The 57,022-nt window shown below is 70.6% G+C and carries 52 protein-coding genes and 2 pseudogenes (1 of these 54 cut by a window edge); 27 read left to right on the top strand and 27 right to left on the bottom strand.

Annotated elements, in window-relative coordinates; all coding sequences use genetic code 11:
• Positions 1 to 660 carry the 5' portion of an AfsR/SARP family transcriptional regulator gene (locus Vau01_RS57715; protein WP_204011874.1) on the bottom strand. Its footprint begins 87 nt before the window's first position, so only the first 660 of its 747 coding nucleotides appear in the window; its start codon is at positions 658 to 660; its stop codon lies beyond the left edge, outside the window.
• A gap of 193 nt (positions 661 to 853) precedes the next feature.
• On the opposite strand from Vau01_RS57715, the gene Vau01_RS57710 reads away from it, so the two are divergent.
• Positions 854 to 1,894, top strand: a complete 1,041-nt coding sequence (locus Vau01_RS57710; RefSeq protein ID WP_204011871.1) for a hypothetical protein — start codon at positions 854 to 856, stop codon at positions 1,892 to 1,894.
• Between the two features lie 12 nt (positions 1,895 to 1,906).
• Here Vau01_RS57710 and Vau01_RS57705 read toward each other — a convergent pair whose 3' ends face one another.
• Positions 1,907 to 4,879: a BTAD domain-containing putative transcriptional regulator gene (locus Vau01_RS57705; RefSeq protein ID WP_204011868.1), complete on the bottom strand. Its 2,973-nt coding sequence runs from the start codon at positions 4,877 to 4,879 to the stop codon at positions 1,907 to 1,909.
• 338 nt (positions 4,880 to 5,217) lie between these two features.
• Between Vau01_RS57705 and Vau01_RS64915 the strand changes: the two genes are divergently transcribed.
• Complete coding sequence (locus tag Vau01_RS64915; protein ID WP_275424055.1) at positions 5,218 to 5,343, top strand: hypothetical protein; 126 nt, start codon at positions 5,218 to 5,220, stop codon at positions 5,341 to 5,343.
• A 421-nt stretch (positions 5,344 to 5,764) separates the two neighbouring features.
• On the opposite strand, the gene Vau01_RS64910 is transcribed toward Vau01_RS64915, so the two are convergent.
• Positions 5,765 to 6,214, bottom strand: coding sequence for a site-specific integrase (locus Vau01_RS64910; protein WP_275424056.1), 450 nt, complete (start codon positions 6,212 to 6,214; stop codon positions 5,765 to 5,767).
• Here Vau01_RS64910 and Vau01_RS64905 point away from each other — a divergent pair.
• A complete protein-coding gene (locus tag Vau01_RS64905; protein WP_275424057.1) occupies positions 6,140 to 6,322 on the top strand; it encodes a hypothetical protein in 183 nt (60 codons plus the stop codon). The genes Vau01_RS64910 and Vau01_RS64905 overlap by 75 nt on opposite strands.
• 825 nt (positions 6,323 to 7,147) lie before the next feature.
• The gene (locus Vau01_RS57695; protein ID WP_204011865.1) at positions 7,148 to 7,762 is read left to right on the top strand and encodes a G5 domain-containing protein; all 615 of its coding nucleotides are present in this window, start codon (positions 7,148 to 7,150) and stop codon (positions 7,760 to 7,762) included.
• Between the two features lie 242 nt (positions 7,763 to 8,004).
• Here Vau01_RS57695 and Vau01_RS57690 read toward each other — a convergent pair whose 3' ends face one another.
• Both Vau01_RS57690 and Vau01_RS57685 read right to left on the bottom strand, forming a co-directional pair.
• Entirely contained in the window at positions 8,005 to 8,478 is a 474-nt protein-coding gene (locus Vau01_RS57690) for a nuclear transport factor 2 family protein (protein ID WP_204011857.1), read from the bottom strand.
• A 230-nt stretch (positions 8,479 to 8,708) separates the two neighbouring features.
• The gene (locus Vau01_RS57685; RefSeq protein ID WP_239152923.1) at positions 8,709 to 9,395 is read right to left on the bottom strand and encodes a class I SAM-dependent methyltransferase; all 687 of its coding nucleotides are present in this window, start codon (positions 9,393 to 9,395) and stop codon (positions 8,709 to 8,711) included.
• A 52-nt stretch (positions 9,396 to 9,447) separates the two neighbouring features.
• Here Vau01_RS57685 and Vau01_RS64265 point away from each other — a divergent pair, with 52 nt between their 5' ends.
• Positions 9,448 to 10,068: a tetratricopeptide repeat protein gene (locus Vau01_RS64265; protein ID WP_239152921.1), complete on the top strand. Its 621-nt coding sequence runs from the start codon at positions 9,448 to 9,450 to the stop codon at positions 10,066 to 10,068.
• 691 nt (positions 10,069 to 10,759) lie between these two features.
• Here the strand turns inward: Vau01_RS64265 and Vau01_RS57675 are convergent.
• Entirely contained in the window at positions 10,760 to 10,996 is a 237-nt protein-coding gene (locus tag Vau01_RS57675) for a CPCC family cysteine-rich protein (protein ID WP_239152932.1), read from the bottom strand.
• A 581-nt stretch (positions 10,997 to 11,577) separates the two neighbouring features.
• Between Vau01_RS57675 and Vau01_RS57670 the strand changes: the two genes are divergently transcribed.
• Both Vau01_RS57670 and Vau01_RS57665 read left to right on the top strand, forming a co-directional pair.
• Positions 11,578 to 12,687 (top strand): recombinase family protein, encoded by a 1,110-nt coding sequence (locus tag Vau01_RS57670; RefSeq protein ID WP_204011853.1) that lies wholly within the window; start codon positions 11,578 to 11,580, stop codon positions 12,685 to 12,687.
• 382 nt (positions 12,688 to 13,069) lie between these two features.
• A complete protein-coding gene (locus Vau01_RS57665; protein ID WP_204011851.1) occupies positions 13,070 to 13,258 on the top strand; it encodes a 2-oxo acid dehydrogenase subunit E2 in 189 nt (62 codons plus the stop codon).
• A 20-nt stretch (positions 13,259 to 13,278) separates the two neighbouring features.
• On the opposite strand, the gene Vau01_RS57660 is transcribed toward Vau01_RS57665, so the two are convergent.
• The 3 genes from Vau01_RS57660 to Vau01_RS57650 form a co-directional block, all read right to left on the bottom strand.
• Positions 13,279 to 13,953 carry a hypothetical protein gene (locus tag Vau01_RS57660; protein ID WP_204011849.1) on the bottom strand — a complete coding sequence of 225 codons (675 nt, stop codon included), beginning with the start codon at positions 13,951 to 13,953 and terminating at the stop codon, positions 13,279 to 13,281.
• A 198-nt stretch (positions 13,954 to 14,151) separates the two neighbouring features.
• Complete coding sequence (locus tag Vau01_RS57655) at positions 14,152 to 14,835, bottom strand: response regulator (protein WP_239152919.1); 684 nt, start codon at positions 14,833 to 14,835, stop codon at positions 14,152 to 14,154.
• Positions 14,832 to 16,403 (bottom strand): sensor histidine kinase, encoded by a 1,572-nt coding sequence (locus Vau01_RS57650; protein ID WP_204011847.1) that lies wholly within the window; start codon positions 16,401 to 16,403, stop codon positions 14,832 to 14,834. Before Vau01_RS57650 ends, Vau01_RS57655 begins: the two co-directional genes overlap by 4 nt.
• An 81-nt stretch (positions 16,404 to 16,484) precedes the next feature.
• Between Vau01_RS57650 and Vau01_RS57645 the strand changes: the two genes are divergently transcribed.
• Positions 16,485 to 17,855, top strand: coding sequence for a cation:dicarboxylate symporter family transporter (locus Vau01_RS57645; protein WP_204011845.1), 1,371 nt, complete (start codon positions 16,485 to 16,487; stop codon positions 17,853 to 17,855).
• 160 nt (positions 17,856 to 18,015) lie between these two features.
• On the opposite strand, the gene Vau01_RS64900 is transcribed toward Vau01_RS57645, so the two are convergent.
• Both Vau01_RS64900 and Vau01_RS57630 read right to left on the bottom strand, forming a co-directional pair.
• Entirely contained in the window at positions 18,016 to 18,474 is a 459-nt protein-coding gene (locus tag Vau01_RS64900; RefSeq protein WP_275424054.1) for an aldehyde dehydrogenase family protein, read from the bottom strand.
• A 532-nt stretch (positions 18,475 to 19,006) separates the two neighbouring features.
• Positions 19,007 to 19,654 (bottom strand): response regulator transcription factor, encoded by a 648-nt coding sequence (locus tag Vau01_RS57630; RefSeq protein ID WP_204011840.1) that lies wholly within the window; start codon positions 19,652 to 19,654, stop codon positions 19,007 to 19,009.
• A gap of 228 nt (positions 19,655 to 19,882) precedes the next feature.
• Between Vau01_RS57630 and Vau01_RS57625 the strand changes: the two genes are divergently transcribed.
• Genes Vau01_RS57625 through Vau01_RS57600 form a run of 6 tightly spaced genes read left to right on the top strand, consistent with a single transcriptional unit; the run spans position 19,883 to position 27,896 of the window.
• Positions 19,883 to 20,254 (top strand): hypothetical protein, encoded by a 372-nt coding sequence (locus Vau01_RS57625; RefSeq protein WP_204011838.1) that lies wholly within the window; start codon positions 19,883 to 19,885, stop codon positions 20,252 to 20,254.
• A gap of 13 nt (positions 20,255 to 20,267) precedes the next feature.
• Complete coding sequence (locus Vau01_RS57620) at positions 20,268 to 21,107, top strand: hypothetical protein (protein ID WP_204011835.1); 840 nt, start codon at positions 20,268 to 20,270, stop codon at positions 21,105 to 21,107.
• Positions 21,104 to 21,601, top strand: a complete 498-nt coding sequence (locus Vau01_RS57615) for a hypothetical protein (RefSeq protein ID WP_204011833.1) — start codon at positions 21,104 to 21,106, stop codon at positions 21,599 to 21,601. Before Vau01_RS57620 ends, Vau01_RS57615 begins: the two co-directional genes overlap by 4 nt.
• A complete protein-coding gene (locus Vau01_RS57610) occupies positions 21,598 to 22,173 on the top strand; it encodes a hypothetical protein (RefSeq protein WP_204011831.1) in 576 nt (191 codons plus the stop codon). Before Vau01_RS57615 ends, Vau01_RS57610 begins: the two co-directional genes overlap by 4 nt.
• An 11-nt stretch (positions 22,174 to 22,184) precedes the next feature.
• Positions 22,185 to 22,703, top strand: a complete 519-nt coding sequence (locus Vau01_RS57605) for a PASTA domain-containing protein (RefSeq protein WP_204011828.1) — start codon at positions 22,185 to 22,187, stop codon at positions 22,701 to 22,703.
• 3 nt (positions 22,704 to 22,706) lie between these two features.
• Positions 22,707 to 27,896, top strand: a complete 5,190-nt coding sequence (locus Vau01_RS57600) for an FAD-dependent oxidoreductase (protein WP_204011827.1) — start codon at positions 22,707 to 22,709, stop codon at positions 27,894 to 27,896.
• Here Vau01_RS57600 and Vau01_RS65560 read toward each other — a convergent pair.
• The 6 genes and pseudogenes from Vau01_RS65560 to Vau01_RS65550 form a co-directional block, all read right to left on the bottom strand.
• Positions 27,863 to 28,219, bottom strand: a pseudogene (locus Vau01_RS65560) (hypothetical protein); the annotation flags it as partial. The gene Vau01_RS57600 and the pseudogene Vau01_RS65560 sit on opposite strands and share 34 nt — an antisense overlap.
• Before the next feature lie 54 nt (positions 28,220 to 28,273).
• Positions 28,274 to 28,549 carry a hypothetical protein gene (locus tag Vau01_RS57590; RefSeq protein ID WP_204011817.1) on the bottom strand — a complete coding sequence of 92 codons (276 nt, stop codon included), beginning with the start codon at positions 28,547 to 28,549 and terminating at the stop codon, positions 28,274 to 28,276.
• A gap of 6 nt (positions 28,550 to 28,555) precedes the next feature.
• Positions 28,556 to 28,933, bottom strand: coding sequence for a hypothetical protein (locus Vau01_RS57585; RefSeq protein ID WP_204011814.1), 378 nt, complete (start codon positions 28,931 to 28,933; stop codon positions 28,556 to 28,558).
• Between the two features lie 209 nt (positions 28,934 to 29,142).
• Positions 29,143 to 29,652 carry a hypothetical protein gene (locus Vau01_RS57580; protein WP_204011811.1) on the bottom strand — a complete coding sequence of 170 codons (510 nt, stop codon included), beginning with the start codon at positions 29,650 to 29,652 and terminating at the stop codon, positions 29,143 to 29,145.
• 462 nt (positions 29,653 to 30,114) lie between these two features.
• Entirely contained in the window at positions 30,115 to 30,294 is a 180-nt protein-coding gene (locus Vau01_RS65555) for a Scr1 family TA system antitoxin-like transcriptional regulator (protein WP_373320489.1), read from the bottom strand.
• A 67-nt stretch (positions 30,295 to 30,361) separates the two neighbouring features.
• A pseudogene (locus Vau01_RS65550) lies at positions 30,362 to 30,799 on the bottom strand (Scr1 family TA system antitoxin-like transcriptional regulator); the annotation flags it as partial.
• Positions 30,800 to 30,921: 122 nt separating this feature from the next.
• On the opposite strand from Vau01_RS65550, the gene Vau01_RS57570 reads away from it, so the two are divergent.
• Positions 30,922 to 31,797 carry a hypothetical protein gene (locus tag Vau01_RS57570; RefSeq protein ID WP_204011805.1) on the top strand — a complete coding sequence of 292 codons (876 nt, stop codon included), beginning with the start codon at positions 30,922 to 30,924 and terminating at the stop codon, positions 31,795 to 31,797.
• 143 nt (positions 31,798 to 31,940) lie between these two features.
• Here Vau01_RS57570 and Vau01_RS64255 read toward each other — a convergent pair whose 3' ends face one another.
• Complete coding sequence (locus Vau01_RS64255) at positions 31,941 to 32,108, bottom strand: hypothetical protein (RefSeq protein ID WP_373320488.1); 168 nt, start codon at positions 32,106 to 32,108, stop codon at positions 31,941 to 31,943.
• A 138-nt stretch (positions 32,109 to 32,246) separates the two neighbouring features.
• On the opposite strand from Vau01_RS64255, the gene Vau01_RS57560 reads away from it, so the two are divergent.
• The 3 genes from Vau01_RS57560 to Vau01_RS57550 are packed head-to-tail and all read left to right on the top strand — an operon-like array spanning position 32,247 to position 35,951.
• The gene (locus Vau01_RS57560; RefSeq protein WP_239152930.1) at positions 32,247 to 33,302 is read left to right on the top strand and encodes a site-specific integrase; all 1,056 of its coding nucleotides are present in this window, start codon (positions 32,247 to 32,249) and stop codon (positions 33,300 to 33,302) included.
• The gene (locus Vau01_RS57555) at positions 33,299 to 35,566 is read left to right on the top strand and encodes a tyrosine-type recombinase/integrase (RefSeq protein ID WP_204011791.1); all 2,268 of its coding nucleotides are present in this window, start codon (positions 33,299 to 33,301) and stop codon (positions 35,564 to 35,566) included. The genes Vau01_RS57560 and Vau01_RS57555 overlap by 4 nt, the downstream gene beginning before the upstream one ends.
• Positions 35,556 to 35,951: a DUF6262 family protein gene (locus Vau01_RS57550; RefSeq protein ID WP_239152917.1), complete on the top strand. Its 396-nt coding sequence runs from the start codon at positions 35,556 to 35,558 to the stop codon at positions 35,949 to 35,951. The genes Vau01_RS57555 and Vau01_RS57550 overlap by 11 nt, the downstream gene beginning before the upstream one ends.
• 34 nt (positions 35,952 to 35,985) lie before the next feature.
• Here the strand turns inward: Vau01_RS57550 and Vau01_RS57545 are convergent, their stop codons facing one another.
• Entirely contained in the window at positions 35,986 to 36,252 is a 267-nt protein-coding gene (locus Vau01_RS57545; RefSeq protein WP_373320487.1) for an ATP-binding protein, read from the bottom strand.
• Positions 36,253 to 36,590: 338 nt separating this feature from the next.
• Between Vau01_RS57545 and Vau01_RS57540 the strand changes: the two genes are divergently transcribed.
• Both Vau01_RS57540 and Vau01_RS57535 read left to right on the top strand, forming a co-directional pair.
• On the top strand, positions 36,591 to 36,929 hold the full coding sequence (locus Vau01_RS57540; RefSeq protein WP_204011780.1) for a hypothetical protein: 339 nt from the start codon (positions 36,591 to 36,593) through the stop codon (positions 36,927 to 36,929).
• Positions 36,930 to 37,132: 203 nt separating this feature from the next.
• Positions 37,133 to 37,567 (top strand): STAS domain-containing protein, encoded by a 435-nt coding sequence (locus tag Vau01_RS57535; RefSeq protein ID WP_204011778.1) that lies wholly within the window; start codon positions 37,133 to 37,135, stop codon positions 37,565 to 37,567.
• On the opposite strand, the gene Vau01_RS65545 is transcribed toward Vau01_RS57535, so the two are convergent.
• The 3 genes from Vau01_RS65545 to Vau01_RS57520 all read right to left on the bottom strand — a co-directional run bounded on the left by Vau01_RS65545 (position 37,467) and on the right by Vau01_RS57520 (position 41,685).
• Positions 37,467 to 37,901 carry an ATP-binding protein gene (locus Vau01_RS65545; RefSeq protein WP_204011776.1) on the bottom strand — a complete coding sequence of 145 codons (435 nt, stop codon included), beginning with the start codon at positions 37,899 to 37,901 and terminating at the stop codon, positions 37,467 to 37,469. The genes Vau01_RS57535 and Vau01_RS65545 overlap by 101 nt on opposite strands.
• Positions 37,902 to 37,923: 22 nt before the next feature.
• Entirely contained in the window at positions 37,924 to 39,228 is a 1,305-nt protein-coding gene (locus Vau01_RS57525) for an MFS transporter (protein WP_204011773.1), read from the bottom strand.
• Positions 39,229 to 39,291: 63 nt separating this feature from the next.
• Positions 39,292 to 41,685 (bottom strand): ATP-binding protein, encoded by a 2,394-nt coding sequence (locus tag Vau01_RS57520; protein WP_204011770.1) that lies wholly within the window; start codon positions 41,683 to 41,685, stop codon positions 39,292 to 39,294.
• 860 nt (positions 41,686 to 42,545) lie between these two features.
• Here Vau01_RS57520 and Vau01_RS57515 point away from each other — a divergent pair.
• The 3 genes from Vau01_RS57515 (at position 42,546) to Vau01_RS57505 (ending at position 45,248) form a co-directional block, all read left to right on the top strand.
• Entirely contained in the window at positions 42,546 to 43,097 is a 552-nt protein-coding gene (locus Vau01_RS57515) for a TlpA disulfide reductase family protein (protein ID WP_204011766.1), read from the top strand.
• Between the two features lie 88 nt (positions 43,098 to 43,185).
• On the top strand, positions 43,186 to 43,359 hold the full coding sequence (locus Vau01_RS57510) for a hypothetical protein (RefSeq protein ID WP_204011764.1): 174 nt from the start codon (positions 43,186 to 43,188) through the stop codon (positions 43,357 to 43,359).
• A gap of 86 nt (positions 43,360 to 43,445) precedes the next feature.
• The gene (locus Vau01_RS57505; RefSeq protein ID WP_204011761.1) at positions 43,446 to 45,248 is read left to right on the top strand and encodes an ABC transporter ATP-binding protein; all 1,803 of its coding nucleotides are present in this window, start codon (positions 43,446 to 43,448) and stop codon (positions 45,246 to 45,248) included.
• Here the strand turns inward: Vau01_RS57505 and Vau01_RS57500 are convergent.
• Positions 45,230 to 45,709: a S26 family signal peptidase gene (locus Vau01_RS57500; RefSeq protein ID WP_204011758.1), complete on the bottom strand. Its 480-nt coding sequence runs from the start codon at positions 45,707 to 45,709 to the stop codon at positions 45,230 to 45,232. The genes Vau01_RS57505 and Vau01_RS57500 overlap by 19 nt on opposite strands.
• Positions 45,710 to 45,949: 240 nt before the next feature.
• Here Vau01_RS57500 and Vau01_RS57495 point away from each other — a divergent pair, with 240 nt between their 5' ends.
• Together Vau01_RS57495 and Vau01_RS65540 are read left to right on the top strand one after the other, a co-directional pair.
• Positions 45,950 to 48,796, top strand: coding sequence for a tetratricopeptide repeat protein (locus tag Vau01_RS57495; RefSeq protein WP_204011756.1), 2,847 nt, complete (start codon positions 45,950 to 45,952; stop codon positions 48,794 to 48,796).
• 65 nt (positions 48,797 to 48,861) lie between these two features.
• The gene (locus Vau01_RS65540; protein WP_239152916.1) at positions 48,862 to 49,029 is read left to right on the top strand and encodes a hypothetical protein; all 168 of its coding nucleotides are present in this window, start codon (positions 48,862 to 48,864) and stop codon (positions 49,027 to 49,029) included.
• Between the two features lie 748 nt (positions 49,030 to 49,777).
• On the opposite strand, the gene Vau01_RS57485 is transcribed toward Vau01_RS65540, so the two are convergent.
• Positions 49,778 to 50,284 (bottom strand): RICIN domain-containing protein, encoded by a 507-nt coding sequence (locus tag Vau01_RS57485; RefSeq protein ID WP_204011753.1) that lies wholly within the window; start codon positions 50,282 to 50,284, stop codon positions 49,778 to 49,780.
• Positions 50,285 to 50,541: 257 nt separating this feature from the next.
• Here Vau01_RS57485 and Vau01_RS57480 point away from each other — a divergent pair, with 257 nt between their 5' ends.
• Both Vau01_RS57480 and Vau01_RS57475 read left to right on the top strand, forming a co-directional pair.
• Positions 50,542 to 53,778, top strand: coding sequence for an AfsR/SARP family transcriptional regulator (locus Vau01_RS57480; protein WP_204011751.1), 3,237 nt, complete (start codon positions 50,542 to 50,544; stop codon positions 53,776 to 53,778).
• A 145-nt stretch (positions 53,779 to 53,923) separates the two neighbouring features.
• Positions 53,924 to 54,706, top strand: a complete 783-nt coding sequence (locus Vau01_RS57475) for an ABC transporter ATP-binding protein (protein WP_204011748.1) — start codon at positions 53,924 to 53,926, stop codon at positions 54,704 to 54,706.
• Positions 54,707 to 54,809: 103 nt separating this feature from the next.
• Here Vau01_RS57475 and Vau01_RS57470 read toward each other — a convergent pair whose 3' ends face one another.
• The 3 genes from Vau01_RS57470 to Vau01_RS57460 form a co-directional block, all read right to left on the bottom strand.
• A complete protein-coding gene (locus Vau01_RS57470; RefSeq protein ID WP_239152914.1) occupies positions 54,810 to 55,295 on the bottom strand; it encodes a MarR family transcriptional regulator in 486 nt (161 codons plus the stop codon).
• Positions 55,296 to 55,303: 8 nt separating this feature from the next.
• Positions 55,304 to 56,551, bottom strand: a complete 1,248-nt coding sequence (locus Vau01_RS57465) for an FAD-dependent oxidoreductase (protein WP_204011732.1) — start codon at positions 56,549 to 56,551, stop codon at positions 55,304 to 55,306.
• 182 nt (positions 56,552 to 56,733) lie between these two features.
• A complete protein-coding gene (locus Vau01_RS57460) occupies positions 56,734 to 56,976 on the bottom strand; it encodes an alpha/beta hydrolase (RefSeq protein ID WP_239152927.1) in 243 nt (80 codons plus the stop codon).
• Positions 56,977 to 57,022 lie beyond the last annotated feature (46 nt).

The raw sequence follows: 57,022 nt of genomic DNA, 5'->3' as shown, positions 1-57,022 counted from the left end.
TTCGTCGGCGAGCAGCCGGCGGGTGGAGGTGACGACCGCCAGCGCGTCCGCCTGCCGGCCGGACGCCGCCAGCACCAGCGCCAACTGCGCCTGCACCCGCTCGTCGAACGGCACCGCGCGGGCGACGTCATCGAGGAACGGCAGGGCCGACTCCGGTTCACCGGCTTCCAGCGACGTCTCGGCCAGCCGGACGGCGGCCTCCTCCCGCAGCGCCTCCAACCGGCGTACCGCCGCTCGCTGCTGCAACGCCGCCGGTGCGTCGTAGCCGATCCGGCCCCGCCAGAGCGACAGCGCCGAGGACAGCAGGTCGATGCGCGCGCTCGGGTCGACGGCGGCGTTCGCGGCCGCCAGCCGGCGGCGGAACTGCCCGGCGTCGACGAGCAGCGGGTCGACGTCGAGGGCGTAGCCGTGCGGGGTCAGGTCGAGCCGGTGCCCGCCGTGCTGACGCAGCCACCGGCGCAGTCTGTGCACCGAGACGTGGATCGTGGGCGGCGCGCTGCTGGCCCGGCCGCGGCTGAAGATGTCCAGCAACTGTCCCGGCGGGACGGGCTCGCCCTCGATGAGCAACAGCAGCAGCAGCGCGCGCAGTTTCGGTGCGGTCAGAGGGCCGGCCGGCGACGTCCTCCACACCGCGAGCGGGCCCAGGACACCGAATTCCATCGCCACCTCACCCCGCACCGCGCCTTTTCCGTGCGCATCAGTATGGACACCGACGACGGTCGATTCGCTTAATCGGTCTCATCTGCGGTGGAAGGCGAAATCCCGTACTCGTCCCGTACCGCGGTCCCATCGAATCTGACCTATAGGAGGAACGTTGTACCGACGAACGTGCACTCAGAGGATCGCCGGCGACGTGATCGTTGCAGTCCTGGCTGCGGCGGGCGGGATGCTGCCGCACGGCACCGGCCGGGCCGCCGTTCACACCGGCGCGCAACCGGCGCCGTTCAGTGCCGCCGAGTGGCTGTGGAGTCCGGTACCGGCCAATCCGCGGCTGGATCCCCACAGTGCGACGTGGGCGTCGTACCTCGCTGGTGGGGCGAAGGTCCTGAACACCTACGACTACGGCGCGCCGTCCTACTACACGCACGACGCGGCCGGCAACCGGCGACCGGGACGATGGCAGAACATCACCGTGACGCACACGGAGTGGGGCGGCAACCCCTTCGCGGCCTACAACCCCGTCTGGATCCCGGACGACGCCGCACCGTCCCCGCAGTCCGACGCCGCCATGACCATCGTCGACCCCGTCCGTAACCTGACGTTCGAGTTCTGGGAGGCCCGCCGCGACGCGGCCGGCACCTGGGTCGCGGGCTGGGGAGGGGTGCTGTACCTGGGTGGCCGCGGGAACCGGAACACCGGCGGCCAGGAGACCGGCCAGCACGGCGGCGTCGGCGCGGGCGTGTCCCGGGTCGCCGGCCTGGTGACGCGGGCGGATATCCAGGCCGGCGTCATCAACCACGCACTGGTGTTCGCCACCGACATCGCCGCACCGACCACCGTCCGGTACCCCGCCACGAAGACCGACGGCTGGAACAACGCTGGTGTGGCCACGCCGATACCGGAAGCCGCCCGCATCCAGCTCGACCCGGCCGCCGACATCTCCCGGCTCACCGGTTACCAACGGATGATCGCCCAGGCCCTGAAGACGTACGGGGCGTACGTCATCGACAACGGCGGAGCCCGCGTGTCCGTCATCGCGGAGGGGCAGGACCCCGCCGGCCCCCGGACCGGCCTGCCGTACTTCTCCACCACCACGCCCGTGCCCGGCAACCCCGTCTTCACCGGATCGACGTTCTGGAACGCCGGCATGCGTGACACCACGAGCGGCTACCAGTCCCTGGCCACCATTCCCTGGCACCAGGTCCGCGTCCTGGCGACCTGGAACGGCCGGTGACCCGACCTCCGATCACGGCTCGCCGGTGACGCCGTCGGCGGTGAGCCGGGAGCGGGCCTCGGCCGCGTCCGGGTGTTTGAGGTCGGTGAGGATGAGCAGGGCCTGCTGCCAGCTCTCGCGCGCCGCGCGGGCGTCGCCGGAGGTCCGCTGCGCGTCGCCCAGGTACAGCAGCGTTTCGCCCTCGTTGTAGCGGTCGCCCAGCGTGCGGCACAGCTCCACCGAACGGAGGTAGCAGTCCACCGCCTCGGCGTGCCGGCCCAGGTGCCGGTACGCGTATCCCAGGCTGGCCCAGGTGCCGGCCTCGCCACGCGGGTTGCCCAGGACGCGGTGCATGGCGATCGCCTCGCGGCAAAAGCCCAGCGCACGCTCGTGGTCACCGGAGAGCGTGTGATACCAGCCGACCGCGTTGAGCGCTCGGGCCTTCCCGGCATCGTCGCCGGCGCCGAGAAACAGCACCAGCGCCTCCTCGGCGTGGCCCAGCGCCGCGCGATGGCGGTCCTGCCGGGCGAGCGTGCGGGCGAGTTCGAGATGGGCACGACCCTGCCCGGCCGGGTCGTCCAGGGCGCCGCAGAGGTCGAGGGCATGCCGGAGGTGGACGATGGCCTCGTCGTACTCAGCCAGGCGGGTGCACGCGAAGCCAAGGTCGTACCGGGCCTGCGCCTGGCCGGCCAGGTCACCCGTGCGGGTCGCGGCGGCGAGCGCGGTGCGCTGGCTCGTAGCGAGGTCGTGCCAGCGGCCCTGGCGGTCGAGAACCTCGACGAGGGCACCGGCCAGCAGCCGACAGTGGGTGTCGAACCCCTCGTCGTGAGCCTGACCCACCGCGGCGAGCAGGGGGCCGGCCTCGGCGGTGAACCACGCCATGGCACGGTCGTGATCGCCGATCTCCTCCGCGCCGGCGCCCGGCACGGGTTCGTCGAGCAGGACCGGCCGGCGATGCGGGTAGAGCCTGATGGCGGCGCGGTGTGCGGTGTGCAGGTAGTGGTCAAGGAGCCGGTGCAGCGCCGCGGTCCGGCCGGCGGCCTGGGCCAGTTCGGCCGCGTACGCCCGCAGCAGGTCGTGCAGCGTGAACCGGCCCGGAACCGCCTCGGTGACGAGGTGGGCACGGGCCAGTTCGGCGAGCAGCGGTTCCACGTCGGGCGGGGGCAGGCCGACGAGGGCGGCCGCGGCGGCGCTGGAGATGTCCGGGCCGGTGGCCACGCCGAGGTGCCGGAACAGCCGCGCCGCGCGCGGGCTCAGCGACTGGTACGACCAGGAGAACACCGTCCGCGGGTCGGTGGTCGGATCGTCGCCGGCGAGGCCGTCCAGGCGGCGTGACGCGTCACCGAGGCGCCCGGCAACCGCGCCGAGGGTGAACTGCGGATGCAGCGCGGCGCGCGTGGCCACCACCGAGAGGGCCAGCGGCAGACCGGCGCACTGCCCGACGATCGCGTCCGCCGCCTCCGGCTCCGCGTTGACGCGCCGTGCCCCGAGCCGGGCGACGAGCAGGTCGCGGGACTCGCCGGGACCGAGGAGACCGAGCGTCACCGGCAGGGCGCCTTCGGCCGCGACCAGGCCGGCCATCTGGTCGCGGCTGGTGACGACGGTCAGGCAGCCGGGGGTGCCGGCCAGCAAAGGCCGCACCTGGTGGGCGGAGCGCGCGTTGTCCAGAATCACCAGCAGCCGCCGACCGGCCAACCGGGACCGGAAGGCCGCCGCCAACGCGTCGAGGCCGGAGGGTACCCGTTGCGGCGGCACACCGAGCGAGCACAGGAAGTCCCGCAACGCCTCCCGGGGGTCGACGGCGGAGCCACGCGGGTCGAAACCGCGCAGGTTGATGTAGAGGCAGCCGTCGGGGAAGCGGTCCGCGACGTGATGTGCCCAGCGCACCGCGAGGGTGGTCTTGCCGACGCCACCCGAGCCGGACAGAAACGCGACCCGCGGGCGGTCGCCGTCGGTCAGCAGGCCGTCGAGCGTCGCGAACTCCGCGGCGCGACCGGCGAAGTGCGCGATCGGGGCCGGAAGCTGCCGAGGGATCGGCAGGTCGCCGGGGTCGCCCTGCCGCAGGATGCGCCGGTGGGCGGCGATGACCTCGTGGTCCGGGTCGACGCCGAGTTCGTCGGCCAGCCGGCGGCGCAGCCCGGCGAAGATCTGGAAGGCGGCGGCCTGCCGCCCGCTGCCGGCAAGGGCGATCATCAGCCGGGCGTGGGCGGCGCCGTCGAGCGGGTCGGCCGCGGTGAGTTCCCGCAGCAGCGGCACGACCTCGGCGTTGCGGTCGCTGCGGGCGGCCGCGTCGGCGTAGGCGAGCACAGCCACCGCCCGCTCCCGCTCCACGGCGAGCACCGCTGGGTGGCCGCGCAACGGCTCGACGTCGGCCAGCAACGGCCCGCGCCACCGGGCCAGAGCCCGTGCGAACAGCTCGCAGGCCCGGCCTGGCGACGTCGGTGCCGCATACGTCGCGGTGCGTACGTCGTGGCGGAAGGCGAGCAGGTCGAGGTCGACCTCGTCGGGCACGAGCCGGTATCCGCCGGGCACTGCGGTCAGGAGCGGGTCTGCCGCCACCCGGCACAGGGCGCGGCGCAACCGGCTCACGTGCACCTGTACCGCGTTGGCCGCCGACGCCGGTGCGGCGCCGGCCTCCCCCCACATCGCGTCCACCAGAGCGGCACGGCTGACCGCTTCGCCGACCCGCACCGCGAGCAGACCGAGCACCACACGTTGCCGTATCGGGCCGAGGCCGACCGGGATATCGCCGCGACGAAGTTCGAGCGGCCCGAGGACTCCGAGCCGCGGGAGCGGCGGGGCGGTGACCGGTGCGCCGTCGAGATCCACGTCGAGCCCGGCGGCGAGCCGGCGCAGGACGTCGCGGTCGGGGCGCAGCGTGCGGCCCTGCTCGATGTCGCGCACGGTGCCGACGCCTACTCCGGCCCGGGCGGCGAGCTGTCTCTGCGTCAGTGCGGCCCGGTGGCGGGCCACCGCAAGCCATCGATAAGCCTCACTTCGCCGCATCGTCCACAGGATAAACCGGCGGGCGCGGTTCCTTCAGGGCAGGGTCAGGCCTGTCTGGCGACCACTGAGCACCGCATTCCGACCACTCGCGCACATCGTTCCCCGCACACGGTCGCCGCCGGGGTGCGGGTGGGCGGCTGCGCTCAGCACCAGCCGGGCCGGGTCGATCCACAAGGCGTGGTGACCCTGACGAGGTGGGTGCGGCGGACTCGGTCGGCGACGGGTCTGGCCGTGGTGGTCGTGGTGGTCAGTCTGCTGGTCGCGGCGACGGTCGGCGCGGCATTGGCTGGGGGCAGCGTGCGAACGCCCAGCAGCAGCTAGAGCGGGGGGCCACGCTGGTGGCCGAGGCGGTGACCGGTGAGGCCGGCCGCTACGTCGACACGCTGCGCACCGTCGCCGCCGCCGTGGGCGCCGGATCATCCAACGCCGGACGAACAGGGCACTGGCAGCCCGCCAACCGGTGAGAGCGCTGCCGTGTCCGCTCCCGCAATTCGTGCCGATGGAGCAACAGGGGCGCTGCCTGAGAAAAAGGGGGCCGACGCGATTGACAAGCCGCCTTAATCTACGAGGCCCCCTCCGCGAGGACCATGAACATTCTTTCGCGGCGTGGCAGTTCGTCTGAGGAGTCCGCGGCGGCGTGCGAACGACCACCACCGCCTTGGCGGCGAACACCGCGTCGGAGAGTCCGGCGAGTTGGCGTCGCGGTCACGGATCACGAACCGGTACGCGGTGATCCGATTGCCGAGATCCATCACCAGATCGCGGACCCTGTAGGTGCAGGGTCGCGAATCCTTCGCCGATCTGACCTCGCTCGGTCAACCTGACATCGTCAGTGTGATCCCGGCGAGGAGGACCTCCCCGGGGATCCCTAGCTCGAACCGCTGTTCAACCGTCAGACCGACCGGCTTTGGGTCGTCGCCGAACGAGTGGGATGTTTTGCGTGCCCCCGCGGCGCACCGTCGTGAGCGGGCCGTATGGCCGTGGGCTATGCGGCTTTGATCTTGGGTGTCGCGTGGGTCTCATGGATGCGCGGCACTTCCGCGAGCGGCGCCCCTTGCGGGATCGCTTGGGGCGTATCGGTTCCGGTCCGGTCGGCAGGTCGGGTGCTGCGGATTTCGGTGGGCCGATCTTGGATCGGTATCGCCGGCCCGGATTGCGGGCGGCGGCTTGGAGGACGAGCCGGGCGGTAGCCTCGGTCACCTTGAAATGCAGTTCGAGCAGCACGCTGGTGTACATGCCGGCGGTCGGCACGATGCTGGTGTGCCCGAGCTGCTCCTGCACGGTCTTCAGATCCGCACCGGCGGCGTGGGCCATTGTCCCCGCGCCGTGGCGCAGGTCGTGCAGCCGCACCGGCGGCAGCCCAGACAGCTCGACGAGACGGCGGAACCGGCGGGGATCCAGTCCGGGTGCAGCGGTGCGCCGTCGTCGGTGGCGAACACGTAGCCGATGTCGTGCCGCGCCTGGCCGGCGGCACCTCCGCGGCGACGTCGGACGGCGGCCGGACCATCAGCGAGGTTTCCGGACGCGGCCGCCCTGGACGGCGCGCGGCGCGCCTCCGCTTGGCGAAGACCGTTGATCAACCTGGGTGGTGACGGGTCGGTCGGTACGCCGAAGTCGGTCGGCTATATCGAGGCCGTCGCGTGGGCGCTTTCGCGGATGACTCGCTTGACTTTCAGCGGCCGCAATTGGATTCTCACGTCCTGCTTTCGCGGCAGAACACGCAAGTACGCGTAGACTTCAAGTAGAAATTGAACTCTGGATCCATCCATATTCCTATCATCGCCCGATATCGCAGACAATACGACGCCGATTTCCGCCGGGGCCTCCGACTCTCCGCGGAGTTGTAACCGTTGTCAGATATTCCAGCCGGCCGGTGCCGGCACATGATGTAGCGCCCGAGCGCAAGATCTAATCGGCGGCCGTAAGCAACCTGCGAGGCACTCGGGCGTGGCACTGATTCGTTTGGCTCGGGAATGTCGACTGCAACCGCTGTCATCTGTGATCGACTCCGTATGTCGCCGCCTACCCTGCACCATAGGAGCAATCGTGATCAATCTTCGTCGAAACCAAATCGATGACCCGCGGCCGCCCCCAACCAACTCTCAACAGCAGTTCACGCCACCAAACCCGCGGCCACCATCGAGTGCCGCCTTCTGGGCGGCTGCCGTCCCGCCAGGGGCGATCCCCCCAATGAGTGGGCCGGCCGGATACCAGTCGTCGCCTTCGCCACGCTATGGCGCCCCAGTCGCGCCGAGTTCGAGAAGTCCGGTGCGGCGACTGGGAGCTGGCGCCATCGTCGCCATCGCGCTGAGCAGCGTCCTGGCGCTGTGCCTGATCCTGAGCACCGTTGTCGCTGTCGTTTCACCAGCCAACGAAGAGACGGCAGCCATTCGGCCGCAGCCGGCGGTGGCCGCTGAATCAGCAACGCCGTCCTCGAACACGGAGGCCCGTTCACCGGCAGTCGGTCAACCACCGACAGTGGAGACACGAACCGTCACCGCGACGGAGTCCATCCCGTTCGAAGCGAAGGCCGTCGACGACCCCTCGCTCGCCGCCGGTACGACTGAGGTGCGAACCGCAGGAGTCGCCGGAGTGAAAACGCTTACCTACGAAATAACACTGACCAACGGCGTGCAGACGGGCAAGAAACTGTTGGCTGAGGTGATCACTACAGCGCCGACAACTGAGGTGACGGCCCACGGAACAAAAGCCCTATCCCCGTGCGATCCGAACTACACAGGTGCCTGCGTGCCGATCGCCAGCGACGTCGACTGCGCAGGCGGCACCGGAAACGGCCCTGCCTACGTCAAAGGGCCGGTGAAGGTAGTCGGCTCGGACATTTACGACCTGGACAACGACAACGACGACATTGGCTGCGAATAAGGCCGGCGACCGGGACCGGCCCTGGAATAGCCGCACGCCGTTGTCCCGTCGCTAATGGAGCCGGACTGCCGGGTGGCCAACGCACCCCGACGCCGCACACCTCTCGCACGACCGGGCCGCTCTCCGGCGACTCCCTCGCCGGGCCAGCCGCTCATATGCAGGCGTACGGATCTGCCGCTCTGTTCGCGCTCCGCTTCCACGGGTTGCTGCCCAGGAATGGATGCCACGACGCGGGGCAAGGCTCAATCGGGTATGTCGTTGACCTCGCCGGGTCCGTCGGCCGGGGCAAGCGGAGCGAGATCGAACGGCCGTACGACCCGCCGGTAGGCGATGCGCCAGGAGCCGTCGACGTTGCAGTAGTGGTCCTCGTAACTGCCGCCTCCGGCGATCCACCGGCGGTCAGGCAGCTGGACGAGGACCACCACGTCGCACCTGCCTGTTGCCGTGGGGGCGTCGATCTCCACGATGTGGTTAGCGGTGGCGTGCTGCATGACCGGGAAGATCCGCCACTGGTCCTGGACCGCAGCGCGGATGGCCTCGATGCCGACGAAGCGGCGGTCCGGGCTCGTCTCCCATACCGCGTCGGTCGTCCATACCGAGGTCCACCGCTGCAGGTCACGGTGGTCGGCACCGATGCAGTAGTCGTGCACCAGCCTGTGCAGCGCCAGCTGCGCCTCGACCCGCTCCAGCCGCAGCACCAAGCTCTCGATCGTCACCACAATGCGGACCCTACGAGGCCCGCCGAGCGACCCGCGCCGTGGGGACCGAGCCCGGCGCACCCACTGCACTAGACGATCAAGGCATCCGGATCTGCCGCCGGTCGCTCGTCACGGGAGGTAACCCGGCGTCCCAGGTTGGGCTTGAACGTCGATGCGCTCGGCGGGGCACGAATTCAACGCGCCGCTCCCTCATGCACTTCCGCGGGCCTACGTCGATTGGCCGTCCGCTAAGGTCGGGTAGCGGTGAGCAGATACGGCGTCCCGTTGCCAACGCTGAGATCGGGCCGGGACTCGACGACTACGTCGACGAAGCCGGCTGCGGTGAGCATGTCGCGGATCGGTGTCGGCCCGTCGAGATGCATGAGCGGGAGTGCCCGCCGGGTGTCGGCCGTGTAGTGCTCGGCGAAAAGGGGCGGTGCGTCGTCGTCTGCGGTGAACCAGAAGCCGTCGACGGCCACGAGCCGGCCGTTGGGCCGCAGTAGCCGTTTCCAGTTGGCCATCGCCGTGGCCGGCTCGCGGAGTGTCCAGAGCAGGTGCCGATTGGTGACAGCGTCAAAGCTGGCCGGCGGGAAGTCGGGCGCCACCGCGTCGCCGAGTCGGGCATCGACCGTGAGCCCTCGCGCGGCGGCGTTCCGGGTGAGTTCGTCGAGCATGCCGGGCGCCAGGTCGACGGCCGTCACGCGGTGGCCAAGGGAGGCCGCGGCCAGGGCCAGGTAGCCGGTTCCGGCGGCCACGTCGAGGATGTCGGCCGCACCGTCGGGCAGGATGGAAGCGAGGGTATCGACCCAACGTTGGTACTCCGCGGAGCCGTACTCGGCGACATTGCCGCCGTGTTCCTCGTAGCCAGGCGCCACCGTGCTCCAGAAAGTGGTGATGTGCGCCTGGGCCTCGTCGCATTCCCGTTCGCTCGTCACCGATTCCTCCTCGCTCGTGACTGCCCGAACCGTACCCCGCCAAGGTCAAGTGGTGCACTTCGATGCCTGGCGCACCAGGCCTCCGGGCCAAGCCTGGTCAATGGGCCACCTCGGCACCCTGCACACCTACCTCGACCAGCCCGCCCACGCCACCCGGCACCATCAGCACGCCCTGACCATCCACCGGGAAACCGGCGACCGGGAGGGTGAAGTCTGGGCGCTCAACAGCCTCGGCGAAGCCGCACACACCGCCGGGCGACCCACTGAAGCCCTCACCCACCACACCAACGCACTCACCATCGCCAGTGAAATCTGCGATCGCTACCAGCAGGCCCGCGCCCACACCGGCCTCGGCCACGCCCACCACGCTCGTAACCACCCGGCCCGCGCCCGCCAGCACTACCAGCACGCCCTAGCCGGGACTCTGCACGCCGGTCAGGACGGTTTCGATGCCGGCGTCGGCGAGGATGGTGTCGATCAGGGCCGGGTACTTCCCGTCCCGGTCGCGGACAAGGTAACGGATCGGGCGGCCGGCGTCGTCAAGGTCCATGTGACCAGGTTGCGGATGGTCTGGGTGACCCAGGCCGTGGTCGGATGCGGCGTCGCGCCGAGGATCCGGATCCGGCGGGTGGCGTGTTCGATGACGGCCAGCACGTACAGCCGCGTGCCGTGAGGGTGACCGTTTCGAAGAAGTCGGCGGCGATGATCGCCTCGGCCTGGCCGCGCAGGAACGTCGCCCACGTCGTGGCGGTGCGGTCTGGAGCCGGGTCGGTCCCGGCGTCCTTGAGGATTTCCCAGACGGTCGATGCGGCCACCCGGATCCCGAGGGTGAGGAGTTCGCCGTGGATGCGCCTGTACCCCCACGAGCTGTTCTCGCGGGCCAGCCGCAGATGAGCCGGCAGAAGGCCGGCGAGGAACCCGCCGGCGCCCGATTGATGAGCAGGCGCAACCTGTCGCGCCACGCCGGGTCGAGGAGGAGGTCCGTCAGGATCTCCGCGACCCGGTCGGCGTCCCACGCCAGGGCAGCGTCGAGCATGGTCGCCGCCGCCGGCCACGTGCGCGAGTTCGCCGACCTGATGAACAAGCACGCGGCGACCGCATCAACGTGTGGATCGAGCAGGTCGAAGCGGACGACCTGCCGCACTTTCACTTTCTTGCCACCGGCCCGCGTCGTGACCTGGCCGCCGTCACCGCCGGCCTGACTGAGCAGCACAACTCCGGCCCAGTCGAAGGGCATGTCAACCAACGTAACCACGTCAAACGATCAAGAGGCAGACCGTGCGTGCAAGACCGCGACCGTCCTTCCGCATGAGCGCCAGCGAACACTCAACAGCAAGGGCTGGCGGCGCCGCGCCCTGACGGTCTCAGGGCTGTTCGTCGGGGCGGGGAGGACGCACCATGTCGCGGTAGCGCCGGGCGCTCGCACCGTAGATGGAGTAGTTCAGCCGGGCCTCGTCGAGGGTTCGTTCGCCGTTGAGACCGTCGAACGCGGCACCGGAGTGCCGCCCCGAAGCGCCGTCGTGCGTCCAGTAGCAGACCGGGCAGGTTTGCGCAGCCGGTGCGGTAGCCGCAGCAGGGACACCGTGGAATTGTCGGGCGATCCACCCGCCAAGCCTTTCACGCCTACCGTGACAGTTCGTATCGATGCCGCGTCACATTCAGATCACGGAGCGGTGCGGCCGGTCACGCGACGATGACCTGGGTCCGGTTGACCTTGCCGGTCGCGTTGCGGGGCAACGGTTCGGTGGTGATCACCGGGTAAGGATCTTGTAGCGCGCAGCGCGGCCCGGATCCTGTCGGCGACGGTCCGCTGGCGGGGACCTCTGGGTGGTCGGGTTCGCCGGCGGCGGCGCAGCCACCATCATCAAGGTGCAGGCCGACCCGACGATCGGTGGGGACGCCAAGGTCGGTGGGACCATCATGGCCGTGACGTTCCTGGCCAACGGTCTGGTGGTGACCATCATCGGTATCGTCCAGCTGGCCCGTCGGCGCACGAGGTCGGCCTCGAAAACGGAGCCGCGCCGGATCGGCACATCCGCACGACCCCACCAACCCCAAGATCACCGGTGGATCGAGGCTACGAGCCCGATCGCTGATGTGGGTGAACCCCAGCCGTGCCCGATTCTGAGGGCGGTTCGAGTGGGCACGTCCGGGGTGCGGGGCGAACATGGCGAGGTAACCAATGGCATCCCTGCACTCTTCATCCGGCGACGATCTGCTGGCCGCGTGGCTGCACGGCCAGAACGCCGCCGTGCGGAGTCGTGGCCGCCCGACACCGGCGAGGGCGGGAAGGATTCGGGTTGCCTTCTACGGGCGGACATCGACGACGGACTACCAGGATGAGGCCTCATCGCGGCGGTGGCAGCTGGACAACGCGACTGACCTGATCGGCGACCGTGGGTTGATCGTCGCCGAGTTCTTTGACGTTGGCTGGTCTCGTAAGGTGCCGTGGTCGCTGCGACCCGAACCCAGTCGGTTGCTGGCTGAGATCGCGCAGGTGGACCGGCCGTTCGATGCCGTCGTGGTCGGTGAGTATGAGCGTGCGTTCGAGGGCGGCCAGCTGCAGGCGCTACTTCCGGTTCTTCGGCGTCATGGCGTCGTGCTGTGGCTGCCCGAGTTCGGCGATGTGGTCGACGAGGCGGACCCGGTCCATCAGGCTGTGTCGCTGCTGTTGGGCTGCGAGTCCCGGCGGGAGGTGTTGCGGGCCCGGTTCCGAAGCACGGCGGCGATGCGAGCACAGGCTCGGGATCAAGGCCGGCATCTCGGCGGTCGTCCGCCGTACGGCTACCGGCTGGTCGATGGCGGTCCGCATCCGAATCGGGCGCATGCGCGGTGGGGGAGGCGTCAGCACCGGCTGGGTCCGGATCCGGTGTCCGCGCCGGTCGTGCGGTGGATCTTCGCTCGCCGATTGGCCGGCGGGAGTGCGGCGGCGACCGCGCGGGCGCTGAACGAGTGTGGTGTGCGGTCGCCGTCGGGTCATGATCCGGAGCGGAACCGGCACCGTTCCCGGCCTGGCGTGGGACGCTTCACACGGTGGCCGAAATCCTCGCGAATCCGCGATACACGGGTCGGCAGGTGCGGAATCGGCAGCGCACCGACCACAAACGAGACCCGGCCAGGGGACAAGCGGTCCAGCCGTGGTGCGATCCGGCGGTGGAACCCGAAGGACGAGTGGGTGATCTCCACCTGGATCGTGCATCCGCCGCTGGTGAGCGAGACCGACTTCATCCGGGCCCAGTCCGACCCCGGGGCAACCGCAGGGGGTCCTCGATGTCCGCTCTGCTCACAGTGATCCACGGCGGAGCCCTCGTGGCCGGTATTGGCACCACGCTTTATTCGGCCACCGTCACCACCGCAGCCCTGACCGCGTTGCTCGCCCCCACCCCGCAACGACGCCGCGACGCCCGCACCGTATTTCGTGGTGCGCGGCTCGGCCTGGATAGACAAGCTACTGCGGCTGCGCGCCCGCCCGGGACCCGTCCGGCGCGCCCAGGATCTCCGTCAACGACCTCGTCGTGCTCGCGGCTGCCCGGGGCCCACGTGCGTGTGTGCTCGCGATGAGCGTGATCTGGACGCCGGACGCCGGACGCCGTGCGCGCGTTCTCGTCGAATCGACATCGGGTCGCCGTCGCCACCCACCGCGGGCTGGTAGCGCCGATGGTGCTCGGCTGCGGGTGTCGGCGGTCGCGACTGCGACGGCAGATCTGATCGCGCGGGCCCGCACCGGCCGACTGCGCCAGGAGGAGTTGGAGGGCGGCACGCTCACGGTGACCAACCATCGCCCCGTCGACCGGGCCATCGCGGCGCAGCGGCCGGCCGCCTCCCTCGCCCTCCTGGAGAAGCCCGTGACCATCCTCGCCTGACAAGGCACGCGTATCTGCGGTCAGGTGAGCGTGTCGGCGGCCACGGCGGCCACCTGCTTGACCCCGGACGCGTTGTCCGGCCGGCTGGTGCCGTGCACGGTCCACACCGACGACACGACCGTGCCCTTGGCCACGAGCGCCACGCAACTGACGAATGTGTTGTCGGGTCGCTTTGTGGTCTGGCAGAACGCGTACGTGGCGTCGATGCCGGCGAACGCGGGCAGGGCCACCGCGTCGTGCAGGGTGTACTGGCCGTCGCTACCGGTGTAGGCGCGGCAGCTTTCGACGGCGGCCTTCACCTGGGCCACGACGTCGGTGCCGGGGGTGGCCGCGTATGCGTACGCGGTGTTGCTGATCCACCAGCCCTGTGCGCTCCACGTGCGGTTGTGGGCGGCGTGCACGTCGAGGCGGTCGGCGTCGACGCGCTTGCCGCACGCCCCGGTGACGTCGTACGCGACGGCCGTGTCCTGCTTGGGCGTGACGGAGACACCGAGCGGCGACAGGCCTTTGGCAGCGATCGCGGCCGCCTTCGCCCGCGCCTGCAACGCCGCCTTGTCAACCGATGCCGACGGCGAGGCGCTCGGTGGCGCGGGCGACGCTGCCGTCGAGGAGGCGACCAGGGAGACCGGCCGTGCCACCGTGTCGGGCTGGGCACCACAGCCGGACACCGCGACCGCCAGCACTATGCCGGCCACGACACGTAACACCACAACCACACTTACCCCCGTTGCGACGGTCGCGGGCGCGATCCGCATCGATGCACGAAAATACACGCCCGCACGTGGCCGGTGGAGAACGTGTGCCCGGTTCCCCGGCGGTCCGGTGGGTCAGCCGGTCCACGGCACGCTGCTACCCCCGCGATTGACGGCGGAACGCCGCAGCCAACCCCACGGTCACGTCGGTGTCGGGCGGTACTCGACCTCGGGACGGCCCGGGCCGCCGTACCGCGGGGCCCGTATCACCGTTCCCGTGTCGGCCAGGTGCTCCAGATACCGGCGGGCGGTGATCCGGGATACGCCGGTGCGTGCCGCCACCTCGGCCGCGGACAGCCCGGCAAGCTCGGCGGTGCGCAGCGCGGCCAGCACCAGGTCGTGCGTCGCCGCGTCGAGGCCCTTCGGCAGGGAGGAGGCCGTGGCGCCGCGGAGAGTCGCGAGGACCCGGTCGACCTGGTGTTGCGCGGTCAGCTCGCCGGTGTCGAGGAGCTGGCTGCGGTAGCGGGCGTAGCGGTCGAGCTTGTCGTGGAACGCGGCGAACGTGAACGGCTTGAGCAGGTAGTGGGTGACTCCCAGCGCGACCGCTGCGCGCACCATGGTCAGGTCCCGCGCCGAGGTGACGGCCAGGACGTCGGTGCCGCTGCCGGCGGCGCGCAGGGCGCGGCAGACCTCCAGGCCGTGCCGGTCCGGCAGGTTGAGATCCAGCAGAACCAGGTCGACCTGCTCTCCGCGGAGGGCGGAGAGGGCGTCGCGGGCGGTGTGCGCGACGCCGACCACCACGAACCCGGGCACCCGTTCGGTGTAGACGCGGTGAGCCTCGGCCAGCAGTGGCTCGTCCTCGACCACGAGCACGCGGATGTTCACGAGCGCCTCGGCAGCCGTACGGTGACGAGCGCGCCGCCGGTGGGCGCGGTGCCTACGGTGTGCCGGCCGCCGTGGCGCCGGATGACCTGGCCGACGAGTGCCAGTCCGAGCCCGCGGCCGTCCTGTTTGGTGGACCAGCCGCGCCGGAATGCGTCGGTGACCCGGTCGGCGGGCAGCCCTGGGCCGGAGTCGCCGACCCGGACGACCACCTCGTCGTCGTCGGCCCGCACGAAGACGGTGACGCGGCGCGGCGGTTCGGTGCCGGCGACCGCTTCGAGCGCGTTGTCGACGAGGTTGCCGACCACGGTGAGCAGGTCCCGGCTCGGCAGGGCCGGTCCGTCTAGGCGGGATCCGTCCGCCACGACGAACTCCACGCCCCGCTCGGCGGCCTGGGCGGATTTGCCGAGCAGCAGCGCGGCGAGCGCCGGCTCGGTGACCGCGCCGACGACCTGGTCGGTGAGCTGCTGTGCGACTGCAAGTTCCGCGGTGGCCAGCCGTACCGCCTCGTCGGTGCGCCCGAGCTCGACCATCGTCAGAACGGTGTGTAGCCGGTTGGCGGCCTCGTGCGCCTGCGCCCGCAGCGCGTCGGTCAGCCCACGCACCGAGTCCAGCTCACCGGCGAGCAGGCGCAGGTCGGTGTGGTCGCGCAGGGTCAGCACGGTGCCCAGGCGCCGTCCGGCGAAGCGGGTCACGCGCTGGTTCGCCACGAGCACGCGGTCGCCGGCGACGACGACCTCGTCCTCGGCGGGCCGGCCCGACGCGAGCAGTTCGTCGACGGCCGCGGGCAGGTCCAGGTCCGCCACGAGACGGTCGGTGCCGGTGTCCTCTGGCAGGCCGAGCAGCCGCCGCCCCTCGTCGTTGACGAGCGTGACCCGTCCGTTCCCGTCGACCACGACGAGACCCTCACGCACGGCGTGCAACACGGCGTCGTGGTACTCGTACATGCGGGTCATCTCGGCCGGACCGAGCCCGTGGGTCTGCCGCCGCAGCCGCCGGCTCAGCAGCCAGGCTCCGGCGGCCGCCAGGGCCAGCGCGGCGGCGGTCACAACGGCAAGGGTCGGCAGTTGCCGTGTCAGCCGGCGGTTGATCTCCTCGGTGGTGATGCCGACCGAGACGAGGCCCACGATCCGACCGTCTCCGGCGCGGACCGGCACCACGGCCCGCACCGACTCACCGAGACTCCCGGCGAACACCTCGACGACCTGCCCCCCGTTCAGGGCACCCTCGATGGCGCCGGTGAACCGCTGCCCGATCAGCTCCGGCTTCGGGTGGCTGTAGCGGCGGCGGTCCGGTGCCATGACCACGATGAAGTCGGTGTGCGTCGCGAGCCGGGTCGACTCCGCGTACGGCTGGAGCCGGCTCACCGGGTCGGGGGCGGCCAGCGACTCCACTGTGAACGGGGACAACGCCACGGTCTCGGCGACCGCGAGCACGGTCTCGACCGCGGCGTCCTGGGCGTCGTCGCGCGCGAGCAACACCGCGCCGGCCACTCCACCTCCCACCAGGAGCGTCACGACGACCCCCTGAAGCGCGAAGATCTGTGCGGCGATGCTCCATCGGCGTCTCATCCTGTGTCCGTCCCGGGTCTGTGCTGTGAACAGAATGAACGTAACGGTGTGTTCGAGTGAGACCTAGGCCACATTCTCGGCATGGCATCCCAGATCCCCGCCCGGCGGGTCCGCCGGGACCGGACGCATCATCTGTACATCGCCGTGATCGTCGCGGTCGTCGCCGGCGTCGCCGTCGGCCTCGCCGTGCCCGACGTCGCCACGGAACTGAAGCCGATCGGTACCGGCTTCGTCAACCTCATCAGGATGATGATCAGCCCGGTCATCTTCTGCACGATCGTGTTGGGAGTCGGCTCGGTCCGCAAGGCCGCGAAGGTGGGAAAGGTCGGCGGTCTCGCGCTCGGGTACTTCCTGGCGATGTCGACCGTCGCGCTCGTGATCGGTCTCGTCGTCGGCAACCTGATCCAGCCCGGTTCCGGGCTGAACCTGAGCGACAGCGTCGCCGCAGCCGGCCAGAAGGCGGCCAGCGGTGCGAGCCACGAGAGTACGGCCGACTTCATCCTCGGGATCATTCCGACGACGCTGGTGTCGTCGCTGACCTCCGGCGAGGTGCTCCAGACCCTCCTGGTGGCGCTGCTCGTGGGCTTCGCCGTCCAGTTCATGGGCAGGCGCGGCGAGCCGGTGCTGCGGGCCGTCGCCACCGCGCAGCGACTGGTGTTCCGGATCCTCGCCATGATCATGTGGCTGGCACCGATCGGTGCATTCGGCGCGATGGCGGCCGTCGTCGGGGCGACCGGCGTCGACGCGCTCAAGAGCCTGGCACAGATCATGCTCGGCTTCTACGTCACGTGCGCGATCTTCGTCTTCGTCATCCTCGGCGTCCTGTTGCGGGTGGGCGCCGGCATCGGCCTTTTCTCGCTCCTGCGTTACCTGGGCCGGGAGTTCCTGCTGATCCTCTCGACGTCGTCGTCGGAGTCGGCGCTGCCCCGCCTCATCGCGAAGATGGAGCACGTCGGTGTCAGCAAGTCGGTCGTCGGCATCACCGTGCCGACCGGATACTCCTTCAACCTCGACGGCACGGCGATCTATCTGACGATGGCGTCGCTGTTCATCGCGCAGGCGATGGGCGACCCCCTCTCGATCGGCGAGCAAGTGTCGCTGCTCGTGTTCATGGTCGTCGCGTCGAAGGGCGCCGCCGGCGTCACCGGCGCGGGACTCGCGACGCTCGCCGGCGGATTGCAGAGCCACCGTCCCGACCTCGTCGACGGTGTGGGTCTGATCGTTGGCATCGACCGGTTCATGTCCGAAGCCCGCGCACTGACGAACTTCGCCGGCAACGCGGTCGCCACCGTCCTCGTCGGCGTGTGGACCGGCGAGTTCGACCGGGACCGGGCGCGGGCGGTCCTCGCCGGTGACGATCCGTTCGACGAGGCGACGATGCTCGACGACGACGAGGAGGAGGCGACGGAGAACACCACGCCGGACAAGCTGCCGGCCGACGTCGCACATTGACGGCCGCCTGCCGTCCGGGGGAGTTGCCAGTCCCCCCGGACGGCACAGCCCTCAGGGATAGAAAGCGGTGGACGGCCTGCGCCACGCGCGCGGGCCTGCTGCCACCGGCCATCTCCAGGTGAAGTCGGCCGGATCTGTACGCCGCCACCGGCGACGTCGGTCACCTCGGAAGCCGCCCGGCGAGCCGGATCTTGGCGCCGACCGGTACCGGCACCGGTGCCGGGAACCTCACCTTGTTCACCGCCATCCGCACGTCGTCGACCACCAGCAGCTTCCCGAATAGGGGAATCAGCAGCGACAACGTCAGGTACCCGTGCGCGATCTCTGGCCGAAGGGTCCGGACCTGGCCCGGGCGCTCTTGCCGCCGAGTTCCATCGTGGTCGGCTTGATACGGGCGGTCGCCCCCGGCGGCGACCTTGGCGCCGGTCGCGGTCGAACCGGTGAAGGCGATCTTGTCGACGCCGGGGTGCTCGACCAACGCCGGGCCTGCCGCGCCGCCGCCGGTGACGCCGTTGAGCACGCCGTCGGGCAGCCCGGCCCCGGTGAGCAACTCGGCGAGTCGCTGCGCGGTGAGCGGGTGTCCTCGGCTGGCTTGTGCACGACCGCGATGGCGTCGCACCGGCTCCTACTCGCGGCCCCGGCCTCGCCAGCTTCGGCCGACCCCTCACGGTGCAAGCGCAATCGCGCCTCAACTGAAACTCTGGCTGGCTGGATGCCCTCGTGGTAGAGCTCGCCGATGCTTCGGGCACTGCGCACGAACGCGTTTCGTCCGGGTCCTCGGTCCACGATGCATCCGCGAAGCCCGTTTGCGCCGAACTCGACCGGGCGCGGAATCCGCGCGATATCCAGTCAACCCCGTAGCACGGCAATAGGCGGCTTTACGCTGGGTGCGAGCAAGAGACCGAGGAAACAGCTGGCCATGAAGGGGCCTGCTCGCGGCGCCCGAATACGGGTTTACGCAGCGCTGGCGGGTGTCGCGGCGGGCACCATTCCGGTTCTTTGCGCGCCGGCTTGGGCGCGTGCCCGCATGGTGAAGTGTGCGCAGCCGGGCGTTGGCGCAGCGGTGACCGGGTCGTAGACGGCTCTGCGACGGTCGAGGTCGACATCACGGGCCTGCTCGTGTGGCACCGCAGCCGGTAGCCCCTGCAGAGTCAGCCCGACGACGACACCGTGCGGGCGCGGGCGGCGGCTTGGCTGCGGCGCTGCGCGCCGAGTTTGGTTAGGATGTTGTGCACGTGGTTCTTGACGGTGCTGACCTCGATGTACAGGCGGCTCGCGATCTCCTTGTTCGACAGTCCGGTGTCGATGAGGCCGACGATCTGGCGTTCGCGTGGGGTCAGCCGGATCTGGGCGGCCGCGCGGGCCGGTTCGCCTCCGGTCCCGCTCACCCGCCGCAGCAGCGCCGCGGTCACCCGGGGTGAACAGACGGCGTCGCCGCGGGCGACGGACTCGACGGTGCCGACGACATCGTCCAGCGAGCCCTCGCTGGCGACGAATCCCGCCACGCCCGCCGCGGCGCACGCGACGATGTCCTCGTCCTCCTCCGGCGATGCCAGCGCCACCAGCGCCGCGTCGGGGTAGGTCCGGGCAAGGTCGGTAATCATCCGCACGCTGTGGGCGGTGCCGACGTCGACCAGGAGAACGTCGGGGACGCGGTCGGTCGCGTGGCCGCGCGCCTCGTCGGGCGTCGCGGCGGTTCCGAGGACCTCGAGGGAACCCTGCCCGCACAACGCGGCGGCGAGGCTCTCCCGGTAGATCCGCACCGGACTGATGACAATGACAGCCGGGATCGTCGCCATGATTCCCCCTTCCGCGCACGGCACGCCTGACCTCTTTGGAGGTCGTGCGGCCAGGGACTGATACGCCGCACGGAACCGGTCACCCGGACCGGATCCTCCGATCCGCCGGATCCGGTACCGATGTGGACCGTCAGGACAGGCACTTTCCCCACCCGGAGGTTCATCCGTCCCCGGACTGGCGCGCCTAACGTCGGGACCCGGCTGCACGACGGCGACGAGGGAGGCGGCGTGAGTCACAGGATCCTGGTCACCGCCGAGCCGGCACCGCTTCTCGCGGCCGTGCGCGCGGCGGTGGCCGTCGCGCCGGACCTGGAGGCCGTCGAGGCTTCCGGCGGCGAGGTGGAGGTGTTGTTGCGCCTCGCCAACGGCGACGTCGATCTCGTCGTCGTGGCCATGACCGACCGGACCCTGCCCGCCGTGGCCGAACGGGTCGTCGACGAGTACCCGCGGCTGGGCGTGCTGGCCGTGGATCTCGACCGGGCTGAAGGGCTGCTGCACCGTCTGCAACCCGACACGACCCTGATCGACGGGCTCCTCCGTGCGAAGCGCCTGTCGACGGTCCTGCGTCGCGCCGCTGCCGGGCGGACGGCGTACGAGTGAGAGGAACACCGCGATGAACGGCACCGACTACCCCCACCTGCGGGACGCCCTCGACGATCGGTTCTCCGCGTTGACCGACGCGGAGCTCGACTCGGTCTTCGAATCGGCGTTCGGTGAGGGCGTCACGCCGGCCGAGTACGAGGAGTTCTTCTCCGGACTCGGCAAGGCGTTCAGCAACATCGGTGGAGACATCGGACGGTTCGCCCAGCAGGCCGCGCCGGTGGTCGCCAGTGCGGCGCAGGGCGCGATGCAGGGCGCCGCGGCCGGATCGCGGCTCGGGCCGTACGGCGCGCTCTTCGGCGCGTTGGCTGGCGGCACCGGGTCCGCGCTCAAGTCACACGGGACCGGCGCCGCGCGCGACGTCGGCAATGTCATCACCGGGGTCGTGGGGACCGCCGGTGCGCTGACCGGGGGAGGCGGCACCGGACCGGGCCTCGCCGGTCTCCTCGGTGGCGGCGGGGCCGGCCGGGCACCGGCGACCAGCCAACTGCTGGGTCTGCTCGCCCGTCCCGAGACCGCGCAGGCCCTGGCCGCCCTCGTGGGCGGGCGGAACCCGGCGGTGCCGGCGGGGCCGTCGGGCGTGCCGGTGCCGGCCAACGCCTTCGCCGGGTTGCTGTCGGCACTGGCGAGGGAGTCGGAGGCCGAGGCGCTGTCGTGGGGCGATGCCGTGGCCGTTCCCGCATACCTCGTCGGCCCGCGCGGCGATTTGGTCGCCGACCCCGCCGACCCGGACCAGTGCTCCGGTCGGCTGCTCCAGCTGCTCGGTCCGCCGACCCGCGAACAGGACGAGGCCTACGACGAGGCTTACGACGAGTACGAGGAGTACGACGAGTTCGTGGCGCGTGGACGATGATCGACCTCGACATCGCCGCACTGATCAAGCAGCACCTGGCCGGTGGCGCGAGCGTGCAGGAGAGCCTCGGCCGGCTCACCGAGTCCGATCCCGACCTCGCGCCGATCGCGCAGATCCTCATGCAACGCGAGGAGCAGCTGCGTAGCGAGTTGGCCGAGGAGGAGCGGGACGACCTTCAAGAGCAGGAGCTGGCCGACCGTCGGATGCGGGCGGCGGCGCTGCGCGAGCACCTGGACGGGATCACCGCGGAGGTCGACGCCCTGCGCGCCCGGCTCGCCGACGCGGCCGACGCGCTGGGCGCGTGCCGGATCTGCTTCGGCGACGACCGCGGCTGTCCCTGGTGCGGGGGCCGGGGCAGACCCGGATTCATGCCCCCCGACCCCGACGGGTTCGACCGCCTGGTCCTGCCCGCGTTACGCCTGCACGTCCGCCTGCGCGGACGGCGGACCACCGGGCAGGCAGCAGGTGCCACCCGGGAAAGGAGTGCGTCATGAACGGATATTCCGACGACCTGGACTCGTTGCTCGACAGCCTCGAGTACGAGGAGTTCGACGAGGCGGCTCCCCGCCGCGCCCTCGTGCGGACACCCACCCGGCAGAGCAGCTTCGTCCCGCGGCAGACGGCGACACCGGCCAGCCAGACCCAGGTGCAGACCGCCGCCCGCAACCTCGACGGCAAGATCGAGACGCTGAGCAACGCCGTCAAGGCCCTCGAAACGCGCACCAACACCCTGGCCACCGCCCAGGAACGGCAGGGCGGCCTGCTACGCAAGGAGTTCAGTGACCGGCGCAAGACCGCCGACGCGACCCGCGCCGACCTGCAGCAAACGAAGATGCTCGCCGTGCTGTTGCCGCTGCTGACCCAGGAGACCGCCGACTCGACCGACGAGAACGGCAACCCGGTCAAGGTCGTCACCCAGTCACAGAACCAGCTCGCGACGTTGCTGCCGTTGCTCCTGCTGCTCGGACCCGGTATGGGCGGTGGCGGTGACGGCAAGGGCGGCCTCGGCGGCGGCGACTCGACGATGATGCTGCTCCTGCTCGTCCTCGTGCTCGGCAAGAAGTAGGGAGCGAAGCGATGGTGTCATTGCCGGGCTTGGTGATCGGCGGAGGATCCGCCGCGGTCGGCAGTGTGGCCGTGCCGTCCGTCGTCGGCCGGACGCAGGCCGAGGCCGAGCAGAAGCTGCGCGATTTCGGCCTGGTGCCCCGGGCCCGGGTCGTCGAAGCCGACGAACCCGACGGCACGGTGGTCAGCCAGAATCCTGTCGAGAACACGATCCGCCCGCGCGGGACGACGGTCAATCTGTTCGTCGCCAAGCGGCCCGTGGTGCCGACGGACATCGTCCAGACCTTGACCGACATGGTCGAGGCGGTCGAGGCCGTGGGTATCGCGGTGACCGCCGTGGACGGCAAGGTCGACGGGATCGGTACGAAGGTCGACGGGCTGGAGACCGAGGCGGCCGCGGCCGCGCGGCACAAGGAGATTCTCGACCGGCTCGACAAGCTCGCGGGTCCGGCCGCCGCCGCACCGGGTGGCGCCGCGGATGCCGCGCCGGGCGGCAAGAGCGCCGGCCGGGGCGGCCGCGGCGGGAGCTGACCGATGGATCCGGCCCTGCGCGAACTCGTCCGGCGGTGCGATCCCGACGGCGAGATCGCGGTCATCCTGCGACTGCGGCACCCGGACGCACTCCCGCCAACGGCGCGCGTCGTCTGCCGGTTCGGCGACGTCGCCACAGCCAGGGTGCGCTGCCGCGACGTCGCAGCGCTGTGGGCCGATCCCGTGGTCGCGAGCGTCAAGGCGCCGCAGGTCTACACACCGGACCTGGAACCCCCGGACGAGCCCGACCCCCACGGGCCCGACCCCGGCGGTCCGGACGGGCCCGCCGACAGGGCCGCCGACGGGGGCCGGCCGGCGGACCTGCCGGAGACCGGGAGCGGGATTGTGGTGGGGTTCGTCGACTGGGGCATCGACATCGGCCACCCGGACTTCCGGCACGCCGACGGCACGACGCGGCTGCTCGCCCTCTGGGACCAGCGACCGGCCGCGTCGGATCGGGCGGAGCGCTACGGGTACGGGCGGATCCTCGAGGCGGCGCGGATCGACGCCGCGCTCGCCGGGCCGGACCCGTACTCCGCGCTCGGCTACGACCCGGCCGACTTCGACGCCGGCCCGGGCGCGCACGGCACGCACACGGCCGGCCTCGCCGTCGGCAACGGCCGGGCGGGTGGACCGGTGGGGATGGCCCCCGGCGCCGACCTCGTGTTCGTCAGCCTCGGCCGACGACAGGACGCCGGCCCGGCATCGCTCGGCGACTCGATAGAGCTGCTCGAAGCGATCCACTTCGTGGCCGATGTCGCCGGCGACCGGCCGTGCGTGATCAACCTTAGCCTCGGCCGGCACGCCGGCGAGCACACCGGACGCACGCTGCTGGAGTTGGCGCTCGACCAGTTCGTCTCGGCCGCGCCGGGCCGGGCCGTGGTGCAGAGTTGCGGCAACTACTACCACCGCCGCACGCACGCCGCCTGGCGGATCGGACCGGGAACGTCGCGCCGGTTCCACCTCGACGTGGATCCCCGCGACGTGACCACGAACCAGGTGGACATCTGGTACCCGGGACGCGACCGCCTGCTCGTCGAGCTGACCTCCGACACCGGCGCGACGGCGATGGTGCCCCTCGGTGGGCACGGGACGGTCGTCGTCGACGGCCGCGACGTGGCCCGGGTGTACCACCGGGCCCACGACCCGAACAACGGCGACAACCAGGTGAGCATCTTCATCGACCCGGCCGGACCGGGCGGCTGGGACGTCACGCTCACCGGGCAGGACGTCGTCGACGGGCGGGTGCACGCCTGGATCGAACGGGACTCCGGCTGCCGGACCTGCCAGGTGCGGTTCACCGACGGGCAGGCCAGTCCGCGGACCACGATCGGCACGATCGCCAACGGCTACCGCACGATTTCGGTCGGCGCGTACGACGCGCACCGCGGCGACCGCCCGCTCGCGTGGTTCAGCAGTTCCGGCCCGACCCGGGACGGCCGACGCAAACCCGACCTGGTCGCATCGGGCATGCTCGTGCCCGGTCCGCGGTCGCGGCCGGCCGGCGGCGACGGTCCCCGGTACGTGCGGATGTCCGGTACCAGCATGGCGGCGCCGGCCGTCACCGGCACCGTCGCGCTCATGTTCGAAGCGGCCGGCCGGCTGCTGTCCATCGAGGAGACGCGGCGGGCGCTGCTCGCCGCGTGCGACCCGCCCGGTCCGGGTGTCGACCCGCGCCGGATCGGCAGCGGATACCTCAACCCGCGGCGCGCGCTCGACGCCGTCCGTCCGCGCCGTCCGCCGGAGGCACACATGCCGGGATTCGACCTGCCGCCGGTCGATCTGAACGCGGAGGATTCGCCGGTCGCCGAGTCGGTAGCGTCCGGGTGCCTCGGTAGCATCCGGGTGGCCGTGGTCGGCGGTGGTCTCGCCGGGTTGATGGCCGCGTGGTCGCTGCAGACCGGCGGCGCGCGGGTCACCGTCCTCGAAGCGAGCCGCCGGTTGGGCGGTCGGGTCCGTTCGGACCACGGGGTGACGCCCGGCATGGTGGTCGAGGCCGGTGCCGAGCTGATCGGCGAGAACCATCGGACGTGGATCGGGTTGGCCCGCCGGTTCGGCCTGGACCTCGTGCGGGTCAGTACGGAGGACGACTACGCCCGGCGCGGCCTGCGCGTGCGGACCCGGCTCGGCCCCGCCGACCTGACCGACGAGCAACTGCGCGAGCTGGAGCGCGACCTGCTCCGGGTGCGGACGCAGATCGCCCGGGACGCGTCCGCCGTCGATCCGCTCCGACCGTGGCTGTCGCCGGGTGCCGCCGCCCTCGACGCGAAGTCGCTCGCGCAGCGGCTCGACGAGCTGTTCGGTCCGGTGTCAAGCGTCGCCCGTACGTACTTCGAATTCGTCGCCGAGAACGACCAGTGCGCCCCGGTCGCGCGGCAGAGCTATCTGGGTTACCTCGCGGCCGTCCGGGCGCACATGCTTCCGGGTGACCCGCTGGCGTACTGGACGCGCATCGAGACCCACCGCTGCAAGGGCGGCAACGAGCAACTCGTCACCCACCTCGCGAAGCGGCTGCCCGACATCCGCAAGAACACGCCGGTCACCTGGCTGGAGATCGGCACCCGGTCGGTGCGGGTCGGGTTCGGCACCGCCACGGCCGAGGACTTCGACTACGTCGTCCTGGCCGGTCCGCCGACGACGTGGCCGCGCGTCCACGCCGGAGTCCCGTTCCGGCCGGCCGACTACACCATGAGCCACGGCCCGGCGGTCAAGTTCCTCAGCGCCGTGCGGCGGCCATTCTGGGAGGACACGCGGCTCGCGCCGAGCGCGCTGTGGGACCGGCTCGGGAGCGTCTGGGAGGGCACCGACAAACAGACCGGCGGGACGGCGGCGTGCCTGTCGGTCTACTCGGGCGGGCGGCTCGTCCGGGACCCGGCCGCCTACCGGGCCCGGCTCGAGGAGCTGTACCCGGGCTACCGGGCGAACGGCCCGACCACGACGTTCGTCGACTGGCCGTCCGAGCCGTGGATCCGCACCGGGTACTCGGTCCCCGCACCCGGCCAGGTGACCACGGTCGCGCGGAACCTCGGCACCCCGTTCCAGGGCCGGCTGATCTTCGCCGGGGAGCAGGCGTCGCCGGGGTTCTTCGGATACATGGAGGGCGCGCTGGTGTCCGGCGTGCTGGCCGCGTACCGGATCGTGGCCGCGTGCACGGCGTCCTCGCGCGAGGCGCTGACCGGTCCCGCGGACGGCGCGACCGGACCGGACCCGGAGGCCGACCGCGGGTGCGGCGGGAACCCCGCCGCGGACCCGCCGGCCCGGCCGGACGACATGCTGACCAGGCTGGACACCGTGCTGGTGCGCCGCGCCGCCGGATCCGGTTCCGACGAGATTGGGGCCGAGGAGCCGTGGCTGCGGCACGTGCTGTCGGCCGCGGGTGTCCCGTCCGGCATCGGGCTCACCGAGGCCGGACTCTTCGACGCGTTCGCGGCCGACCCGGCCACCGGGCCGGGACCGCTGCTGCACGCCCTCGACGTCGTCGCCCGGCCCGGCACCCGCCTTACCACGCTGCGTCCGGGCGACCTCGTGCTGAGCCGCGGACGCGGCAGCCCGTTCGCCAGCATCGCGGTCGTCGCCGCGCCGGACCTGCGGCACCTGGGCCAGCTCCGGCCGGCCGGCTACCGGCCGGACAGCCGGTGGCCCGGCCTCTACGCCCACGTGCTCGACCCGGCGCCGCACCCGTGGGCGCACCGGTTCGCGCGCCGGGTCGCCGATCAACACGGCGTGCTGCCCGGGCACGTGCTCGTGCTGCGTCCACGTGGGTCCGGCATGGACGCGGAGTCGCTCACCGGCCCGTGCCCCGACGTGCCCGTGCCGCCGGCGAGCCGGCCCCGGGTGCTGCGGTCGGGCTCGGTGCACCCGGCCGTCCGGGAGATCCAGCGCAAGCTCAACGGCCTGCACGGGTACCGGATCGCGGCCGGTGTCACCGGCATCGCCGACGCCCCGCTGGTCGAGGACTGCCGGTTCGGCCGGCACACCCACGCAGCCGTGCGGGCGTTCCAGGCACTCGTGTTCCCGGGAACGCCGGCCGAGGTCGACGGCGAGGTCGGCGTCCGGACCTGGGCTCAACTCGACGCCGTCGTGACCGGACCCACCGGCACGGCCCAGGTGACCGTCGAGGGGCTGTGGCTCGCCGGACCGGCCGGCGCCGGTACGCAGTTGACCTGGAACCAGGTGCTCGGCGTGGACACCGCGACCGTCGAGGTGGTCGCCGTCGCGTCCGGGCTTCCGGCGGCGCTGATGCCTGCCGAGGTGGTGGTCGAGGTGACGAGCCGACTGCCGAACCGGAAGCCGGGCGGCGGAACGCTGGCGTCACCTCTGCGGTGGCCGGTCCGGGCCACCGGGCCGGATCCGGCGAACCCGGCCCGGACCCGCTACCGCGACGCCCGTCCCCTCGACGCGCTGGGCGGATTCCTGGCCGTCGGTCCAGGCGCGGCGCAGGTCGCGACCGTCGTCCGTCCCGGTGGGACGAGCGACGCCCGGTTCCGGACCGCGCTCGGCGCAGCCGCGCACGGCATCGCCACCCAACCGCCGACCCCGACCGGCACGACGGGGGACAGGTCGCGGGAGATCCCGGACGCGCTGGCGCTGTTCCGGGCCGGCGGCGTGGAGGTGCTCGAACTGGCGGTGCGCGCGCTGCCGAACTGGCGGCTGCCCGGCCCGGTCCGCGGCCTGGTGCGCAGCCCGGCCGACGTCTTCTACTACTCTGGCCACGGCCTGTCCGGCAGCGGCAAGCTCGCGATCGACACGACCGGCAGCCCGTGCGGCGTCTCCGGGTCGTACCTCGACTGGCTCGGTCCGGCCGACCTGGCCCTCGTCTGGCCGCCGGCGATGGACCTCGACGTCCTAGTGATCGCCGGCTGCTCGGTGCTGCGCATCGACCGGTCCACGTCGCCACCGTCGGGCCCGGGAGTGGCCTGGACGCGCCTGCTGCGGTCCAAAGGCGGTCCGCTCGTGGCGCTGCTGGGCTACCAGCGCGGCGCACCGTGCGACAGCCCGAACGGCGACGCCATCGCGGCGGCGATGGCGGCCCGGATCAGGTCCGGCTCCACCGACTACGCCAAGGACTGGCTCACCGCCAACGGCGACCACAACGCCAACAACGCCGTCGCGATCGACAACCGCGGATACTGGACGATCACAGCCACCTGGACCGGCGGCTACGGCATCGTTGGCCCGCATGTGGTGCCCTGATCCGACGTCCTCGGCCGCGATCGCATCGACGTACACGGAGCAGCACAGGTCGCCGCCGCGACGGCTCGGATCGGCGGTGTACGGGTCACCACGAGGGTTGCGACCACGGCGGTCGCGCACACCACGAGCGTCGCTCCGGCCGCGACCGCACCCAGGAGAGCCAACGGCGCCGACATCACAGTTACGCCGATTGTCGCGCGTACGTTGACCGTCGTGCTCGCGACGGTTCCGGCCGCGGCCAGGTAGCCCAGGACGAGACCGACCGCCGCCACCGTCAGCGACTCCCACAACGCCGTACGGACCACCTGGCCGCGGGTCAGTCCGGTGACGCGGCGCCACGACCGTGTACGCCATCGCCATCGCGAGCAGGGCGATCATCACGTCGACGTCGCCCCGTTGTTGTTCGTCGGTGGTCCGGCCGATCCCCTCGTCGGCGGTGACAACTCGGCCGGGGAGGCCGCGGAGACCGTCGGCACATCAGCGCCCGCCGCGAGCCGCACGATGTATCGGCGGTCGCCGTCGACCGGTGCCAGGACGAGCGACAGGAGGATGAGCGGACCGGCGAACGTGTCGGGCAGTAGTGCCACGATGCGCAGGTCGCGCGGCCCGTCGTCGAGCCGGACCCGCAGCGTGTCGCCGACCTTCCAGTTCATGCCCGGTTAGTAGCCCGGGTAGACGGCGACGGTGGCCCGACGCAGGTCGCGAAGGTCGCCGGCGGTCACGTCGACGGCGTGCGTCCGCGAATATGCCGCGGGGTCGACGGCCAGTCCGTCGGCGATGTCGAACGCCGACGGGTCGGAGCTGTCCAGCGACGCGTCGAAGGTCACCGGCACCTCCTCGGACACCGCGTCCACGCCGTCGACGCCGGCCACCCGCGGGCTGATCGGGTGGTCGGCGGTCACGACGAGCTCCGCGCGCAGCGTCCGCTTGCTTTCGGCCCGGGTCGCGGCGCCGAGCGTCGCGACGATACCGGCGACGCCCCCGACGAACGCCGCCCGCACCATGACGGGCGCCGCGGTCGACGCGCTGCGCCGCACGCCCGCGCGGACATTGGCGTACGCGAGCCGGCCTAGGATGCCCCGCCCGCACCGCGACCGGTCCGAGCGCCGCCCCGGCCACGACGAGCGTAAACAGCAGTAACAGGGCGTCGTTCAGCGCCGCCTCGCCACGCAGAAACGGCATCGCGCCCACCAGGCCGCGGGCGGCGGTCACGGCGAGGGACCCACGGTCCGTCGTGGTGCTGTCATCACGCGGGCCGCGGCGCCCGTCTCCCGAAGGGCTTCGAGTGGGCGCACGCGCGAGGCGCGCCACGACGCCGCGAGGACGCCGCACAGCGCGACACCGACCCCCGATCCGACCGAGACCGTGACGATCCACCGGCCAGCAGGATGCTGGCCGGCGCGGTGTCGCCGACCGCGGCGGCCGTGTAGATGCTGGCGGCGGCGAGTTCGGGGTGTGCGGTCAGCAGGTGGCGGGCTCGCTGGTGGCGGGTCTGGTCGTCACCGCCGTAGGTCAGGCAGGCGAGCCGGAGGAATTCGTCGGCGAGTCCGGCGGCGGTGGTGATCGGCCCGCCGATCGGCTGGTGGTGCGGCGAGCGGGTGTACCGGGTGACCGTGTCGATGTGTTCACGCAGCCGGGGCCAACTGACGAAGCCGTAGCTGCGGGCGACGACGAGCTGTGCGTCGGCCAGGGCGAACGCGGTCAGTGCGGCGGCGCCGTCTGGGATGTCGGTCAGTCGCGGGTGGAACTCCCGCACCAGGCCGGCGGCTTCGGCGTCGCCGGACCGTACCGTCTTGCAGGGTATTGGCCTGGTGTTTGAGGTGTTCCAGGTTGGGGTTGTTGGGCAGATCGCGGGCCGGCATGACGGCCTCCTCTCGCTGATGCCTGGTATCCGCATGCGCAGGCCGAAAGGAGGTCGGGCGGCGGTGCCGTGGCGCGGTCGGGTGGGCTGAGTCCTTCGCGCAGATCGCGGGCGCCCCCGGGCGCCCGCGATCAGGATATCGCGATCGAGGCACCGGGCGACGACGTAACCCTGTCGCAGGGCCTGGACGCTTCACGTTCGGTGCCGCCGACCGGCTCGACGCCGCGGTCCACTCCAGCGCCGAACACCCGCGACCGCCGCCGCCGGATCTCGGCATGCTGTTGGACGCAGTGGTCGGGCAGGTCAGGGGCGATCAGAAGACGCCAAGCTCGGCGTACGGATCAGCTAGTGATCCGATCAGAGGCGATAGTCGCTGATAGGAACGCTCAGCGCGTAGGTGCTGGTGAAGATCCGGCGATACTCGGTGAGTTCGGCGGGAAGTTCGCCGTAGCGGGCGCCGGTGAGGGTCTCGGCGTAGACGATGTCGGGGTCGTCGGGGTCGTGGAAGTCCAGGATCGTGAACCCGCCCGCGGCTATGGCGGGGGTGTGCGCCGGCTCTCCAGGGCAGGTATCGGATGTCGATGTGGACGCGGTCGGCGAGTGCGCAGAGGAGCTGGATCTGCTCGCGCATGACGTCTGCGTCGCCGACAGGTCGGGTCAGCGCGTTCTCGTTGAGGATCGCGGCCAGCCGCATGGGCGGGGTGCGCTCGATGAGTACGGCTTGGCGTTCCTGCTGGTGTTTGAGGTGGTCGCGGACGGCCGCCTGGGTGGCGTCGGGCTTGACAGCCAGGCAAAGCGCCCGGGTGTAGTCGGGGGTTTGCAGCAGTTCGGGTACCTGTCCGAGTTCGTAGATGTATAGCTGGTCGGCGGTGGCTTCGAGGTTGGCGTAGAGCCTGTCGCGGGTGGACGACGCCGGGTCGGAGTCTCGCCGTTCCGCCCGACCACGCCCGGGCCCGGATCGACGCCCCGGTGGCCGCCCGCGGTCGGGTTGTGCCGGAGCACACACCGTCGCCGATCCGGAGGGCAACGAACGGGACGTCATCGCGGCCGGTCGGGCGTAGCCGGCGGCCTGGACGGTATCGTCGGCCGGTGGATCCGTCCCAGCCGATGCCCGTCCAGCCGCAGCCGCCAACCGGGACTGACCGACGGGCGACGTGGTGGACCGTGGCCGCCGTCGTGGCCGCGGTCGTGGTCGTCGTCGTTACCGCGGCGACCACGGTCTGGGGGCTGACCCCGAGCCGCGGAACCCGTCCTGAGAAGCCGGTACTGGACCCGATGGTGAAGAAGGTCAAGGCGGTGCGGGCAGCGGCGGCCGCCCTGGCGGCAGGCCCGTACGAGGTCGACTTCGACTTCACCTGGAGGGAACCCGACATGTCGGCGTTCCAGGCGAGGGCGATAAGCATGCTGTGGTCGGGCACGATGCGGTCCACCGGCGGTGACTCTCCACAGTGGACGCTGTCGTCGGAGGTGACGTACAAGCAGGAGGACGGCTCGCGGCAGCGGCTCGACGCGGTCACCATCGTCGACGACGGGCAGACCCGCTACCTCGACACGCTCAACACCACGTTCGACGGCCTGGAATGGGCCGCCATCACGGGTTCCGGACGCGTCAACAACTTCTGGCGGCCCGCGTTCACCAGCAGGACCGGCGAGGTGGTCCCCGCCCGCGCGGCTCCGATGCCGGAGGTAATTCCGCTGGACTACCTCGACATCACGTCGGCGGGGTCCGTCCAACAGGCCCTCGACCCCGTCCTCGGCGACCGCTACACGTTCCAGGGCCTCGCTACGGAGGTGGTCCTCGGTGACCGCACGGCCCGGGCCGTCGAGCTGTTCGGCGCCGAGTCGTCGTTCGGTCGGCCCGACTTCCTCCTCGACGTTTACGTGGCCAAGGGGCGCCTGAGCAAACTCGTGGTTCAATCACGCACGCCGACGCCGACGAGGCCGGCCCTCTCACTGACCGTTCGGGACCCCGGCGGACCGGTGACCGTCGAGATCCCGAAACCCGGAACATTCGCCGACCGCACCAAGACGGGCGGCTGAGCCCGTCAGCTGACGGCGGTGCCGCTGGCCAGTATCTGAGTCCCCACCGGCGTCCGTTGTGCTTCGGCCGATGAGAATGTAGTCAGGCCGCTTTGCGGTGTTCGCGGCCTGCTGCACGGCCGGTCCACCGTCCAGGAACCCGGCTACCTCCGCGTCAACAGCGCTGAACTTCCCCACCCCGGATAGGTCTGACGAAGTACTGCCTTCGTGGTTGGCGCGGTTTCCTTGAGGAGGTCGCGGCGGCGGCGGGTGCGGTAGGAGTCGCCGGTGAGGGTGAGGACTTCGGCGCGGTGGACGAGGCGGTCGATCATGGCTGCGGTTATCTAACCGTTCAGGTGAGATGTCCACGACGTCCGTGACGGCGGTGCGGGACCTGCCGTTCGCCTGCTGTGGACGGATTATCTTCCCGTGTCTGTGACGGGCCTTCGTTCCGGGTTCAGCGGCTGGTGATGCCGTCGGGCCCGGAGTCGTCGACGGTTCTGGCCGGCGGGATGGTCGTGGAGCCTGCGGACCGGTTCCTGGCTCACCTGACGGCGGTCGATCGCTCGCCGAACACGGTTCGTGCCTACGCGCATGATCTGCGGGATTACTTCGAGTTCCTGGATCAGCGGGGGCTGCGGTGGGATCGGGTCGTGTTGGAGGACTTGGGCCGGTTCGTGTCGTGGCTGCGGTTGCCGGACGGGGCCCGGGACGGGCGGGTGGCGTTGCTGCCGTGGGTGGAGGCGCCGGTGGCGGCGGCCACGGTGAACCGGAAGCTGTCGGCGTTGGCGTCGTTCTACGAGTTCCATCATCGGCACGGTGTCGCGCTCGGGGAGTTATTGACGCGGTGGAGGCCTGGCCGTCGCGGTGGTTCGTGGCAGCCGTTCCTGGCGCATCTCGGGGCGCGGCCGGAGCGGCATCGGGTGATCGCGTTGCGCGCGGAGCGTCGCCCGCCGCGCGAGTTGACCGCGTCGGAGATGACGACGCTGATCGAGTCTTGTGACCGGCTGCGCGACCGGTTCCTGCTGACTCTGTTGAAGGACACCGGTTTGCGGATCGGTGAAGCGTTGGGTCTACGCCATGAGGATGTTGACGCCCGGCGGCGGCTGGTGGCGGTTCGGGCGCGGGAGAACGCGAACCGGGCGCGGGCCAAGACGTGGTCGCGGGAGGTCCCGGCCGACGCGGGCCTGTTCCGGCTTTACAGCGACTATCTGCATGAGGAGTACGGGACGCTGGACTGTGACTACGTGTTCGTGAACTTGTGGGGTTCGCCTGTCGGGGCACCGATGAGTTATGCCAGTGTTGATCGGTTGGTGCGGCGGTTGCGGGAACGCACCGGCATCAGCTTCTCGCCGCATCTGTTTCGGCACAGCTACGCTACCGGTCTGCTGCGCCGCGGTGTCGCCGCGGAGATCGTGCAGCACCTGCTCGGGCACGCCCACATCAGCACCACCATCGACACCTACTCTCACCTGGGCGTCGAAGATGCCCGCAACGCCCTTGTCGCCGCCGGGATTCTGCGATGACGAAGGGAATGACGAACGGCTTGAGGCATTTGCAGCCGCTTCCTGGTGACGCCGACACCGGCGTGGGGTTGGCGGCTCGGCTCCGGCCGCGGTTCGCGCAACCGATCATCCTGGTCGACCCCGACGACCCAGTGATCGGCGGCCCGGCGTGTCTGGTCCCGGTCTGCACACGACTCGCCGTCATCTTCGGGAAATGCTCAGCCCACCACCAGCGCTGGATCGATGACGGCCGCCCCGACGACATCGAAACCTGGGCGGCCGCGGCGCCGGCGAACCGGCGTTGGCTGCAGCAGCCGGCGAAGTGCACGATCGACGGCTGCCGCCGCAGTCGGCGCGAACACAGGCTCTGCCACTCCCACGCCCACCGGTGGCACCAGCAGAACCGGCCCGATCTGGCCGCGTGGATCGCCGCCGGCGGCGGCCCACCGCTACCGGCCCGCGCCGGCTGCCGGTTCCCCGACTGCGGGCTGGAGGCCGAAGGCGAGGCGGGATTGTGCGTCCACCACCGCAACCGGTGGGTCCGCGCCGACCGGCCACCGATGCAGTCCTGGCTGCTGGGCTGCGCCACGTTCGGGCAGGACCGGTTCGACCTACGGCCGCTGCCGACACCGATGCGCCACGAGATCGCCTATGCGATCCAATGCCGGGTGGATGAGCGTCGCACCATCACCCGGCCGCACTCGATCCGTCGGCTCCTGCGGGCAATGCCCGGCGCGGGTGTCACCTCGCTGCTGGACCGCAGCCCCGAGGCATGGACGGCCTTTCTGGGGTTCTCCACCGAACGCGGACACATCGAACGCCGGTTTCTGCTCGACGCGATCGGTTACCTGCGCGACGTCGTCGAGGGCGTTGGTTGGGAGGCCGAATTCCCCCGCGACGTCTGGCTACTACGCCGGATCGGCTTCCCCGGCCGCGACGCCCAACTGCGGTTCACCGGCATCGCGCCGGTCTGGCTGCGCGAGCTGACCAAACGCTGGGCCCGCTGGCGGCTGTCGACCGGGATCGCCGTGGCCACCGTCGCCGCCGACGTCCGGGCGATCACCCTGTTCGCCGCATCGTTCCCGGCGCTGCGACGCGGGCCCGAAGCTTTCACCCGACAGATGGTCGAGGTTCACCTGGCGCACCTGGTCGACCGGTTTCCCAACGCGAAGAGCCGCACCGGGCAGCTCACCAGCCTGGCCGGGCTGCTGCGCGCCGCTCGCCAGCACCGCTGGCAGCCACGCCTGTCCCCGGACGTCGACGTGTTCGCCGAGGACTACCCACGCCTTCCCGCCGCCGCGCCACGGGCGTTACCGGAGACGGTGATGGCCCAGCTGGAACGGCCCGACAACCTCGCCCGCTTCGCTGATCCCCACGGCCGGCTGCTGGCCAGGATCCTGATGAATACAGGGCTGCGGGTCGGTGACGGCGCCAAACTGCGCCTGGACTGCATCGTCCGGGACGGCCAAGGCGCCCCCTACCTGCGCTACACCAACCACAAAATGCGCCGGGAGGCGTTCGTCCCCATCGACACCGCCATGGCCGAGGCGATCACCGCCCAACAGCAGGCAATGATCGACGAGTATGACGACCCGGCGGTCCTGCTGCCGCGCCGCACTCGCAATCCCGAGGGCAAGGTCGCCTTCAGCACCGCCACGTTCCGCGGCCAGCTGCGCGAGTGGCTGCGCGTCTGCGACATCCGTGACGAGCACGCCCGCCCGGTCCGGGTCACGCCGCACCAATGGCGGCACACCTTCGGCACCCGACTGATCAACAACGAAGTTCCGCAGGAGACCGTTCGTCGCCTCCTCGACCACACCTCGCACGCAATGACCGCCCACTACGCCCGACTGTCCGACGCGACGATCCGCCAGCAGTGGGAACAAGCCCGGAAAGTCAACATCGCCGGCGAGCAACTGCCTGCCGACACCGGTCCGCTGGCCGAAGCGATCTGGATGAAGAACAACCTGGCCCGGGCGAAAATGGCGCTACCCAACGGCTACTGCACCCTGCCGCTGCAACAGAAATGCGAGTTCGCCAACGCCTGCCTGACCTGCCCCGTCTTCGTCACCACCGCCGATTTCCTGCCCCAGCACCGCGGCCAGCTGGAACAGACCCAGGCACTCATCGCCCGGGCCGACAGCAACGGCCAGCACCGCCTGGCCGAGATGAACCGCACCGTCGAGAAGAACCTACTGGCAATCATCGACGGTCTTACCACCGGCTGCTGCGGCGGCGGAAAGTCCTGCGCCTGCACCACAGCAGGAGCCCCGGATGCCGGCTAAACCAGGCCAGCACCTCGCCGAGCACGCACGACAACGACACCAGCAAGCCCTGCGCCGCGCCCAGAGAACCCTCACTGAGATGAACGACGCCGGCGAGACCGTGACCGTCGCCCTCATCGCCCGGCGGGCCGGAGTTTCGCGATCGTGGATCTATACCCAGCCAGAGCTCCGCGATCGGATCCAGCAACTGCAACGACATCGCGCCGACGCTGACGCCCGCAGGGAAACGACGATCCGCGCCACGGACGACTCGCTGCGTCAGCGCCTCACGCTGGCCCACGAACGCATCAGCCAGCTACGCGCCGAGAACCAGCAACTCCGCGACGCCCTCGCGCAAGCCCACGGACAACTACGCGCATCCCGCCTCAACGCCCAAGACAGCTAGTCGAAGACACCTGTCCACGAAACAAAACCGCAGGTCAAAGGCGATATTTCAAGATCGAAGTCGAGATAACGGTGGCGACGACGTCGTCGGAGAAGGTCTCGCCCCAGCGGCCGAAGGGCAGGCTTGAGGTGACCATGACGGAGCCTTGTTCGTAGCGGGATGCGATGAGTTGGAAGAACAGGTTCGCGGCGTCGTGGTCGAACGGGAGGTGGCCGGCTTCGAGGCGTCCGGGGTGGTGGGCTTCGGCGAGGCGGGTGATCCAGTTGCTGGGGGAACCGTGAGTAACGGCGGCCCAGGTCAAGGTCTCATGGTTTCGTTCGCGGGAACGGACCGGGTAGCGGCGGTGGTTCGTCGGTCTCAGGCGACGAGGCGGTACTCGTGGATCAGGCCGCAGAGGACATCGACACGTTCCACGGCCGCTGTGCCGATGCCAGGGGCCTGGCGTGCGCACCCACCGTTCGGCGAAGGCGTTCGCCTGCGGTGTGCACGGCGGCGTCCCCACCACGTCCACACCGGCCGCGGCGAACACGGCGTCGAACGCAGTGGTGAACCTGGTATCGCGGTCGCGGATCAGGTACCGGAACCGGTGCACGTGTTCGTCCAGGTCCGTATGAAGTCTGGTGTTGCGGACAACCCACCGTGGTCTCGTCATCGCGGGCGGACCAGGTTGCGGTGGTGGTGTCGGTGCTGGCCGGGATCGTCGGGGTCGGGGTCTGGGCTGGGCCACCCGCTACCGGCCGTACCGGCCAGGTACGGGCAATCCACACCGGTGAGGCCACGGCCGCGGTGCAGCGACAGTACGCGGAGTTGGACGGATCCCGCGGCGATCCTGCGGTGACCGCCTGCCTGCAAATGACCGCAGACTCGCTGGAACCGGACAACCATCACCGTCACCTCGAAGTCGGCCGGCGGATCGAGTCTGTGTACGTCTGGCTCGACGGCGCCGACCACGCGTTGCCGGAAAGACCCGACCGCTGACGGGCTTTCTCGGTTCGACCTTGGCGGTTTCGGCCCGCCGGAGCCGGAAGTCCCCAAGGTCCACGAGCAGCAGATCAGTATTTCTCCGGATGTGCGTGCCGCCGGTCTGCCCGACGCTGGACGTGACAGATCCGTGCCGCTCGCCCACGGCCACGACGGCGGGCCGCCCGACCCGGGTGCAAACCGGTTCTAATGGGGGACACATGGACGTTCTCTCGGATCAACCGTTCGTCCTGCGGATGTCGTCGAGCGGTGGGAACCTGCGAGTCACCGTTGCCGGGGACCTGGACACGTTCCGTGCCACCAAATTCCGCGAGGTGACCGCGGTGCCGCCGGACGGCGTGCGGCTGATCGAGCTTGATCTCGCGCGGGTGACGTTCTTGGACGCCGCCGGAGCGCGGGAGGTCGTCAGGCTCCAGCGTACCGCGATGCGGGACGGTTACGGGCTGGTGATCACCGCCGCAAGTGACGTGGTGCGTGCGGTGCTCACCGCCCTGGACCGGGAGGATCTGTTGCCTACTGGGCCGACGGCGCTGCCTAGCCCTGCCCGAGGTCGTTGGGTCGGGCAGGCGAGTTGGGACATGCGGGCAGCGGAAACTCCAGCCGCACGTTGGTGCCGCCCCCTGGGCGATCCGTGATCTGCACATGCGAGCAGAACCGGCCGGCGAGCCACAAGCCGTGACCGCTGTTCCACGCGTCGCCGCTGGAACGATGAGGGCGCAGGCTCAGGTATCGGTCCGGAATGCCTGGCCCGTCGTCACTCACCAGGCAGTGCAGGACGTTTCCGGCGCGCCACAGTTGCAACCGGCCCCGTCCACCACCATGGTGCACCGCGTTGAGCGCGATTTCGTGCGTGGCCAGCGTGAACCAGGTCAACGGCATGTGCTCCAACCCTTGGGCCGCTCCGCAAGCCGTGACGCTTTTCCGTACGGCAACGAGCGAGGACCGATCGAACTGCTCGTCATAGAGCATTCGCCGATCACTCAACGGGCCGTCAACCGGAGCATGGTTCACCGGTCACCATCCAACTCGGGCCCCGCCACCCGACCACGGCGGTGGCCAGGCCGAGGAGCGCGGCTCCGGCCAGGTACCACGCCGGCGCGACAGGATCGTGCGTGCGGGAGAGCAGCCAGGTCGACACGTAGGGGGCGGTTCCGCCGAACACCGTCACGCTGACGTTGTACGCGAGGCCGGTCGCGGCGAAGCGGATCGGAACCGGAAACTGCGACGCGCTCAGCAACGCGCTCACCGTGGCACTGATCCCGATGCCCACGGCCCAGATAACCTGCCCGAGCACGGCAGCGGCGAAGGTGCCCTGCTGGATGAGCATGAAGCCGGGCACGACGCTCACGGCGACGCCTACGGCGCTCGCGATTGCGACAGTGCGCGGCGGGAACCGGTCGACGAGATGACCGCCGGCTACCGCACCGACGGCGAGGGCGAATACAGCGGCGAGATTCGCCCCGAACGCGACGGTGGCGTCCATCCCGACCACCCGCGTCAGGTAGGAGGGCATGTAGCCGAACAGCAGAAAGCCGCCCAGGGTGACCATCACCAGCCAGCCAGCGAAGACCGCGATGCCCCGTTTGACAGTACGCAGCGCCACGATGAGCGGAAAGCGGGGACGGACGATGCCCGGCGCGTCGAGGGCCGGGCTGTCGGGGACGCTGCCCCGTATGTACAGTCCAACCAGCGCGAGCGGCACGGCGGCGAGGAACGGCAGCCGCCAGCCCCAGGCGGCCAGTTGCGCCGGGGTCAACGAGCTGGCCAGCAGCAGGCTGGTCGCCGCCGCAGCGGCAACGCCGACGTACACGGCGACCTGGTTGGCCGACACTGCGCGGCCGGAACGGCCGTCTGCCGCGTGTTCCAGAATCAGGATGTTTGCGCCGACATATTCACCCGCGATGGCGAACCCCTGCACCAGCCGGCAGATCAGCAGCGACACCGGCGCCCATACGCCGATGCTCTGGTACGTTGGCAAGAGGCCGATGCCCAGCGTGCCGGCCGCCATCAGCAGCATCGACGCGGCGAGGGCCGGGCGTCGTCCGACGCGGTCGCCGACGTGGCCGAACACCACGCCGCCGATCGGTCGCACGGCGAATCCCACCGCATAGATCGCGAACGTGTTGAGCAGCGCCGCAGTGGGGTCGTCCGCGGGAAAGAAGCGCGTCGCCAGCACGCCGGCGAGGTAGCCGTAGAGAAGCAGGTCGTATCCCTCGATCACGGTGCCGACACTCGCCGCGATCACGGCGCGGCGGGCTCCTCCGACGGGGGACAGCACGACCCGCGCCTGGCTCATGTCCCCCAAGATGGCACGACGCCGCCGACGGGTCGAGGTTGGTCACCCGGTGATGGGTGCCATTCACCCGTCCGGGTGCTGCCGGGCCATCCACGCCGCAACCTGAGCGCGGGAGGAGAAGCCGAGCCTTGTGAGGATGCTCTCGAGGTGACTTTCGGCGGTGCGCTGGGAGATGACCAAGGCGCTGGCGATCTCCCTGTTGCTCAGTCCGCGCCCGACGAGCATGGCAACCTGTTGTTGGCGTCTGGTGAGCGGGGTCGGGGCGGCCGAGGTTGCCGGCGGCGCTGACCGTACCTCGCCGAGGGCGTACGCCAGCGCCTCTTCATAGGTCAGGCCCCGGCCGTGCCGGAGGGTCTCGTCGAATATCCGGTCGCCGAGCGCGTTGCGGGTCTGCCGCTCGCATTCGTCGTGTTGCTCGGCCAGATGGCCGAACGTGCGGATCGGGGTGCCGAGGTCCTCCAGCGCGGCGTCGGCGGCGCCGAGGAACGTGGCAGCGCGATCAGGGCGCTGTTGACCGGCCTCGATCCAGCCCAGCACCTCCAGGCACAGGGCGCCGCCGAGCGTGTCGTCCAGGCCGTGGATGCATTTGAGTCGCAGGCTTGCCAACTGCAGCGCGGCAGCCTCGTCCAGATCGCCCTGCCGCCACGCAACCATCCCGTGAGCCCACATGGCGTTGGACCGGTAGATCCCCTCCCCGTTGGGCTCGGTGATCGCCAGTACCTCGCGATAACACGCGCTGGCCCGCGCATGATCCCCGGCCAGACCTGCCGCCGCCACGAGCGTGAACATCACGTGTAGCCGTTGATCCAACTCCGGTTCCGCCGCCCGGTCGAGCGTCGCCAGGGCAGCCTCGAACAATTCCACGGCGAGGGCCAGCTCGTTGCGAAACATCGCAGCCGTTCCGCGGATGAACATGGCCTGTGCGATGGCGTCCGGGGCGTCGAGCCTCCGGGCGAGCCGCTCTCCGTCCTCGAGCAGCCGGGAGGCGTCGCCGTCACGTTGGGCGAAGGCCAACCGGCTGGCCAACAGCATCGCCCGGGTATGCCGGACCCCGCGTTCGGTGGTTGCGCCGAGGGCGATCTTGAGCCACCGCCGCCCCTCGCGGAACATGCCTCGGGCCCACCAGTACATCGCTGGCAGGGAGAGCGCGATACGCAGCGCCGCATCGACCTCGCCCGGCTCGCGGAGGGAGAAATCCACGGCCGCCCGCAGGTTCGGGTATTCACGGGTGAGACGGGTCAGCCAGTATGCCTGTCGGTTGCTGATCCACTCCGCGCGGGCGCGGGCCACGAGCCCTTCGTACCAGTCACGGTGCCGTCGGGCCAGGAACGCATCCTCACCGGTCTCACGCAGTTTCTCCAGCCCGTAGACCTGCATCGTCTGCAACATGCGGTATCGCGCGCTGCGGCCGTGGTCGTGGTTCCGGACCAGGATCGACTTGTCGACCAGGCTGTTGGTCAGGTCGAGGAGCTCTTCGACCGGCAGGTCGTCACTGGCGCAAATGCCCTCGATCGCGTCGAACTCGAAGCTGTCGGCAAAGGTCGACAGGCGCGCCCACAGCCGCTGCTCGTCCTTCGTGCACAGGTCGAAGCTCCAGTCGACGCACGCCCGGAGCGTCTGCTGCCGGTCCGGACTACGCCGGCTGCTACGGGTGAGCAGGGCGAACCGGTCGATCAAGCGGTCCGCGATCTGGTGCGGAGTCAGAACCGGCAGCCGGGCCGCAGCCAGTTCAATGGCCAGCGGCAGTCCGTCCAGCCGTTGACAGATCTCGACCACCGCGAGCCGGTTGTCCTCGGTGAGCTGGAAGTCGTGCAAGGCGGCCGTCGCACGAGCGGTGAACAGGGCCACCGACGCACACCGGGTCAGGTCGGCGAGGGCCGGCGGTTCGTGTCGATCCGGCACTGGTAGGGGCGGCACGGGCAGCGTGGCCTCGCCGACGACGGTCAGCGGCTCTCGGCTGGTCGCCACGATCCGCAGACCCGGGCTGGCCCGCAGCAACGCCTCGGCCAACATGGCGCAGGCGGAGAGCAGATGTTCACAATTGTCCAACACCAACAACAGCCGTGCTCGAGCGAGACGTTCGCGGAGCGCGTCAACCGGTGCGCGGGCAGACTGCTCCCGCACACCCAGCGTGGCGCAGACCAGACCGGCGACGGCCTGGGCGTCGGGCATCTCAAATGTGGCCAGCTCGGGCGGGAGTACTCCGCCCAGGTCGATGAACCAGGCCCCGTCCGGAAACGCCCGCCGCACCTCGGTCGCCGTCCGCAACGCCAGCCGGGTCTTGCCGACCCCGCCGACCCCCGTTAAGGTCACCATCCGATAGGTCGACAGCAGTCGCTTGACCTGCGTCAGTTCGTCCTGGCGGCCGACGAAGCTGCTCAATTCCGCGGGAACGTTCCCGATCACACTGCCGGTGCGCCGTCGAACCACCTGGTTCGTCGCGCGCGGCCCTGCCATGGCCACAAGTCTTCCCTCTCGCGGACAATCTCCGCACCTGAAACCCACGATCGGGTGGCGACGGATCACCGTTGCCAGGATCCGGCCGCGGGCGGTCGACGTCGGTAACTTCCTTGAGATCGTGAGTCCGTAATTGCTCTCCCGTGGATGTCCAGTCTGCGCGATGTGCGGGTCGGGCCGGATCGAGAAGGTGTGGACGAACAAGCCCACTCAAACTCGCCAACGAGTTGACCGCCGGTGGGTTTCGGTAGGGCCGCGCACGGTGTCCAAATTGCAGGCGTGGACGCAGCCACCGATCGATGTCTGGGCCGACAAGCCGACACCAGACAACGAGCGGGTCGGGTTGCGACGCGTCCATCGGTCGGGCTCACCGGTTACGCTCGGTTATCAGCACGCAATTGGTAACGCACCGGATCGCGGCTGACTACTTATTGAATGGATCTACGACCGCTGGTGCGTTGGACGTCGGGACCGCCGGTGTCCCGGCGCAGTCGGAACACCCGCCGGGCGCCGGGAAACAGTTGGTCGTCGCAGCCGGCGACGCCGGCATCATCCACGCTGACAGCCGCGGCCGCCGGCCCTCCATCGATAGTCCACACAACCATCGATGATCAACCGGCGGCCGTTCCACGTCCTGCCACCACGCCGAGCGAGATCTCGACCGTGAATCTTGCCGAGCAGTGAGGATGCTCTCCCGTCGATACTTGCGGAATAGGTGCGGGTGCCTTACGTGTCGCCAGGCCTGTGTCCCGCACAGACTGCACACGTCGACGATGACCGAGTCGGCGCGGGATCTCGATCTTCGACGCCCCCCGAACGGTGAACGCCGCGTTCATGGTTCCAAACCTCGGGGAGTTGGAATGGCATTTCTGGTGGCCACGGTCGTCCTCGTGGGACTGTTAGCGGCGGTCAATCTGGTGTTCACGCTCGCCGTCGTCCGGCGCCTGCGGGAACACACGGAGTTGATCAGCAAGATGGGAACGGCTGGGCCGATGCGCGGCGCCACCATGCTGCCCGCGGGACAGTCGGTGGGCGCGTACACCGCGACGACCGTCGACGGCGCGACGCTGTCGGCCGACGATCGCGACGGGCCAGAGCTCGTCGGCTTCTTCTCCCTGGGGTGCCAGCCCTGCGCGGAGCGGTTGCCGGAGTTCGTGGCCAGCGCCGCCGACCACCCGGGCGGCCGGCACCGCGTGCTGGCCGTCGTCGCCGGCCGCGACGACGAGGGCGACGCACAGACCTTTGTGGACGACCTGGCTCCGGTTGCGCGAGTGGTGCGCGAGGACATGGGTGGCCCGCTCCAGAAGGCGTTCGCCGTACAGGGATACCCCGCGATCGGCGTGGTCGACGAGTCCGGAGTGGTCGTGGTGAGCGGCACCACCATGCCCGATCTCGCGCCCGCTAACGCCTGACACCTACTGGCGATTCTCCGAGCATCTGTCCAATGTGGACGGATGTCCGGTGTTCGGTATGCACCGCAACGGTTCCGAAGGAGGCACAATGATCAAGGCCCTCAACCGGCTGGGTGACCGCATGGTCGGCCGGTTCGTCCCACGCATCACCGCAGACGCCAACCACTGCTACACCGAGCGCTGCTGCGGCCAGAAGTACTGCCGGTACTGCTGCCACCACGAGGTCCTCGGCACCACCTGCCAGGCCTGGTACTACTGCTGATCCCGCTCGGCCCCCCATGACCGTCCGGTCGCCGCGCCACGAGGGAGCGGCGGCCGGGCGGTCGCCGTCGTCGTTAAGGACATTCGATGGACGCCCTGTGGCGCCGGCTCGGTTCGGCGGTGGCGCTCGCGTGGCGGGCCGACCGGCCGGCGATGATTCTGTCCGTCGCCGCGGCGACGCTGCGCGGCCTGCTTCCCGTCGGGTTGGCGTGGATCACCAAGCTGGCACTCGACGCGCTGGCCGGCGGTGCGGAGCCCGCCGAGTTGGTGCCGATGGCGGTGGGCCTCGCGGTGCTGGGCGTCGCCGTCGCCGTGCTGCCGTTCCTCGGGGAGTACTTCCAGGGCCAGCTGCGGCGGGCGCTGTCGGTGCTCATCGAGGACCAGCTTTTCCGGGCGGTGAACGCCCAACCCGGCCTGCGGCCGTTCGAGAATCCCGCCTTCCACGACCGCCTGCAACTGGCGCACGAGGCCGGGCAGCGGGCGCCGCAACGGGTGGTCGGCGGCGGCCTGCAGATCGCCCAGAACGTGTTCACCGTGGCCGGCTTCATCGTCGCCCTGTTCACGTTGAACCCGCTGATGGTCGTGCTGGTCGTGGTCGCGGCGATCCCGGCCATGCGGATGCAGATCCAGCACAGCCACCGGCGCGCCGAGATGATGTGGGGCGTCACCGCCAACACCCGCCGGCGGTTCTTCTTCGCCGGCCTCCTCACCCAACTGAGCGCGGCCAAGGAGATCCGCCTGTTCGGCCTCGGCGACCACCTGCGCGGCCACATGCTCGACGAGCTGCGAACGGTCAACGCGACGGAACGCGACCTCGACCGGCACACCATGCGCGGGCAGTCGGTGCTCTCCGCGGTCAGCGCGGTCGTCACCGGCGCCGGTGTGGTCTGGGCGCTCCTCGCCGCCGCCGGTGGTCGACTCACGATCGGGGACGTGTCGGTGTTCCTGGCCGCCGCGGCCGGCATCCAGCTCGGGCTGGCGGCCCTCGCCGGTGAGGGAGCCGAGCTCCACAACGCGTTGCTGATGCTCAGGCACTACTTCGACGTGGTCCGCTCCGCGCCCGACCTGCCGGTGCCGGAGCATCCGGCCGAGCTCGGTCCGTTGCGCGACGGCCTGGTGCTGCGCGACGTGTGGTTCCGGTACGACGACGGCCATCCGTGGGTGCTGCGCGGGGTCGACCTGGTGGTACCAGCGGGTAAATCGGTCGCGCTGGTCGGTCTCAACGGTGCGGGCAAGTCGACGCTGGTCAAACTCGTGTGCCGGCTGTACGACCCGGACAAGGGGAGCGTCAGCTGGGACGGCGTCGACCTGCGCGACACCGATCCGGCCCGCCTGCGCGAGCGCATCGGCGTCCTCTTCCAGGACTACATGTGCTACGACATGTCCGCCGCGGAGAACATCGGCCTCGGTGACCTCGCCACCGCTTCCGACCGCGACCTCGTCCGGGCGGCGGCCGAGCGGGCCGGCACGCACGAGCGGCTGGCGAAGCTGCCGCGCGGGTACGACACGCTGCTCAGCCGGATCTTCGTGACCGACAGCTCGGACGTCGAGGCCGGCGTGGTGCTGTCGGGCGGCGAGTGGCAGCGGCTGGCACTGGCCCGCACGTTCATGCGCGACAGCCGCGACGTGCTGATCCTCGACGAGCCCAGCTCGGGTCTCGACGCGGAGGCCGAGCACGCGATCCACGAACGGCTGCGCGAGCACCGGCGCGGTCGCACCAGCCTGCTGATCTCGCACCGGCTCGGGGCGGTCCGGGACGCCGACGTCATCGTGGTCCTTGACGCCGGGCAGATCGTCGAGCAGGGGTCGCACGCGGAACTGTTGGCGCTCGGCGGCCGGTACGCGACCCTGTTCACCCTGCAGGCGCGCGGCTACGGGTCCGAGAGCTGACGCAGGGCGATCCCGAGCACGCGGTCGGCCGGTACGTAGCCGAACATCCGTGAGTCGCCGCTGACCCGGGCGTTGTCGCCCAGTACGACCAGGTGACCGGCCGGCACGGAAGTGCCAGCCGGTATGCTGGCCGCGCGCGTCACCGACTCGGGCACCGGATCGCCGGCCACCGACGCGATCCGCTTGATCAGCCAACGCTGCGAGGTCGGATCCGGCAGGGGACCGGTGGCCCAGTCGCCCCCGCGCGACATCGGATCGATCACGACCACCTGCCCGCGCGCCAGCCGGTCCGATCTGACCCTGCGCACCAGCACCTGATCGCCGTTCCGGTACGTCGGCAGCATGCTGTCGCCGGCCACCCGCACCACGACCAGACGGCGCCGGACCACGACGAGGAGACCGGCGCCGGCCACCACGAGACCCGCCGCGACGGCGAGGACCGCAATGACGACGTTCGACATGATGCCGCATTATGCCCACACCGGGCCTACCGCGCGGCAACGGCATCCGCGTCGTGACGGTGCACTCGATCCTGCGCCTACTCGGCATTAGCTCCGAACGCGGCATCGATGACCGCGTGGATCCGCAGCAGGTAGCCGTTTCCGCAAGTGACGACGGGATGGCATCATCACTGGTCGCCAAGGTTCACACCACGATTGGAGGGAGACGCCCGAGTGCGGGGACGGCAACGCCCGGACACCATGAACCTGGTGCGCGCCCAGCGGCTCAGATTGGGGCTGTCGCAGGAGGATCTCGCGGCCCTCGCCGGGGTGAGCGTGCGAAGCATCCAACTGGTCGAGTCGCGGCCCGACCGGCGAGTCCGCCCCTCGACCGCCCGACTGCTCGCCGACGCGTTGCAGGTGCCCGCCGACCAACGGGAGGACTTCATCGGGTCGCTGGTGCACGACGCGCTCGGCAGAGCCCCCGGCCGGAAGCCCGATACCGGACAAGCCTCGCTCCCTGCCGTACTACCCGCCGCATTGCCCGAGTTCACCGGGCGTCGCGACCAACTCGACCAACTCGACCAACTCCTCCGACGCGGCCAACAGGGGTCGACCGGCCCGGCAATCGGCGTGATCTACGGTCCCGCCGGCGCCGGGAAGACCGCTCTTGCCGTCCACTGGGGGCACCGGGTCGCCGACCAGTTTCCGGACGGACAGCTGTATCTCAACCTCCACGGTTTCGACTCCGCAGCCGAATGCGTCTCCGTCACCGAGGCGGTGCGGGCGCTTCTCGACGCGCTCGACGCGCCGAGGTCGCGGATGCCAACCGGGCTCGACGCCCAGGTTGGTCTCTATCGCAGCCTGGTGGCCGGCCGGCGGATGCTGCTGGTCCTCGATGACGCTCGCGACGCCGGGCAGGTCTGGCCGCTGCTGCCGGACCTGCCCGGCAGCGTGATCCTCGTCACCAGCCGCAACCTGCCAGACAGCCTGATTGCCGTCGAAGGCGCCCAGCCGATCACAGTGGAGGTCTTCCGGCCAGCCGGGTCCGCCGATGCCGTACCGACGGTCGGTTCGCGGTGGGTACCCGCGCAGTTGCCGCGTCCACTGGCCACCTTCGTCGGGCGCGGTCAGGAGTTGGAGCGATTGACCGCGCTGGTTCGGGTCGCGGACGGCGACGACACACACGCACCGGCGGCCGGTGTTGCGGTCATTTCGGGACCTGCGGGCGTGGGTAAGTCGACCCTCGCTACGCACTGGGCGCACCGCGTCGCACGGCTGTTCCCCGATGGTCAGCTCTACGCCGATCTGCGCGGCTTCGATGTCGGTGGACCGGCTGATCCCGCCGAGGCCCTGCGGGATCTTCTCGAAGGGTTGGGCGTTCCCCCCGCCGAGATTCCGGCGGCGGAGGCGGCCCAGTGCGCGATCTATCGCAGCCTTCTCGCAGGCCGGCGGGTTCTCGTCGTTCTGGATAATGCCCGCGACGCGGAGCAGGTCCGGCCGCTGCTACCGGGCGCGCCTGAGTGCGCTGTGGTGGTGACGAGCCGCAGCACGCTCACCGGTCTTGTGGTGACCGACGGCGCCGTGCTGGTCAGGCTCGGGCTTCTCGATGCGCGGGATGCGGCGCAGTTGTTGCTTCGTCGCCTCGACCCGGCCCACGTCACGGTCCGGCCGGCGGCACTGGACGCAACCGTGGCCGCCTGCGCCGGATTGCCGCTTGCGTTGGCTATCGTCGCGGCCCGGGCAGCCGAGCGCAGCGGTGACAGCCTCGCCACGATCGCGGGCGAACTCGCGACCGAAGGCCTTGATGTTCTCGACGCTGGCGGCCCGGCGACCAATCTCAGGGCGGTGCTGTCGTGGTCCTATCTGGCGCTCAGCCCGGCGGCCGCGGAGCTGTTCCGATTGCTGACCCTGTTCCCCGGCCCGGATATCGCACCTGCGGCGGCGGCGAGCCTGGCCGGCCGGCCGGTCGCCGACGTACGCCAACTGCTGGGCGAATTGACCGGTGTGAACCTGGTCGATGAGCACCGATGCGGCCGGTTCTCGCTGCACGACCTGGTGCGAACGTACGCTGCCGAGCAGATGCAAGCCGCCGGTAGCGAGGAGGACCGGCAGACGGCGATGACTCGGCTACTGAGCCACTACCTGCACACTGCCGACCGCGCCAGCCACCTGCGCTATTCCTACCGCTCACCGATTTCCCTACCCGACCGGCCACCGGGGGTCGTCGTGGAGGCGCTGTCCGACCGGCAACATGCCGAGGACTGGTTTGCCGCCGAGAGCGCGGCCATGGTGTCACTGGTGAGGTGGGCGGCCCAGCCGCTTTTCGAGTCGTACGCGTGGCGACTGGCATGGACGCTGTGGGATTACGTTTCGGACAAACCTGGGCACTGGCGCGGGTGGGTCGCCGTCCAGCGGGTCGTTCTGGCGGCCGGGGCGACCTCGACCGACCCCGTCGCGCTCGCACACATGCACCGCGGTCTCGGGCTCGCTGCCTGCCAGTCGGGAGAACTGGACGAGGCCGATCGCCACCTACGCGTGGCCATCGACCACTACGCCGCCGCCGGCGACCACCGCGGGCAGGCCAACACGCACCGGAACCTGGCCCGCGTATTGGCGTGGCAAGAGCAGCCTCACGCGGCGCTGGAAAATGCGGTGCAAGCCGTCCGGCTCGCCGACAGCTGCGGCGATCGGCACACCCAGGCTGCCGCACTCAACCAGGCCGGCTGGTATCACGCCCACATCGGCAACTACCGGCAGGCCCTGATCGCGTGTCGGCGCGCCCTCGGCCTTCATCGGCGCACCGGCAACCGCGACGGCCAGGCCGCCGCCTGGGACAGTCTCGGCTTCATCTACCACGGGCTCTCCGACTACGGACAGGCAATCAGTTGCTACCAGACGGCGATTGCCCTGCTCGAGGAACTTGCCGATGACTATGAACACGCCGCGACCCTCGACCGCCTGGGTGACACCTACCACGCGGCGGGCCGACTTCACGATGCGCGGGACGCATGGCGGTGTGCCGCCGACCGCCTACGCCAGTTGAACCACCCCCAAGCCGTCGACACACTCGCCAAGTTGGCAGAGACTCGCGGCGCACAGAGCTGAACGGGGCCGGCACCGCCTCTGTGCGTCGGCACCCTCTACGGGGGTCTTGAGCAACTGACGGCTTCGTGGAGGTCGGCCGGGAGAGAGTCGTTGACTCCCGGCTGCGCCGGTACTACCGGCTCACCCGGGCGGGGGCCGACCCGGCCGCCACGACCGCCGCCGCGGTGCTCCGCACCGTCCTCGCTGAGGCGGACCCGGCCGACAAGGCGAGGTCTACCGCCAACTCGGCCTGAAACTCACCTGGCCACACGAAACACGCCGGTCGACTCGGGCGTGTCGGCGAGGCGCCACCGCCGGCGGTGATGCTCGGTAGGTTCGGCGAAAGTCCGGGCGACATTGCCGACGTCGCCCGGACCGGGGGAGTCATTCGACGGCCGAATCGTGGCGGAGTTCTTCGACGCGGGGGTGTCGCGGCGGGTGGCGTGGACGGATCGGCCGCAGGCGTCGCAACTGCTGAGGGAGATGGTCGCCGACGGTCGTCGGTTCGATGCGGTTGTGGTGGGGGAGTACGAGCGGGCGTTTCCGGTCAACGGCTCGCCTGGTTGGCGCCGGTCCTGTGTCAGCAAGGGATCCAATTGTGGTTGCCGGAGACCTATGGGCCGGTGGACTTCGACTGTCCGCGTCAGCTGGCGCTGCTTGATCTGCTGGGGGTTCGGGTCGCTGCGGGAGGTGTCGCGGGCGCGGTTTCGGACGATGGCGGCGATGCGGGTTCAGGCCGAGGTGCAGGGGCGGCATCTGGGTGGTCGGCCGCCGTACGGGTACCGGTTGGTCGATGCCGGTCCGCATCCGAACCGGGTCCATGCGGGGTGGGGCAGGCGGCTGCACCGGCCGGACCCTGACCCAGGTGACCGCGTGCTCGCGAACGTCGTCCCACCGGCGAAGATCGCGGCGTGCCGGTCGTGGTTGTTCGCCCACGCCAGCCAGCCTGCGATGCCCCGGGGAGATGGCCGGAATCGGCTACCTCCCCGGGATCCGATCGTCCTAGTAGGCGATCCACTTCTGGTTGGGGTCGCGGTTGCAGAGGTAGACGATCACGCTCCCCCAGTGAGGGATGACGCACAGGCTGGTGTTCTGGAAGCCGGCCCAGGACCTGATCCGCGTGACCTTGGTCGGCGGCGGCGGTCCCGCGTCGGGCACCCAATCCTCGTTGCTGACCTCGGTGCACACTGCCTGGGAGACCTGCGTGAAGCTCTGCACCGGCCCGTTGAGGTACCAGCACCGCCCGCTCTCCTGGTTGCGGATCTGCATGCGGCTTCCGCCGTTGACGCTCGGGAAGAACCTCCAGTTCTGCCACGTGCTGCCGTCGCAGGCCTGCATCTGCAGCGGGCTGTCCACGTAGGCGGTGGCCGCGATGCACGTGTCGTCCTGGACGTTGCGAAGCGGAGCCCACGGGCTAGCCGCATGGGCCGGGGACGCCGCCACACCTGCGGCCGCCGCGATCGACGCGAGGACGAGCGTGGCGGCGGTGAACCACCTTCTGACTGTCATGCCTTCTCCTTTCGGGATTGACCGGTCCGTCATCCGACTGCCGACGGCTGGGATCGACCGTCGGTGGTCGCGTCAGGGACGATGTCAGTCGGCGCAGGAGCCGGACCGGAACGGCGCTGGAGCCGGGAATCGATAGGACACAGCGCTGGAATGGCGCTGGAACATGACCGGAACGGGGAGCGTCCGGTGTATGACTGCGTCAGCTTCACGCGTCTCGGTAGGATCGAGATCAATAGCGTCCGACGTTAGGCTGCAAGGTGCAGGTGAGGCTGCTCGGCTCGGTCGAGATCGTGCCGAGCGTTCGGCCCGTCTCCGGTCGGCGTCGCAAGGCGGTGCTCGCGGCGCTGGCGCTGCATCCCGGACGTGTGGTCAGCGCTGACGTTCTCGTCGAGATCGTGTGGGCCGACGCGGCACCGGCTACGGCCGCCGGCACGTTGCAGAGCCACGTCTCCTACCTGCGTCGTGCTTTCGGGGACCACTCGGCAATCGTGGCCCGCTCCATGGGCTATGCCATCGAACTGGGCGACGACGAGACCGATGTGCAGACGGCGCAGCGACTCGTTGAGGAGTGCGCCACCACGGGTGAGCCGTCGCAGCGGTTGGCCCGGCTGCAGGCGGCGGTCGCGCTGTGGCGGGGCCCGGCCCTGGCTGATCTGGGCGGTCTTCCCTGGTTCGAGGACCAGGCGCGCCGACTCGACCTGCTGCTTGTGCATGCCCAGCGGGCGTTGGCCGAGAACCGCCTGGCGGTCGGACAGCACGATCACGCCGTGCCGGTCCTGGAGAGCCTGTGCCGCGATCATCCTCTCGACGAGAGACTTCACGAACTGCTGATGCTCGCGTTGTACCGCGCTCGCCGGCAGGTCGAAGCCCTCGCGGTGTACCGGAGCCTGCGGTGCCGACTCGATGAGGAACTCGGCGTCCGTCCCGGCCCGGCGATGCGCCGTTTGGAGGCCGCGATCCTACGCCAGGACACCGATCTGGACGGGCCTCTGGCGACACCGGTCCCGATGGCCGGTCCGGCGCCAGGTTCCGGCGCCGCGCAGGCAACGCTTCCCCGGAAAGAGCGCGTGGACGAGTCCCGCCGGCCGGCGTCGAACCCGGCGGCCAACCAGTCGGCGACAGCCGACACGCCGGCCCAACTGCCCGCGATGATCGGTGACTTCACCGGACGCGAGCGTGAGGTTGTCACACTCGACGACCTGCTGCCGGGCGGCTCCGACTCCGCCCCGTCGATCGTGGTCGTTGCTGGGATGGCCGGGGTGGGGAAGACGGCGCTGGCAGTTCGTTGGGCACACCGCGTCCGTGACAGGTTTCCGGACGGCCAGTTGTACACCGACCTTGCGGCGTTCTCGACGGAGCCCGCGGCCACACCGTTACGGGTCCTCGGCGAGTTCCTCTCCGCATTGGGGGTCTCCAGCCAGGGAGTTCCTGCGGGGTTGGGCGAGGCCAGCGCGTTGTACCGCAGCCTCCTCGCCGACAAGCGGGTGCTTGTGGTACTCGACAACGCGGCCGCCCCGGACCAGGTCCGTCCACTGCTGCCGGGCGGCCCGGGCTGCCGTGTTCTCGTGACCAGCCGCAGCGGGTTGGGAGGTCTGGTCGCCAGGGAAGGCGCCCGCCGGCTGGCACTGGGCGTCCTCACCCCCGACGAGGCGGTCGATCTCCTCCGACGACTCGTCGGGCTGGATGAGCCCGACGCCTTGGCCGAGCTGGCCCGTCTGTGTGCGTATCTGCCGCTCGCGCTGCGCATCGCGGCGGCGAACGTCAACGCGTGTAACGGCGCCCGGGTGCTCGATCAGGTCGTCCGGCTCCGTGACACCGAGCTCCTGGACTCGCTCATGCTCGACGGCGATGAGGAGGCGGCCGTCCGAGCGGCGTTCGCCTTGTCCTACGAGGCATTGACACCGGCCGCCCGACGCCTTTTCCGGCTGCTGGGCTCGGCCGCCGGTCCGGACATGGGCGTACCGGCCGCGGCCGCGCTGGCCGGTCTCGACCCAGCCGAGACCGCCCGGCTTCTGGAACGGCTCGCCGGAGCCAACCTGATCGAGCGGCGGCTTCCCGCCCGGTACGGGCTGCACGATCTGCTTCGTCTGTATGCGGCGGAACAGGCGAGGGCGGCCGGAAGAGCCGAAGCCGAGTCGGCCATCGGGCGACTCGACGGGTACTACCTGCGTGCCGCCGGGGCCGCTACCGCGCTGTTGAATCCGTTCTCGCCGCAGCTGCCGTCCCGCTCGACCGAGCCCGGCGAAACGGTACCCGCGTTCGTCGACGACCGCGCGGCCAGTGCGTGGCTGGATGCGGAACGGCCGAATCTCGTCGCGACCGTCGTCCAGGCCGCGGCTGCCGGACGCGCGACGGCGTGGCTGCTTGCCGACGCCATGGGTGGTTACCTGTGGTTGCGCCGCAACGGCGCCGACTGGCTACCGGTGGCCGAGGCTGCACTCTCGGCGGCGCATCAGCACGGTGACGCGTCGGCCCGGGCGTCGGCGTATCGGCATTTCGGGGCGGTCCACATCGTGCTGGGCCAGTTCCACGACGCCGTCGCGCACCTGCGCCGGGCGCTGGATTTCGCCCGCGACGCCGGTTGGCGCGTCGGTGAGGCCGCCGCGCACAACAGCCTCGGTCTGGCCCACGGCAATCTCGGCGACCTCGACCGAGCCACCGCCCGGTTCTCCGCCGCCCGGGAACTCTACCGCCAGTGCGGCCTCGCCGCCGGGGAGTTCGCCGCGCGGAGCAACCTGGCCGGCGTGTACTGCAGGGCCGGCCGGTTGGCGGAGGCCACCGCCGCGTACACCCGGCTGGCGGCCGACGAACGGAGTCGGGGGTCACGCTCCGGCGAGGCGACCGACCTCGGCAACCTGGGTCGGACGCTCGGGTGGCTGGGCCGGTCCCACTACGCGGTCCGGTACCTTACCGCCAGCCTGGCGATACACCGGGCGGTCGGCAACCGGGTCTCGGTCGCCATGGCGTTGGACGAACTGGCCCGGCTGCACACCGACTCCGGTGACCTCGACATCGCCGGCACGTTCGCCGACGGCGCGCTGGCGCTGGCCCAGGAGATCGGCCACCTCCGCATCGAGATCAACGCCCACAACGTCCGCGCCGGTGTCCTGGCCCGGCTCGGCAATTCCGACCGGGCGGCCGCCGAATTCGAACACGCCCGGTCGCTGGCGGTCGAGGCCGCCTTCCACCACGGTGAGGCGGAAGCCCTGATCGGACTGGCGACGGCGAACCGGGCCCGGGGCCGCATCGCCGCCGCGATCGACGTGGCGCAACAGGCCATCGCCCTTACCAGCCGGCGCGGCCTACGGCTACTGCGATGCGACGCCCACGTCGCGCTGGCCGAAGCCCATCTCGACGACGACGACAGGTGCTCGGCGGCCGAGCAGGCACGACTCGCCCTGGCCATCCACCGCGACACCGGCTACCGCCGCGGCGAGACAACCGCCCGACGGATCCTGACCCTGACCGCACCCGGAAAACCCGCACCCGGTTGAGCCACTGCGGAGCCTGTGGCGCTGGAGACTGCCGTCGCCTTCAGGTTGTTCACGGCAGCGCCGTCAGGCGTCTCGTGAGCGCAACGGGTACCGGGCAGGTAGCGTGTGCCTGCCCGGTTCGGTGACGCTTTGTGCAGGGAGGGGGGTGAGCGTCGTGCCAGTCCTCAGCGTCGAGGGCCTCAGTGTCGGGTTCGACGGGGTCAGCGCGCTGCGTGAGGTGTCGCTCAGGGTCGAGCCGGGCGAGATACTGGGACTCGTAGGTCCCAACGGCGCCGGCAAGTCCACGCTTCTCAACTGCGTGTGCGGGCTGTACCGGCCCGGCGGCGGGCGGGTGCTGCTCGACGGCGTCGATGTCGTCGGCGAGCGTCCGGACGCCATCAGCGCCCGTCACGTGGTGCGGACCCACCAGGAGCCGCGGCTGCTGGACAACGTGTCGCTGGTCGACAACGTGCTGCGGGGCGGAACGACTCCGGGCGTGCGCGACCGGGTGGCCGGCCTGTTCGGGCTGCCGTCGGGGCGTCGCCACCGTCGCGACGACCTCGCCCGGGCCGACGAGGAACTGGCCGGCCTCGGGATCGAACAGTGGCGCGACGTCGCCGCGCGGTCGTTGCCGTACGACGTCCGCAAGCTCGGCGAGGTGGCCCGGGCCCGGTACGCGGGGCCGCGGCTGATGCTTCTCGACGAACCCGCCGCCGGCGTCGGGGCCGCTGCCGCCGAGACGCTGAGCCGCCGGCTGCGCTTCTTCGCCCGGTCGGGGACCGCTATCGTGCTCGTCGACCACAACATCGATTTCGTGACGAGCAGCGCACACCGCGTCGTCGTGTTGAGCGCCGGCGAAGTCGTGGCGGTGGGCCTGCCCGAGGACATCACGCGGGACGCGCGGGTCATCAACGCCTACCTCGGGGCAACGGAACCGGACCAAGCTTGACGCGCACGCGGTGCTGGTCGCTGTCCTTACAGGCGAGCCAGACTCGGCTTCACGTAACGGCATCCGCTATTCGCATGTGCCGGGTACGTACGGCCTGCGGCGCTCACGCGGACTGCGTGGTGTCCTCGTCGCGGAGGCGGTCCAACTCCGCGAGGTACATCGCCTGCATACGGCCGAAGTGCCGGACCAGCAGCATGACCTCCTCGACACGGTAGCCCTCGATGAGCCGCCCCACACGTTCGGCGAACCGCTCGTACGGGCGCTCCAGCTCCGGGATCCGCTCCGGCCGGATGGTGACGATCACCCGGCGCCGATCCGCCGGATCGCGCTCGGTCGTCAGGTAGCCCGCCTGCTGGAGCCGGCGGAGCATGCTGGTCACCGCTCCGGTGGTGAGGTTGGTCCGCTCGGCGATCTGTCCCGCGGTGGCGGAATCGACGTCCGCCAGATAGTCCAGGCACTCCAGGTCGCTCACGGTGAGACCGAGACGCTCGGCGATGGCGTACCGGAAAACCATCGACAGCCGCGAGTTCTCCCGCCCGGCACGCATGAGATCGGCGATCGCGGACGCACGAGACGACTGGTCGGGCATGCCCGCAATCATGCTTCCGGCACGGTGACCCGGTGCAGCCGAGGTAACACGCGAGTCAGTACCCAGTGTGGCGCGGCCGCATTCCCGGTGAGCCGGCGCATCAGCCGGGCCGCGTCGTCGACCGCGTCGAAGGCATAGGACACCATCTCGTCCTGGTAACCGGCGATCGCCGCCTCCAGCGGTGTGCCGTCCGTCAGCGCGTCGACCAGCCTGCGGCCGAGCAGGGCGGCGTCACGCAGCGCGGTGTTGCCGCCGTGAGCGCCGAACGGAGGCATGGCGTGTACGGCGTCGCCCATCATCGTCGCCCGGGGCACCGCCCACCGACGGGGGCGCTGCCCGGCCGCGAAGAGGTTGAGCACCACGGTGTCCAGCTCGGCCGTGCCGACCAGCCGCCGGACGAGCGGATGGAAGTCCGCGGTCATCTGGGTGGCCATCTCCCGTAGCCCCGGCAGGTCTCCGCGGACGTTCATGGGCACCTCCGCTTGCCGGAGCAGCAGTCCCCACATGACGTAGTCGTCGCCGGTGGGCGGGAAAACGCCCGGAGCCAGGCGCGCGAACGCCTCCCGCGGACTCTCACCGAACCGCATGGAGGTGAAGAAGAAGGCCCGGCCCGGTTCATTGGCGATGGCCAGGACACCGCTGGTACGCAACGCCTCCGGAATGATGCTCCGACCGTTCTGCCGCAGGGGCGACCTGCCGTAGATGCCCGCCATCGGCGTGTTCACCGGGTTCGCGTCCGGCATGAGCTGCGCGCGCAGCGCTGAGCGCACGCCGTCCGCGCCCACCACGACGGACACCGTGGCGGCTCCGCCGTCGGAGAACCGCAGCCGCAGCCTCCCCGGTCCGCCGCTGTCCACCCCGACGGCGGCCTTGCCGTAGTGGACGCGCCCGTCGAGTCCCGACTGCAGGATCGAGCGCAGGGTCAGCCGGTCTACCTGGCGGGTCGTGTGCTGCTCCTGCTTGAAGGTGATGGTGAACGCGTCCCGCAGCCGGCTGTCGGTGAAGCGCAGGTGCCCGCCGGGCTCATCGCTGGTGGCCAGCGCCAGGCGGTACAGCGGGACGGGCAGGCTCTCACGCAGCGCTTCCAGCCCGTACCGGTCGAGGATGAGCCGGTAGCCCTGCCGCCGGACAAAGGGACCCAGGTCCCGCTCGTAGACATGCGCGTCGATGCCGGCACGCACGAGGTATTGGGCGAGACACAAGCCGGAGAGGCCAGCGCCGGCGATTGCCACCGAGAAGTCGGTCGATATCACCATGCGGTTATCTTAATGACTAAGATGTCATGGACAAGGCCGCGGGCGTGCCACGACCGAGCCGGACGCCTCCGGGCGCCGGTTCCACCAATGCGAACGATCTTCGTCGCGGCGGCGCCGGCCGAAAGCCGCCGACAGCGAGCTTCGTTGTGCCGAAACGCTGGCGGGCGGGCGTGCTCGACGAGTCACAGCGCGGCGGTTTCGCAATCCGCCGGAGCGGCCGGCCACGGATGCTCGGGCGCGAGACGGCAGTCCACGCTCGCAACCGCGACGCCGAGTGGGTCGGCGAGCCTGTGGTTGCGGACGTCGCTGCCAGCGGCCGACCCATGGAGAAACCGCCCCCGTGGATCTCCAAGAACACGCCTTTCACTGCCGCGTCGACGGGAGTGTGGATCCGCAGCGGAACGCGGCGGTGGTGCCGCTAACACGGGACGGCCGTTGCCGTCCGTCGTCAATCCGGGTGGCGACAGTCTT

This window comes from Virgisporangium aurantiacum, assembly GCF_016863635.1.
GTDB classification, from domain to species: Bacteria; Actinomycetota; Actinomycetes; order Mycobacteriales; family Micromonosporaceae; genus Virgisporangium; species Virgisporangium aurantiacum.
This window is presented reverse-complemented; position numbering and strand designations above follow the sequence as displayed.

Excerpts from the sequence above, each read along its gene's own strand:
- Vau01_RS57705 (WP_204011868.1), bottom strand. The coding sequence starts at position 4,879 with ATGCGGCGAAGTGAGGCTTATCGATGGCTTGCGGTGGCCCGCCACCGG.
- Vau01_RS57670 (WP_204011853.1), top strand. The coding sequence starts at position 11,578 with ATGGCATCCCTGCACTCTTCATCCGGCGACGATCTGCTGGCCGCGTGG.
- Vau01_RS57650 (WP_204011847.1), bottom strand. The coding sequence starts at position 16,403 with ATGAGACGCCGATGGAGCATCGCCGCACAGATCTTCGCGCTTCAGGGG.
- Vau01_RS57645 (WP_204011845.1), top strand. The coding sequence starts at position 16,485 with ATGGCATCCCAGATCCCCGCCCGGCGGGTCCGCCGGGACCGGACGCAT.
- Vau01_RS57630 (WP_204011840.1), bottom strand. The coding sequence starts at position 19,654 with ATGGCGACGATCCCGGCTGTCATTGTCATCAGTCCGGTGCGGATCTAC.
- Vau01_RS57620 (WP_204011835.1), top strand. The coding sequence starts at position 20,268 with ATGAACGGCACCGACTACCCCCACCTGCGGGACGCCCTCGACGATCGG.
- Vau01_RS57615 (WP_204011833.1), top strand. The coding sequence starts at position 21,104 with ATGATCGACCTCGACATCGCCGCACTGATCAAGCAGCACCTGGCCGGT.
- Vau01_RS57610 (WP_204011831.1), top strand. The coding sequence starts at position 21,598 with ATGAACGGATATTCCGACGACCTGGACTCGTTGCTCGACAGCCTCGAG.
- Vau01_RS57605 (WP_204011828.1), top strand. The coding sequence starts at position 22,185 with ATGGTGTCATTGCCGGGCTTGGTGATCGGCGGAGGATCCGCCGCGGTC.
- Vau01_RS57600 (WP_204011827.1), top strand. The coding sequence starts at position 22,707 with ATGGATCCGGCCCTGCGCGAACTCGTCCGGCGGTGCGATCCCGACGGC.
- Vau01_RS57590 (WP_204011817.1), bottom strand. The coding sequence starts at position 28,549 with ATGAACTGGAAGGTCGGCGACACGCTGCGGGTCCGGCTCGACGACGGG.
- Vau01_RS64255 (WP_373320488.1), bottom strand. The coding sequence starts at position 32,108 with ATGATCGACCGCCTCGTCCACCGCGCCGAAGTCCTCACCCTCACCGGC.
- Vau01_RS57560 (WP_239152930.1), top strand. The coding sequence starts at position 32,247 with ATGCCGTCGGGCCCGGAGTCGTCGACGGTTCTGGCCGGCGGGATGGTC.
- Vau01_RS57555 (WP_204011791.1), top strand. The coding sequence starts at position 33,299 with ATGACGAAGGGAATGACGAACGGCTTGAGGCATTTGCAGCCGCTTCCT.
- Vau01_RS57550 (WP_239152917.1), top strand. The coding sequence starts at position 35,556 with ATGCCGGCTAAACCAGGCCAGCACCTCGCCGAGCACGCACGACAACGA.
- Vau01_RS57535 (WP_204011778.1), top strand. The coding sequence starts at position 37,133 with ATGGACGTTCTCTCGGATCAACCGTTCGTCCTGCGGATGTCGTCGAGC.
- Vau01_RS65545 (WP_204011776.1), bottom strand. The coding sequence starts at position 37,901 with ATGCTCTATGACGAGCAGTTCGATCGGTCCTCGCTCGTTGCCGTACGG.
- Vau01_RS57525 (WP_204011773.1), bottom strand. The coding sequence starts at position 39,228 with ATGAGCCAGGCGCGGGTCGTGCTGTCCCCCGTCGGAGGAGCCCGCCGC.
- Vau01_RS57520 (WP_204011770.1), bottom strand. The coding sequence starts at position 41,685 with ATGGCAGGGCCGCGCGCGACGAACCAGGTGGTTCGACGGCGCACCGGC.
- Vau01_RS57515 (WP_204011766.1), top strand. The coding sequence starts at position 42,546 with ATGGCATTTCTGGTGGCCACGGTCGTCCTCGTGGGACTGTTAGCGGCG.
- Vau01_RS57510 (WP_204011764.1), top strand. The coding sequence starts at position 43,186 with ATGATCAAGGCCCTCAACCGGCTGGGTGACCGCATGGTCGGCCGGTTC.
- Vau01_RS57505 (WP_204011761.1), top strand. The coding sequence starts at position 43,446 with ATGGACGCCCTGTGGCGCCGGCTCGGTTCGGCGGTGGCGCTCGCGTGG.
- Vau01_RS57500 (WP_204011758.1), bottom strand. The coding sequence starts at position 45,709 with ATGTCGAACGTCGTCATTGCGGTCCTCGCCGTCGCGGCGGGTCTCGTG.
- Vau01_RS57495 (WP_204011756.1), top strand. The coding sequence starts at position 45,950 with ATGAACCTGGTGCGCGCCCAGCGGCTCAGATTGGGGCTGTCGCAGGAG.
- Vau01_RS57485 (WP_204011753.1), bottom strand. The coding sequence starts at position 50,284 with ATGACAGTCAGAAGGTGGTTCACCGCCGCCACGCTCGTCCTCGCGTCG.
- Vau01_RS57470 (WP_239152914.1), bottom strand. The coding sequence starts at position 55,295 with ATGCCCGACCAGTCGTCTCGTGCGTCCGCGATCGCCGATCTCATGCGT.
- Vau01_RS57465 (WP_204011732.1), bottom strand. The coding sequence starts at position 56,551 with ATGGTGATATCGACCGACTTCTCGGTGGCAATCGCCGGCGCTGGCCTC.